Consider the following 54,724-nt stretch of genomic DNA (forward strand, 5'->3'; position numbering starts at 1 on the left):
GCGCGGCGTGCCGATCGGCTTCTCGAGTTCGTAGACCGTCATCATGCGCAGGGCTGCGTGGCTGATCTCGGCGCTTTCGAGGATGGGCACGGGCAGCAGGGCTGGGCCGAAAGTCTGCTCCATGATGGTGCGGACCATTTCGTGGGAAGGATCGCCGCCATCGAACTTGGAGCAGATCAGGCGGACGAAGCTGTAGTCCACCGCGATCCCGGCCTCGATCAGCTGGGCGATGACCTGGTCCATCATCGAGAGAAACTGCACGGTCGAGCAGAAATCGGGCGTGGTGGCAGCGAGCGGCACCAGCAGCGCGTTGGCCGCCTGCATGACGGCAAGCGATATCGTGCCAAGGGCCGGGGGCGGATCGAGGATCACCACGTCATAATCGCGGGCCATGTCCATGAGGCCCGCCTTCAGCTTGCGGAAGCGCGCGGCGAGGACCGACTGGCCGTCGGAACCGGAGGCGGCAAGTTCATACTCCACGTCGAACAGTTCGAGGTTCGAGGGGATCAGGTCGACATTGGGCCAGGGCGTGCGCTTGACCGCATAGAGCAGGTCAGTCTGGGTCGGGTCGATTGAAAGATAAGGATAAAGCGTTTCGTCGCGGGTGATGTTGAAGTGCGGGTTGAAGCCGAACAGCGTCGTCGTCGTCGCCTGGCTGTCGCAGTCCACCACCAGCACGCGATAGCCCTGCACCGCGAAATAATGGGCGAGGTGAGTGGTGACGGTGGACTTGCCGACGCCGCCCTTGAAGTTCTGCACCGCGATGATCGCCGGCACGTCGAGCGGGGCGCGGGCAGGGGAGGCGCCCAGCACTTCGCGCATGTGCATCAGCTCTTCCATCGAATAGCCGAGGCGGCGCCCGTTCTCGCCCGAGGGGGGCGGGGGGAGGCGGCCGTCATCCTCGGCCATGCGGATGCGATTCGTCGAGCAGCCGAGCAGTTGCGCCGCCTCGGCAATGCCGACACGGACGTTGAGTCCCTTGCGGCTGTCTGGCAGGAAAGCCTTGCGGCGCAGGCGCTCGATCATCTTCTCGCCCGCTGAGGCAAGATCGCCGATCTGGCTGACTATTGAATTCTGATCAGACATCGCCCGCCTGTTTGAAGCTGTTTGGGCGACTGGTTAACCGATTTCCTTCAAACGTGCAACGGCCAAGCGAAACATCTCAAGAACGGGTCGTGGTCGATCAACCCTCGGCCATGGCCTTGGCCACCGCGGCGTTGATTTCCTCGCGCGTGGGGTTGCGGCGCAAGGTCAGGCCGCCGTTCACCTGCAGGTTTTCCCCGGTCATGAAGCACTCGTCGCTGGCAAGGAAGACCACGGCGGCGGCAACATCTTCGGAAGTGCCCCAGCGGCCAAGCGGATAGGAATTGCGGAACGATTCGAAGAGGCCGGGGACCTGCTTGGCCTCGGCGTTCATCGGCGTATCGGTGAGGCCCGGCGAGATCGAGTTGGCGCGGATGCCTTCGTGGCCGAACTCATGCGCGATGCAGCGCACGATGTGATCGGTCCCGGCCTTGGTGCCCATGTAGATCGCGTGATCGTTGAGCATGATCGTGGCGGTGGCCGAGCTGATCGTCATCAGCGAACCGCCGCGCCCGCCAAGCGACTTCGCCATCTTGCGGATCATCGCCTGGAAGAACTGGTGCGGGCCGACCAGCTGCAGCGCGCTCATCGCATCGAGTTCGGCGCGGGTGACCTCGAGGAAGGGCTTGAGCAGGCCCCAGCCGGTGGCGTTGATCGCGATGTCGATGCCGCCGAGCTTTTCGGACGCAGTATCGGCCAGGGCGTTGACGCTGGCTTCGTCGGTGATGTCGCACGGCGCCCATGCGCAGCCGGTCTGCGCGGCGAAGCTTGCCAGCACGGCTTCCTTGCGGCCCGAAACGAGCACATGCGCGCCTTCGTCGATCAGGCGCCGGGCGATGACCTGCCCCATGTTGCCTTCGCTGCTGGCGCCCAGCACCACGGCGGTCTTGCCTTCGAGACGGCCCGTACCCTTGGTCATATCCTTGCTCCCAATCACGTTTCCTGCTGGCTACCACTCGATGGGCCAGCGCATTTCCTGTTCAAAAGGGGAGTGGCTTGCCATTGCCACCCCCTTCAAGAACGCTGCAACGGATTCTGCACGGGATAGAGGAGCGACAACATGGATCTCGGACTCAAGGGCAAGAAGGTGATCCTGACCGGCGGCAGCCGCGGCATCGGGCGGGCGACGGTGGAAATCCTTGCTGCCGAAGGTGCGGACATCGCGTTCTGCTCGCGCAATGCCGAACAGGTTGCCGAAACCGCGGCGAGCCTTGAAAAGCATGGGGGCAAGGTCTTCGGCTCGGCCTTCGACATGGATTCGGGCCCGGACGCCTATCGCGCCTGGCTGACACAGGCGGCAGAAAGCCTTGGCGGTTGCGACATCTTCATTCCGATGATCTCGACCTCGGGTTCGGGCCAGACCGGTGACTGGCAGAAAGGCCTGGACCACGACATCATGGGCTCGGTGATCGGCGTGGAAGTGCTGGAGCCTTACCTTGAAAAGTCGGATGACGGTTCGATCGTGATCCTTTCGTCGACGGCGGGGCTTGAAACCTTCATCGTGCCGCAGGGCTACAATGCGCTGAAGGGCGCGCTGATCGTCTATGCCGGGCAGCTCAGCCAGGCGCTGGGGCCGAAGGGCATTCGCGTCAACGCGGTTTCGCCCGGGCCGATCAAGTTCCCCGGCGGCAACTGGGACGTGATCGAAGGCGCTGCGCCCGATCTGTACAAGTCGGTAGAGGCCGGATTTGCGCTGGGCCGCTTTGGCGGGCCGGACGACGTGGCCAAGGCCGTGGTGTTCCTCGCCAGCCCGGCATCGTCCTATACCACCGGCACCAACCTGGTGATCGACGGCGGCTTTACCAAGCGCGTCCAGTTCTGAGGACCAGACCATGAGCATCGGGGCCAAGGGGATCCAGCATATCGGGGTCTCGGTCCCCGATCTCGACAAGGCACGCGCGTTCTACCTCGACCTGCTGGGTGCGGTCGAGGTGGGGCCGCCGCTGGAATGGCGGGACAATCCGTTCATCGACGAGGTGATCGGGCTGAAGGGCAGCGCGGCGCGGCAGTTCATGTGCCGGTTGGGCAATGCCCATATCGAGGTGTTCGAATATTCCGCGCCCGCGCCCGAGCGGCAGGACCCTGACCGCGGCGTGAACCACCACGGCTATACCCACTTCGCCGTGCAGGTGGAGGATATCCAGGCCTGCTACCAGCGCCTGCTCGACGCCGGCATCCGCGTTCATGCGCCACCCTCGATGGCGGGCATCACGGTGGACGATGACGGCCGCCGCCACGGCTATGCCGCAACCTATTGCCGCGATTTCTTCGGCAACGTGTTCGAGATCATGGAGATCTACGACGACCCGCAGATCCGTCCCGTGTGGCGCGAGGGCGACGGCGTCATCGCGCCGGACTGATCCCTTCGCGGTGGAGCGCGGGCAGCGTTCGCTGCGCGTATCGCAGCTGAAAGCCTGGCGCTTTGCACGCGCAGCGTCCTGCGTCGTGTCAAACGAATGAAGCGTTACAAAGGTGGCCTTGCGGCTGGGTCTGTCTCCGCGTCGTGGTCCGCCGAATGTCGTCCTTCAGGGTGGAGATGGCGCGGGTTGCCGGGGACGCAGAACTACCCGGGCAAGTGAGGTTGCCGATAGGCGGCCTTTTCGTTCGCTCAGTTGCGAGCCGCTTCCTGCTGGACGTTCAACAGCCGCTCCGCTGCGCCGGCAAGGTCGAGCACCGTGCAGGCGTGACCATCGCTCAACCGGATGGTCGGGCCGGGCAGGCCAGGCAAATGTGCAGTCCGGTCCTTCGCCCCAACTTCCTGCAGCGCCTTGCGATCGACCGAATGCAGTTCGTCGACGCGAAATCCGGCGCGGCGCAGGTCATCAGGATGGTCGGTTCGCGTGACGATGATATATCGCCCATCGCGGGTGGCGGCTTCGCCCAGCACGTAAGACAGGTCGAGTAGCGGGACGCAGTGCCCACGTGATGCGAATAGGCCCAGCATGCCGCAATCGCCCGATGGCATGGGCAGGGTGGCGGCTTGGGCGAGCAGGATCTCCTCGACCGAGCCAAGCGGGGTCGAGAAGCGCTGATCACCAACTGAGAAGACAAGAAACGGCTTTTCGGTCGGGCGCGTTGTCAACTCGTCGGCTTGCCCGATACGTACTGCAGTTGTTGCGGTCTCCTGCACATTGCGGATCACGCCAAGATTGCGGAGGCCTTCGTGCGCGGCAAGCTTCTGCGCGTTGATCAGGAGTGCGCTGCCGTCAGCCGTTTCGAGTATCCCCAGAGACAGGACCGCGCCGGCTACGGCGTCCTGCAGAAGTGGCGAGAAACATCGGGCAGCGAACCGGCCGATGTCGTCCACGGTGTCGATCAGGAGCGCCACAAGACCGAAGGGCTCTGTCCAGCCTGGCGGGACAGGGTTCGGCAATTGCGTGCGCACGACAATGCCGGCACCGCTTCGCCGGCCTTTTGGCAGCGATCCATGACCGAGCAAATGCAGGGTGTCGACCACCGGGATTTCCGCGCCCTTGTATTCGCGCTGCGCGATCCAGAGCTCTGTTTCCTTTGGCGTCGGCAAAAGATCGGCAGAAGGAAGGCTGGCATCGACGCAGCTGGCTGGCAGAGCAAGCCGCAGGCCTGCAACCGTAAACACGAGGATGGGCTCGTCGATCTGACGGGAATCGTCCTTGCTGGCGGCCCGATCGGTGGCCGTGACCATTCCGGGCAATCCGATGATCGCTGCGGGATCAAGTACAACGCCATTGTGGGCGGCAACGCGGAATGTACTGAAAAACAGCCGCACACCTTCATCCGTGGCAGCCTGGCTGAGCGGACTTATCTCGCGGGTGGTGAGCGGCATGACGCCGATGATGCCATCAGCCAGAACCGCAAAGATGTGCTGCTCCTGGCGCAGGATCACGACAATCGAGCGCTCGTCAAACTGCTGTCCACCACCGTCAACTGACGGGTTCAGTGCTTGGGCAAGGTCAATCACGGGAATGACTTCGCCGCGCAGCTCGAGAGCGCCAGCTATGTCAGGCCGCGATGCGGGGAACGGTTCCAGTCTGGACGGGCAGGGTACGACTTCCCGGATTGCCGCCACGGGCAGTGCTGCGCAAAGCCCGGCAATGCGGATCAGGCCAAACAAGGTATCGTGTACGCCCGGCTGCAGCACCGCAGTCATCGTCTTCAGGCAGCGATGTTGGTTGTGGCGGAAAGTCTTGAAATCTGCCCAACGACATTTTCGGTCAGCTGTGCCTGGTTGGCAGCAAGCCGCGTAATCGCCTCTATTGCGGCATTGGTCTGCTGAACGCTGGACACGATTTCCGAAAATGCATTGCGCGCCATGCGGGAGCGGTTGGTGCCTTCGCCGACTTGCGCATTGGACTGATCTATAAGTCGTGAAATGTCGCGCGCGGCGGCAGAGCTGCGTTCGGCAAGTTTGCGCACCTCGCCGGCAACGACAGAGAAGCCCACGCCATGCTCGCCCGCTCGGGCAGCCTCGATCTCGCTGATGATGCGAACGATTTCGGAGATGGAAGTGGCGGATTTCTGAATCAGTTCGATGGATTCGATGGCAGAGCCGAGCGTTGTTTCGCCCTGTTCCGCGTTAACCCGTGTTTGCAGTGACAGCGAGAGCGCCTGATCCGTCGATCCGGTGATTTCCGTGATCGATTTGCAAAGCTGGGTTGATAGCAGGTTCATCTCGTGCGCGCGTTCGGTGATCGCCGTCTCTATCTGCACCTGTTCGGTGATGTCGAAGGCATACTTCACGATACGCACGGGATTGCCCGTCAGGTCGAAGATCGGATTGTATGTGGCCTGTATCCAGATATCGCGATCATACTTGCCCACGCGATGGAAGCGGCCAGAATGGAACTGGCCGGCGTTGAGCTTCATCCAGAAATCGCGGTAATCGGAACTGCGGATATAGTCTGGCGAGCAGAACATCGAGTGGTGTTGGCCGACGATTTCGCGCAACGAATATCCAATGGTGCGCAGAAAATTGTCGTTTGCGGTTATCACCTTGCCATCGAGATCGAACTCGATCGTCGCAAGGCTGCGGCCAATGGCATCTACCTTGGCGGAGAATTCGTTGCTGCGCAGCTTCTCCTCGGTAACGTCGGAGGCGAACTTCACGATCTTCACTGGTTTGCCACTGGTATCCATGATCGGATTGTAAGAGGCCTGGATCCAGACCTCGCGGCCATCCTTGCGAAGTCGCTTGAATTCACCGGTCTCGAATTCGCCGCGTCCCAGGTTTTCCCAGAAGTTGCGGTATTCCTCGCCCTGGATGGCCGATACATCGCAGAAAATCCAGTGGTGCCGACCGCGGATCTCTTCGATGTGGTAGCCCATCAGATCGAGGAAATTCGCATTGGCATCGAGCACATTGCCTTGCAGGTCGAACTCGATGACAGCCTGGGCACGCTCGATGGCGCGCACCTTGCCTTCCGACTCCGCGTCCCGGCGGCGTTGTTCGGTAATGTCGTGCGCGAACTGGACTATGCGTCGCGGTTTGCCCGTCAGGTCCAGGATTGCTGCGTACGATGCCTGGATCCACACGTCCGCGCCTGACAAGCTGCGTCTCTTGAACGTGCCCGAAATCGCCTCGCCCTTGACAAGGCGGTCCCAGAACTTTGCATATTCGTCTGTCTTGACGAAGGCCGGGTCGCACAGATCCCTGTGGGTGAAGTTGCATTCCTGCCCCGGCTCGAACCCCTTCATCGCACGGAAGAGATCGTTAGCGGCCGTGATCCTGCCGGAGAGGTCAAATTCAACCATTGCCTGGGCATTTTCCATGGCAGCCAGTTTGCCTGCGGCAGCAAGCGCTTCCAGGCGTTGCTGCGTAACGTCCATGGCGATCTTGACCACTCGCAGTGTTGCGCCGCCATCGTCCTTGACCGGATTGTAACTGGCCTGAAGCCATACCTGCCTGCCGTCCTTGCAGCGGCGGCAGAATTCGCCCTGCTGCTCGTCACCCTTGGCCAAGCTTTCCCAGAGAGTGCGGTAGGATGCCGAGTTGGCGTATTGCCTTTCGCAAAGCAGACTGTGGTGCTGTCCAATCAATTCCTCGGCCGTGTAGCCCATGAGGTCGAGGAAGCGTGTATTGGCGCGCAGGATAGTGCCGGCAGTGTCGAACTCGATCATGGCAAAGGCCTGGTCGATAGCCAAGAGAGTCTGTCGATCACTGGCGTCGCCAGAAATCGCATTGGCTACGTCAACCTTTTCCATTTTCATGCTGCGGAACCTTCTGCCAATCCCCCATGTGTCTTCCAATCGCGACGAGCAGTTGGGATGACGTCGCAACTTGACACAGTAATCCAGGAATCAACCCGGTTTTCATTTGACGGCGATCGATATCAGGACAACTGCTTACTTTGGGGGAATGACCCGTTACTCGCGCCTTGACTGCGCACCTCCCCGGCAAGTCGCTTCTGAAAGAGCGGCGCGCGACAGTGCGCGATGCACACGTTTGTCTTCGAGATATCCATCCAGCCAGTTCACCCCCGAAATCCCGACCCTGGCCAGATTCCTTGAATCCCCCGAACGGCATGTTCGGATCGATAAACACATGGCGTACCTGCGCATCTGCGCGGTGTCGTCGCGCGATCGGATCGTCGTGTCGAGGAAGGCCTGGTGCGCGCGGCGCAGGCGCTCCTGGTCCAGCGCGACGCCGAGACCGGGCGCATCGCCTACGATGATGCAGCCCTCTTGAAAGGCGATCTTGCCTCCCACCAGAACTTCGTCATCGTCCTCCACCCACGGGTAATGCGTATCGCAGGCATAGGTAAGGTTCGGCGTTGTTGCCGCGAGATGCGCCATTGCCATCAGGCTGATGCCCAGGTGCGAGTTCGAATGCATGGAAAGGCCAAGCCCGAACGTTGCGCAGATCGTGGCGAGATGCTGGCTTGCCCTCAGGCCACCCAGTAGTGGTGGTCAGAGAGCACGATCTGCACGGCATTTTTCGCTACGCTTTGCCGCACGTGATCGAAGCAGGTGACGACCATGTTCGTCGCCAAAGGCAGGCCGGTCTGCCGATGCAACTCGGCCATGCATCGAGCCCGTCGACGGGATCCTCGTAGTACTCGATAAGATGTCCCAGCCTTGCCGCAACCGAGATGGCCGTTTCCATGGACCACGCCCCGTTCCGGTCGATGCGCAAGGGATATCCCGGGAAGGCTTCTGCCAATGACTCGATGCTGGCGACTTCGAGCGCCATCAGCGATGCCGCATCGCCGTACCCTTCTCCCAGGCCGGTCTGGCCGTTCGATGCCGTGATCTCGATGATCGATCGCAAGGCGTAGGGTTCATGCACGCCGGCCCCGTTGCGCAGCGGGGGGTCGCGAAAGGCGATCAGCGTGACCTTGATGTCGACGATGCGCACCCGTCGTCCGGGATCGCCCATTGCGCCATGTGCCATCAGCTCATTCTCCGCTTTCACCCATGCGAGCGAGCTGCACGCGCGAGCACTTCTCCATCACGCGCGCGAATCTTTGGGCACGATCGATGCCCTAGACGAACGGATTGGGATCGGTTGCGAGATCGTTGCGGAGCAGCTGAATCTTTTCGATGGCGCTGATGTGCGCCGGATGATTGCTTATCAGCGCATCCACCCCGGCCGTCTTGCCAAGGCCAGACCACCGGATCAGCGAGGCAATCTGAGTTTTGATGGTTTCGCTGCTGCTGCCGCCGCCGGTGCCGCCCATGAGGCCGACAACGTGCTTCTTGCCCTTGTCGGTCACCGGGAAGATCATCGACAGCGTGCCGGGCGTATGTCCGGGAGTGACATAGAGCTTCACCGTGGTCTGGCCGAGCGTGATCTTGTCTCCGTCCCTGGCTACGATATCGCGCCGCGGCGGAAGCAGGTCGGCAAAAGGACCGCCGCCGCGATCCGGTCTTTCGATCATGTCCCAATCCGCCTGCGACAGCACAACCTTTGCGCCGTAAGTGTCCTGGAAGAACTTTGCGCCGCCCCAGTGGTCCCCATGGCCGTGCGTCACGATCAGATAGCGGATACGCTTCGGGTCGAGGCCAAGCCGGACCATGTTGGGCAACATGATCTCGCGGGCTTCCGCCTCGCTGTTGAGGGCATCGATCAGAATTATGCCATCGCTCGTGTCCAAGGCCCAGGCCGAAACCGCATTCTGGCCGATGGAATAGAGCTGATCGAAGACCCGGGCCTCGGGCACCAGTCCGTCGTGCTGGATGGCGGAAACTGTCTTTCGGTCGAGCGGGCTGGTCATGCAGCGCCAGTAGAACTCCGGCAGCAAGTCGGGTTCTGCCAGCTTTCGTGCGGCTGAAAGATGACGCGCAACCGCAGCGCTGTCCTGCGCCGGAAATGCGGCTTGCTAGGGGTAGCTGGCAGGGCCGGTCGCCTGCAGCGGGGCTGCAAGCAGGGCGCAGATCAGGCTGGCACCGATCGCGGGAACGCGAAGCTTCGTCATAGTCTGCACCTCTCCGGCCTGTTCTCATGCAACGTCGGACCAAGTGGGGACGTCAATGCGCGGCCATCAAGGGATTGAAGTGACGACGCGTTATGTCCAGTCCGGAAAGGGCATTGATCCATGCTATCGGAGCATTCGTGCACCTTGATAAGCTTTGCTGACATGTTCAGCTTGGCCGGTGATGTAGAACTAAAGGGTAGCATGCGGCGCGGCACTCAACCGCCCCATCGAAAAGCTGCTTCGTGCAGCAGATATTCGCGGTTTCAAGCGACTCGGTGACGCCAAAAATGTCCGCTTTGTTGCGGATTACAGCGATCTGGGTGTGCTGGTGAACGGGAAGTTGGAGCGGGTAGCGGGAATCGAACCCGCATAGCCAGCTTGGAAGGCTGGAGCTTTACCACTAAGCTATACCCGCTCGGGCCAGCAGGCCTCATTGGCCTCGTGGTGCAGGCAGCGCGCTTGCCACGGACTTGGCGATCTAGTCAACCTTGGATGAAGCATGAATTCGCGTCGGCAGTTGACATGATGTGATTACGATATATCTTAGATGCATTGAAAACAGTCTTTAGAAGCGAGTGATCCATGACCTCCAGCCGCGCCACAGTCCCGACCGCAAACGCCAGCCGCTACTTGCAGCAGCTCTGCAAGCATTGGGGCCACAAGTTCGAGGTGTCCTTCGATCCCCATGAGGGTAGGGTTGCCCTTCCGTTCGGACCAGTCGATCTCAAGGCCCACGACTCAGCCCTTGAAGTCACGTGCACCATCGACGGCGAAGGCGATCTTTCGCGAATGCAGCAGGTTGTCGCCGATCATCTCAATCGTTTTGCGCACCGCGAAGGCGAGCTGGCATTCGACTGGCAGCCGCTGAACTGAAAGCTTCACGGCGCGAACACCCCCGTCTTCCTTTTCACGAAAGCGGGGGCATCGACGTTGGTGCTGTCAGATCACTCCTGCTTCTCCATGAACACCCGCGCGCGATCGGCTGCCCAGTTCTGCAGGGCTTCGGTGCGCAGGCGGGCGCCTTCCGGGTCGGCTTCGAGGGGGAGGACCGATTCGACGATCCGATCGAAGTGGGCTCGCAGGCCGTCCCTGGCTTCGGGGTAGGGGATCACGTAGAGCTGGTTGGCTTCAATCGCGCGCTTGACGTGCTCGGCGAGTTCGACCGGGTCCATGCCGTGCTGGTGGATCGAGTGGAGCGAGGCGATGGAGTCCTCGTTTTCGACGTAGCCGCTCTGGCCGAACTGCGCGGGGCGCAGGCGGCAGGCTTCGGCGATGTTGGACTTGATGTTGGCCGGGCATAGAACTGAAACGCCGATGCCGTGCTTTTCAAGGCCGAGGCGGTAGCTTTCCATCAGGTTCACCACCGCAGCCTTGGCCGCCGAATAGGGTGCCGCCAGCGCGCTGCCCATCAGGCCGCCGAGGGACGAGGTGGTGACGATGTGGCCGGGCTTGCCGCTTTTGATCATGCGGGGCACGAACGTGACCATGCCGTTGATTACGCCTCCAAGATTGACGCCGATGATCCAGTCGAAATCGTCGTAGCTGGTGTTCTCTACCGGGCCGAAGCTGTTGACCCCGGCGGTGTTGAACAGCAGCGTGGGTGCGGCGCCGAACACGGCTTCGACTTCGTCAGCGGCACGGGCGTAGGCAGCGCGGTCCATGATGTCGAGCACGAGGCCGTGGGCGGTGATGCCCTCTGCGCGCAATGCGGCGAGCGCCTGATCGATGGCCTCGGCCCGGATATCCGCGATCACGACCTTTGCGCCGGCACGGCCGAAGACCTGCGCCTGCCCCAGCCCTGCGCCAGAAGCGCCGCCGGTGATGAACGCGATCTGATCGTTGAAGTCTTGCACCTTTGCGGCTCCTCTGCCCGATATTGTTAGTGTTACTTACAAAAGTCGCGTGACCAGGGCAAGCGCTGGCGATAATCCGGCCATGTTGCGCATGATTGACCTCACATCCGATAAGGTGCACCAAATGCGTAACATAAACTGACAAGTTCAGCGCGAAGCGAAAAACGGGAGATAGTATGGGCGAGATTTTTCCGGCCGGTGCAACGATCGTATTCGGCGGCAGTGGCGGCATCGGCCGGGGCGTGGCGCTGGAGTTCGCGCGCGAGGGCAGCGACGTGGCGGTGGTCTATCGCTCGAAGGAGGATGTGGCCCGCGCGGTGGCCGACGAGATCGCTGCGCTGGGGCGCAAGGCCACGATTCACCGCGCCGACGTGCGCGACCGCGCGCAGGTGCAGGCGGCGCTGGCGGGCGCGGTCGAACAGCATGGCCGGGTGCATAGCGTGGTGTGGGGGGCAGGGCCGGTGGTGCCGCAAGTGGCGATTGCCGACTGGACGGAGGAAATGTTCCGCACGTCGATGGAGATCGAGGCGTTCGGCTTCAACAATGCCGTCCACGCCGCGCTGCCGCACATGCGCGCAAGCGGCGGGGGAAGCTTCGTCCATCTCGGCTCTGCCGGGCACGATTGGTGGCCGAAGCTCGATGGCCTGTCGGTAGCGCCCAAGGCCTGCAACGAGGCGCTGATCAAGGGCATCGCCAAGGAGGAGGGCCAAAACGAGATCCGCGCCAATTCGATTCTCGTGGGCGTGATCGATGCCGGGCAGTTCAAGATCGGGCAGGAGGCGGGCACATTCACGCCGGAATGGGAAGCCGCGGTCAAGGCGATGCTGCCGCTGAAGCGCTGGGGCACGCCGCAGGACATCGGGCAGGCTGCGGTCTACTTCGCATCGTCGCGCGGGAATTACGTCACCGGGCAGACCATTTCGGTCGGCGGGGGCTTCGGTGTCTGAGCTGGCACCGCACCCGATCAGCCTTGACGAACTGATGGCGCGCGAGGCGCTGCGCCATCTTGTCACCGCCTATGGCCACTGCATCGACCGGCGCGACTGGGATCTGCTGCGCACCCTCTACCATGACGACGCGGTGGACGATCACACGCCCTATTACTGCGGGCCGGTGGATGGCTACATCGCGTGGCTGCCGGGCATGATGGCGAACTGGCGGGCGACGATGCACACGGCGCTCTCGGCGCTGTTCGTGGTGGACGGCACGCGCGCCCAGGGCGAGATCACGGCGCGGGCGTGGCACCTGACGCTGGATGGCGAGCGGCAGTTCGTAGCCTGGGGGCGCTATGCCGATCATTACGAGCAGCGCGACGGGGTGTGGCGCTTTGCCCGGCGCTCGTTCATCCTCGATCATGCCGAGGACCTGCCCGCCGCGCAGGGCGACGATTTCGGCAGTGGCGGCGTCGGCACCGGGCGGGCCGGGGCGGACGATCCGGTCCATGCGCGGCTTTCGCTGTTTGCGCGGACGGATGCGTAATCAGCAGTTGGTTTCGATACGCATAATACGTTCGGGTGATGACGCCGGCGCGGGGGTGAGCGATCTGGCCGGTACTGAACAGGCACTCACGAGATTGGGAAGAGAATGACGGAGACGGGTGGGAAGGCGCGGTTGCGCTATGCGGTGATTGGTGCGGGAATGTCGGGCGTGATGGCGGCGATCAAGCTGCTGCAGCGCGGCGATGCCGACTTCGCAGTGTTCGAGAAAGGCGCGGAACTGGGCGGGACATGGCGCGATAACCGTTACCCGGGCCTGACCTGCGACACACCGTCGCACGCCTACAGCTACAGCTTTGCCCTGAACCCCGACTGGAGCGCCTACTACGCCACCGGGCCGGAGATCCACGCCTACTTCAAGGGCGTGGCCGAACGCTTCGGGGTGGTGCCCTACATCCGCTTCAACAGCGAAGTCACCTCGTGCACTTTCGACGATGCGACGAGGACATGGACCCTCGGCATCGTCGATGGCTCGACCTACGAGGCAGACGTGGTGATCGTTGCCACGGGCGTGCTGCACCATCCGAAGATGCCGGACCTGCCGGGGCTCGATACGTTCAAGGGCAAGGCGTTCCATTCGGCACGCTGGGATGACAGCGCCGTGCTCGACGGCGCGCGCGTTGGCGTGATCGGTTGCGGGTCGACCGGGATCCAGATCGTCAACGCGCTGAGCAGCCGTGCGGCGAAGCTGGTGCACTTCCAGCGTTCGCCGCAGTGGATCATGCCGGTGGTCCAGTTCGAATACACCGCCGAACAGCGCGCCGCCTTTGCCGCCGATCCATCGCTGATCGAGGCGATCCGCAATGACCCGCAATACTGGGAGGCGGTCTATCGCTTCACCGAGGGCGTGACCGACTTCACCAGCCCGCAGATGCACGAGATCGAGGAGCTGTGCCGCCAGAACCTGGAGCAGAGCGTGCGCGATCCGGAATTGCGCGAAAAGCTGCGGCCCGATTATCACGCGGCGTGCAAGCGCCTGATCTATTCGTGGGAGTACTACGAGTGCGTGCAGCGCCCCGGCGTTTCCGTCGAAGTGGGTGCGATCGAGCGGATCGTGCCGGAGGGCGTGCTGATGAAGGACGGCACCTTGCACGAACTTGACGTGCTGGTGCTGGCAACCGGCTTCCGCGCCGACAGCTTCATCCGCCCGGCGGTGGTGACCGGGCGCGGCGGGCGCTCGCTCGACGAATTCTGGGCGACGCGGCCGGCTGCGCACTATGCGATCGCGATGCCCGATTTCCCGAACTTCTTCATGCTCAACGGCCCCGGCGCGCCGGTCGGCAACTTCCCGCTGATCGATATTGCCGAGCGGCAGTGGGAATACATCGAGCAACTGCTCGAACCGGTGCGGCGGGGCGAAGCGCGTACGGTGGAACCGCTGGAACCGGCCTATCAGGCCTATGAGGCGCGGCGCATCGCGGCAGCGAAAAAGACGATCTTCGGATCGGGCTGCACCAGCTGGTATCTCGACAAGACCGGCATTCCCGCGACCTGGCCGTGGGGCTATCACGACTTCGCCAATGCCATGGCCAAGCCGGTGGCCGAAGAGTTCGCGTTCGCGGCCTGACCCAATGGAGACGACGAAGCCGGAGGTGCCTGCCGAGGTCGAGCAGGCGATTGCCACGCTGATCCGCTGGGCGGGGGACGACCCCGCCCGAGAAGGCCTGCTCGATACGCCCCGGCGCGTGGCGCGGGCGTGGCGGGAGTATTGCCAGGGCTATGCCGAGGACCCGGCCGCGCACCTTTCGCGCCAGTTCGAGGAAGTGGGCGGGTACAACGAGCTGGTGCTGCTCAAGGACATCCCGTTCCAGAGCCACTGCGAGCACCACATGGCTCCGATCATCGGCAAGGCTGCGATTGCCTATCTGCCGCGCGACAAGGTGGTGGGCATCTCGAAGCTCGCCCGCGTGCTCCATGCCTATGCGCGGCGGCTGCAGATCCAGGAGCGGCTGACCGCACAAGTGGCGCAGTGCATCTGGGACAACCTGCGTCCGCACGGCGTGGCTGTCGTAATCGAGGCGCAGCACGGCTGCATGACCGGGCGCGGCGTGCGCACGCCGGGCGTGGGCATGGTGACGAGCCGGATGATGGGCACGTTCCTCGAGGACAACCGCAGCCGCAAGGAAGTGCTGAGCCTGATGGGCTATTGAGAGCGGCTTGCTGGTCATCCATATTCGGACTACATTCGGACCGAATATGGATGGAGCCGCGTCATGGGCCTTGAAAGCCGCATCAAGCCGATCAGCTACCTGAAAGCCAACGCCGCCGAAGTGCTGCGCGAACTGAATGAAGGCGCCGAGCCGCTGGTCATAACCCAGAATGGCGAGGCCAAGGCCGTGCTGCAGGATGCGGCAAGCTATTACCAGATGCAGGAGACAATGGCGCTGCTCAAGCTGCTGGCGCTGGCGAAGGAGAATATCGCGGCGGGGAAGGTCAAGACCGTCGAGGGACTGGCCGACCGTATCCGCGCACGTGCCGCTGAAGAAACCCGCTTTGTCGAATGACGGGGACCTATCGCGTCGAAATTGAAGACGAGGCGGAAAACGATCTGTTCGAAATCTATCGGCGCCGCCTTGCGCAGCGCGGACCCGATGGGCCAGACGGCGCCGAGGCGCTGCTGGATTCGATGATGCAACTCATCGACAGCCTTGCCCACTATCCTGAGCGCGGTCCGGTGCCGGTGGAATTACTGGAACTGCGCGGAAGTCCGTGGCGGCAGGTTTCACATCCGCCATATCGCATCATCTACGAGTTGGGGGACGGAGTGGTGACGATCGCGCTGGTCGCAGATGCGCGACGAGACTTCTCGACCCTGTTCCAACGCCGCCTGCTCGCCTTGAAGCGCTGAGCCACCGCTAACCCGCCAGCGCGGCCTTGTCGCGTTCGAACGAGCGCATTGCGCGCAGGGCGGCCCAGACGCCGATGTAACCGGTGGGGATGGCGACCGACAGGCCAATGCGCAGGCCATGAGGACCGGCTCCGGCGATCCAGTCCGAAAGTTGTCCGGCCAGAACCGGGCCGAGCACGTTGGCGAACATGCTGGAGATCAGCAGGACCAGTGCGGTGCCGGTGGCGCGGTGGCTGTTGGGCAGGATGTATTGCAGTCCGGCAAGCACGCCGACCGACCAACCGCCGCCGAGCAGGCCCGAAGGCACCGCGAGCAGCCGGGCCACGGTTAGGCTGTCGCTCCAGGTGACGAGCAGGATGGTGGTCGTTGCGCCGCCGAGCGCCAGCGCGGTGAGGCGGAGCTGAACGGTGGCATCGCCCTTGCCGAGCTTGTCGGAGAGAAAGCCGAAGCCGAGCACGCCCAACAGGCCGGGCAGCCCGAACGACAGAGCGAAGGTGGCGCCCGCGGCTTGCGTCGAGAGACCATAGGCGCGCTCGAACAGGGCGGGGCCCCACATGCCGAAGGTCACGCCCGAAAGCGAACCCAGCGCCATCACCGTGGCCAGCAGCATGACCGACGGCGTCCCGACCAGCAGGCGCATCGTCTGCTTGAGCGGGAGCACGGGCGTGGCGACGTCAATGACCTCGCGCGCGGGTTCGCGCACGATCAGCCATGTCGCCAAGGCGATGACGATGCCGATCATGCCCAGTGCGTGGAAGGCGGTCTGCCAGGTCGAGGCGGCGGCGATGGCGGGGCCGCCGGCAAGGCCTGCCATCTGGCCGACATAGATCGCGGTCCCGAGCAGGGCGAAGGCGCGGCCCCGTTCGTTGGCGGGGAAATAGGCGGCGATCAGGGCGGCGGCAGGGGCCTGGTAAGCGGCCTCGCCAATGCCGACGCCGACGCGGGCCAGCGCCAGCATTTCGGCGCTGGTGGCGAGCCCTGACAGCAGGGTGAAGAAGCTCCAGAAGCCGCAGCCGAGCGCAATGATCATCACGCGCGAGCGGCGATCGGCGGCGCGCGCGATCGGCAGGGTGAACAGGCTGTAGAGCAGTGCGAAGGCCGGGCCCATCAGCGCGCCCATCACCGTATCGCTGATGCCGAAGTGCGCCTTGATCGGCTGGGCGAGGCCGGGGATCAGAAAGCGGTCGGCATAGTTGAGCACCGCGACCATGACCAGCAGCGTCAGCGCCAGCCAGCGGTTGGTCAGCGGCTTGCCACTGGTGGACAGGGTGGCGGCGGCGCCTGCCGGAATGGTCGCGGCCACGCGGCTCAATCCCGCATCTGCGCGCCGCCGTTGACGTGCCAGACCTGACCGTTGACCCAGGCGCCATCGTCGGAGGCCAGGAACGTCACGGCGGCGGCGATGTCTTCGGGCTGGCCGAGGCGGACGTGCGGCACGGCGGCGAGGCCACGCTCGACATACTCGTCGGTGAGGTGCTGCCTGACCGCTTCGGTGAGGACGAGGCCGGGGCAGATCACGTTGGCGCGCACGCCCTTCTTGCCGAACTTGGCGGCAACGTGGCGGGCCAGCGCATGGATGGCGTTCTTGGTCATCGGATAGGCAACCTGCCACGGTGCGCCGCCCGATGCCGCGCCGGAGGAGGTGTAGATCATTGCGCCGCCGCCGCGTTCGAGCATCTTCGGCAGCGCCGCCTGCGTGGCGAGGAAGTGGCTCTTGGTGTTGATCGCGAAGCTGAGGTCGAGCACGTCCTCGGGGCAATCGAGGATGTCGTTGTCGCCCCCGGTGCCGCCCGCAAGGTTGGAATGGTAGAAGTCGAGGCCGCCATAGGTCTCTACCGCGCAGGCCACGATCGCGGCTTGTGAATCGGCCTTGGTGCCGTCAAGTTCGATGCCGGTGGCGGTGCCGCCGGTTGAGCGGATGCTTTCCGCCACTTCGCGGGCCCAGTCGCCCATGAGGTCACCGATGACGACGTGGGCGCCTTCTTCGGCGAGGCGCCGTGCGGTTGCAGCGCCAATGCCGCGCCCACCGCCGGCAACGATGCCGACTTTGCCCTTGAGGCCCTTCATTCCAGAATCTCCCGTATTGCCGATTTGCGGATCATAATGCCGCCAGAATTATGCAAACATGCATATCACCGGAATTATGATCGCGCAACGTGCGATATTTTTTGCTCTTATCTCCGCATAAAGCCAGTCTTGTGATTCGCGGCGTGCGCCGATGCGAGTGCTCTGGAGCGCATCGGCATGCTGCATTTTTGCGGGAATCGCCGGGTCCATATCCCGGACAAGTGGCGCATTTCTGCGAGTCATGGCATGTTTGCGTATTTCGACTTGTCAATTCCTACGCACTTGCTATCTTCCGCGCCAACAACGGTTTGGAGGGGAGTAACAATGAAGGCCACCACTTGCGCAACGCTCGCCGTGCGGCTGATGCTTGGCGCCAGCCTGGCGTCGATGATGCTGGGATCTGCCGCCCATGCTGCGGATGAACCCGTGCAGGCCAGCGATGACCAGGGCCAGCTGGAGCAGATCGTCGTGACCGCGCAGAAGGTCGAGCAGAACCTGCAGGACGTGCCGCTGGCAATCAGCGCGATCAGCGCCGACAAGGTCGAGAAGCTGGGCATCCGCGATGCCAAGGACCTGTCCGGCCTCGCCCCCAACGTGACCATCGTGCAGGGCACGACCAACGCCAATGCCGCTGTCATCTCGATCCGCGGCATTCCCACGCCCGCGACCGAGACCTTTGGCCTCGACACCGCGAACGGCCTTTACGTCGACGGCGTGTTCATCGCCCGCTCGGGCGGCAGCGCGCTTGACGTGATCGACGTTGCCCGCGTCGAAGTGCTGCGCGGGCCGCAGGGCACGCTGTTCGGCCGCAACACCACCGGTGGCGGCATTGCCTTCATCTCGCGTGCGCCGTCGAAGGAATTCAAGCTTTCGGCCGAAGCCGGCTATGGCAACTACAACGCGTTCAACGCCAAGATCACGCTCGATCCGGGCGAGATCGCGGGCATCTCGACCAGCTTCACCTACAGCCACCGCCAGCGCAACGGCGTGGTCGACAACCTCAACGAGCCAAGCGATGCGCGTGATCCCGGTGCGCGCAAGGGCGATTCCTTCCGCATCGCCGCCAAGGCCGACATCGGCGGCACGGGCTCGATCCAGTACATCTTCGACTGGAGCAAGATCGACGCCTCGCCGATCAACTTCCAGCTGACCAATGTCGCCAGCGGCGCGGTGCGTCCGCCCGAAGTGGTCGGCGGCGTGCCGGTGGTGGTGACGCAGCAGGCGCCCGTCGCGCCGTTCCTGAACACGGTCAACTTCCTCGATCCGCGCTGCGCTGCTCTTGCCGCGCCGACGCGCGACTGGCGCCGCACGGTGTGCAACGACATCAACAGCCGTTCAACCGACAAGGCCTGGGGCCACAACGTGCAGGTCCAGAACGACTTCGGCGCGTTCCACCTGAAGTCCACCACCGGCTACCGCTTCTGGAACAACGACAGCGTGACCGACCTTGATGGCATCGGCGCGTTCACTGCGCCGCGCTTCACGCAGGCGTCGCTGTTCAACGGCATGCCAGCAAGTCTGCTGCAGTTCATCCCGTCGATCCCGGCAGCATTCCGTCCGTTCATCGCCGCATCGCCGGTACCGACCGTGCAGCAGAACCTGTTCGACACCAACAACAAGCGCCGCCACAAGCAGTTCAGCCAAGAGGTTGAAATCGGCAACGAGAGCGACAGCCTCGACTGGGTGCTCGGCGGCTTCTATTTCTGGGAAAAGGGTTCGGAGTACAACCCGCAGAACAGCGGCTTCGTGCTCGATACCAATTCGATCTTCCTCGGCAACTTCGGCCCGCTCGGCCCCTCGTTCGTCGCGGCCAATCCGGCGCGCTACCGTCTGGTGCAGACGCTGTCGGTGCTCGATTACACCGCGACGGCCGAGAGCACTGCGGTCTATGGGCAGGCGACGTTCTACCCCGGCGGCAAGGACAGCGGCCTGCGCCTGACGGCAGGCGGCCGCTATACCTGGGACACCAAGTCGATGGTGCGCCGCCAGAACGGTGTGGCCCCGCTTGCCACGCCCGAGCAGGGCCGCGCCAGCTACAGCAAGTTCACCTGGAACCTGATGCTGGGCTATGACCTGTCCGACCAGGTCAACCTCTATGCCCGCATCGCCACCGGCTATCGTTCGGGCGGGTTCAATGCGCAGGACCCTGCGGTGGCCGGCGTGCTGCCTTCGTTCAAGCCGGAGAACGTCACGTCCTACGAAGTGGGCCTGAAGTCGGAACTGTTCGACCGCAAGGTTCGCTTCAACCTTGCCGGATACTACAACGAGTACAAGGATCTGGCGATCGCCGTGCCGATCACCAACCTTGCTCCGGGCACTTTCGCCACCAAGGTAACGAACGCCGGCAAGGTCACTTACACCGGCGTCGAGGCCGAATTGACGGCGGTGCTGACCGACAACTTCACCTTCGAGGCGAACGCCGGTTACGTCGACATCAAGTACAAGGAGTTCCTCGCCGGGCTTCCGGTCGCCGCCAACCAGCCACTGGTCAACATCGCGGCCTATGCCACGCCGGGCTACACCTCGCCGTTCACCGCAAATGTCGCGATGAATGCGCAGTTCCCGCTGGGCGACAACGGCATGCGCCTGACCGGCCGGGTCAGCTATGCCTACGAAGACGGCAAGTACAGCTTCTCGAACGTGCTGTCCTCGCCGTTCAACGAAGTGCTGAAGGGCGACAATCGCAATATCGTCGACGCGCAGGTGGCGATCGATCGCATCCCCCTTGCCGGGAGCGAGGCGGCGGTGCGCTTCTGGGTCAAGAACCTGACCGACGAGAACAACCTCGTCCGCGCAATCGACTTCGGCCAGCTGGGCTATGGCGGCGGCTATTACGCCGATCCGCGCACCTATGGCGTGACGGTGGGCGTGAAGTTCTGATCTTTGGGGAGGATGGGCGCCGGTACTCCGGCAACCGTCTTCGGGTGGCCCCGCTTCTGCAAGTGCAGGGGCGGGGCTTTTCTGTTATTACGCGTTCATATGACGAAAACGCACCTTCACAACGGAATGCGTATCCCTATAGCTAGTGACAAAGCGAATCATGCAAGGTTCGTGTGGGAGAGCCGTGATGACGATCAGCCTTGAAGACCTCGCCGCGCGGCTGACCGCGCTTGAGGACAAGGAAGCGATCCGCGCGCTGAAGGCGCGCTACCTGCGCGCCTGCGACCTCAAACAGGTCGAAGATGTGCGCGATTGCTTCGCCACCGGCAAGATCCGCATCGCCTATGAAAACTTTCCCGAGTTCGATGACCGCGATGCATTTGTCGCGATCTATCAGCAGATGGCCTGCAATGGCGGCGTCTATGACATTCACCACGCCACCAACTGGCAGATCGATCTTGAAAGCGGCACGCGGGCGACGGGCAAGTGGTCGCTCAATTTCCGCACGATCCTGACCGGGCCACGCCAGGTCGTCCGCCTCGCGGTGGAATACGATGACGTTTACGAAAAGCGCGACGGCCGCTGGTGGATCGTCGAGACTGTCAGCCGCGTGACTTCGATGCTGACCGAACAGGTGGCTGAGGACGGCAGCGTGACGGTAATCGCGCTGGCCGAGCCGCCGGCAGCCTGAACCTTCGAAAGGGAAATCCAGACATGGCAATCAATTACGGCCTTGAAGGCAAGGTGGCACTGGTCACGGGCGCAGGCGGCGGCATTGGCCGTGCGGCGGCAGAGGCATTCGCGCGTTCCGGCGCGAGCGTCATGGTCAGCGACGTGAACGAGGCAGGCGGTGCTGAAACGGTAGCTTTGATCGAGGCTGCAGGCGGCAAGGCCGCGTTCGTGCGCTGCGACGTGAGCAACGCGGACGAGGTCAAGGCGATGGTCGCGGCCACGGTCGCAACGTTCGGCGGGCTCGACTGTGCATTCAACAATGCCGGGATCAACCGCATCACCGACGACCAGTACGACGACGCGATCTGGGAGCGCGACATCGCGATCAACCTTTCCGGCGTGATGCGCTGCATGCGTGAGGAGGCGGCTTACATGCTGCAGAACGGCGGCGGCGCAATCGTCAACACTGCCTCGATCAACGGGCTGGTCGGCAATGGCGGACAGCCTGCCTATACCGCCGCCAAGCACGGCGTGGTCGGCCTTGCTCGCCATGGCGCGCTGCGCTGGGCCAAGGCCGGCATCCGCGTCAATGCGGTCTGCCCTGGCGTGATCGAAACGCCGATGACCGCGCCGCTGGTGCAGAACGCGGAAATGAAGGCGCTGATCGACGGGATGACGCCGATGGGCCGGATGGGACAGGCCAGCGAAATCGCCGAGGCGGTGGTGTGGCTGTGCTCACCCGCGGCAAGTTTCGTCACCGGACATGCCATGGTCGTCGATGGGGGCGCTACGGCGTTCTGACGCCTTGCATTTAATCGCGCGCTTAATTACCCCTGTGTCAGTAACCGCGAGCAACGCGGAATCGGGACAGGTGGATGATGGCCGAAAGCGCTTTCGACTTTATCGTGATCGGTGCGGGCAGCGCGGGCTCGGTGCTCGCCGCGCGCCTTTCCGAAGATCCGCAGACGCGTGTGCTGCTGCTTGAGGCGGGCGGGCCCAACACGTCGGTGCTGGTGCGGATGCCGGCGGGCGTGGGCACGCTGATCAAGCAGAAGAGCAAGCACAACTGGGGTTTCTGGTCGGAACCGGAACCGCACATGGACAATCGCCGGATGTGGCATCCGCGTGGGCGCGGCCTCGGCGGCTCGTCGGCGATCAACGGCATGGTCTATGTCCGTGGCCACGCGCGCGATTATGACCAGTGGCGGCAGATGGGGCTGGAAGGCTGGTCCTGGGCCGATGTGCTGCCCTATTTCCGCAAGGCCGAGGACAATTGCGACGGGGCCGATGCCTTCCACGGGGCGGGCGGGCCGCTGAAGGTCAACTGGGGTGAGAATTCGCACCACCCGCTCTATCGCGGGATCATCGAGGCCGGGCGGCAGGCCGGGCACAAGGTCACGCCCGATTTCAACGGGGCGGATCAGGAGGGCTTCGGCCGCTACCAGCTGACCATCCACGACGGACAGCGCTGGAGTGCGGCGCGCGGCTACCTCGCGCCGATTGCGGGCAAGCGCGGCAACCTGAACGTGGTGACCGGCGCGCGGGTCCACCGCGTCGTGGTGGAGAACGGGCGCGCCGTGGGCGTGGAGTATTCGCTGGGGCAGGGAAAACCGGTCAGCCGCGCCAGCGCCAAGCGCGAGGTTCTGCTTTGCGCAGGCGCGTTCCAGTCCCCGCAGATCCTCCAGCTCTCCGGCATCGGCGATCCCGAGGCGCTGAAGGCCAAGGGCGTTGTGCCGGTCCATGTGCTGAAGGGCGTGGGCGCGAACCTGCAGGATCATCTTGATGTCACGCTCAACTGGGCCTGCACCCAGCCGATCTCGCTCTATAACGAAATCAAGGGGTTGCGGCAGCTCAAGGTCGGGCTGCAATACCTGCTGACCGGCAAGGGCACCGGGCGGCAGAACGGGCTTGAGGCCGGCGCTTTCCTCAAGTCGCGCCCCGATCTCGATCGGCCCGATCTGCAGATCCACTTCGTCATCGCGATCATGCAGGAACATGCCAAGGTCCAGGCCAAGCGCGATGGCTTCACCATCCACGTCTGCCAGTTGCGCCCGGAAAGCCGGGGGCAGGTCTCGCTCAGCAGTGCCGATCCTTATGCCGACCCTGCGATCCTGGCGAACTTCCTCGCCGCCGAAGAGGACCGCCGCGTGGTGCGCGAGGGCATCCGCATCGCCCGCGAGGTTGCGGGGCAGGAGGCATTGGCACCCTATCGCGGTGAGGAGATCTGGCCGGGGGCGCATGTGCAATCCGATGCCGACATCGACGCCTGGGTGCGCGCCAGGGGCGAGACGATCTACCACCCGGTCGGCACTGCGAAGATGGGCACGCGCGATGACCCGATGGCGGTGGTGGACAAGGACTGCAAGGTCATGGGCCTCGAAGGCCTGCGGGTGATCGATGCCTCGGTCATGCCGACGCTGATCGGTGGCAACACCAATGCGCCGACGATCATGATCGCCGAGAAGATCGCCGACGTGATCCGGGGGCGGCCGCCGCTCGCTCCGGCCGATACGCGGGTGGCGGAACTGGTGTGATAATGTGATGAAGGCCATTGCGCGAGGAGGACCGGCTGGGCCACCTTGCCGCGCATGATCAAGCGTCTGTTCGCCAAGCATCCCGTCCTCACTACCGCAGGCGCCGTGGCGCTGGGCAGCCTTGGCGTGGGCACCGCACTGTGGGCCTGTGCCGATACCTCGTGCTATCCCGGCTGGCAGCTGGGTGCGCTGGACTATGACTGCGCAGGCCGCGCGCTGATCAGCCCCGGCAACGATACGCGCATCAACATGGTCATGCTGATGCAGAGCGTGCAGCCGGGGGTGGCACTTCCGGCTGAGGCCAAGATTGATCCCAACGATCCGCAGTTCGGCAAGGTTTTCGTGTCGTGGGAAGGCTTGCGCGCTTCGCTGTGGCCTGAGCCGGAGGCGCCCGAGCCGGATTATGACGAGAAGAGGTGCTCTGAGGCTGAGGCGGGCAGTGCCGATTTCCTTGCGGCGCTGGCGGCAGACAAGGGCGTGCCGGCGGGGGAACGCGCCACGCTTACAGCGCTGCGGGCGACGGCAGGGTGCCATGACGGCGAGTGGAACGACGCGGCCATTTCCAGCCAGCAGGGCCGCGCCTTCCTCTCCTACCTGAAAGCCGCCGATGCCTTCCACAAGGCGGACTATGCGGCAGCAGAAGCGGGGTTTGCCACGCTGGCCAAGGTCGGCAATCCGTGGATTGCCGAGACTGCGCGCTACATGCCGATCCGCACGGGGCTTCGCCGCGCGGCGGCGACGTCGCTGGACGAGTGGGGCGATTTTGCCGGACCGGAAAAGGTCGATCGCGCGGCGCTGACATCGGCGGCACGTGCGATCGATGCCTATCTCGCCGCCTATCCCAAGGGCCGCTATGCCGACTCTGCGCATGGCCTGAAGCGGCGCGTGGCGTGGCTGGGCGGCGATACCGAGGCGCTGGTCGGCACCTACGAGGCGCTGCTCAGGGCGACGCCCGCATCAAGTGTCGAGGCGGCCTATCTCGTTGAGGAAATCGACCGCAAGCTGCTTGATCGCGAGGATGCGGCAGCCGTCGTGGCAAAGCAGGGCAAGGCGCCGCTGCTGCTGGCGCTGGCCGACATGAAGAAGATGCGGCCGGTCTACGACGGGCCAGCGGTGGGGCTGTCTGCCGCAGAGCTTGCGGCGCATAAAGCGCAGCTCTTGGCCTACCCCGATCTCTACGGCCTGCTCGAAGCCACGCGGATCACTTATGCTGGCGAGAATGCGAAGCCGATCCTCTCGATCCTGCCGGATGCGGCGCGGGCGAAGGGGATGACGCCGCTGGCCTTCAGCCGCCAGATGGTGCGCGGGCAGGCGCTCTCGGCCTTGCGCGATCCCAATGAGGCGGGGTTCTGGCGCGAGCTGATCGGCGCGGCGAGCCCGTTCCACCAGCGCCCCTTGGCCGAACTCGGCCTTGCCCTGCGCTGGCAGCGCGACGGGCGCGTGGATCAGGTCTTCGCGCCGGGATCGCCGGTGCAGGAGCAATCGATCCGCGAGGTGCTGTTGCAGACCGTTGCCAGCCCGACGATCCTGCGCGCCAGCGCGGCCGACACCTCGCGTTCGGGCCATGAGCGCGACGTTGCCCGCTTCGCCCTGCTGCACAAGGACCTGACGCGCGGCGCGTTCGCCGATTTCACGCGCGATGTGGCGCTGGTGCCTGCCGATGCCAACACCGATGGCGGGCTGTGGGGCTTTGCCAGCCAGCAGAGCGTGCCGGTGGGCCTGTTTACCAAGGGCCAGTGGTCGGACGGCTTTGCCTGTCCGGCGATTGCGCAGACCGCCGCCACGCTCGCCCGCAATCCGGCTGACCAACGCGCGCGCCTGTGCCTCGGCGATTTCTGGCGCCTGAACGGCTTTGATGGCTTCGCCCTGCACGCGCCGGACGATGGCGCCAACGTTCTCGGAAGCGCGCCAGACCTTTTCCCCGGCAAGGCCAGCTATCGCGATGCGATCTATGCCGCGATCATCGCCGACAAGGCGGCCCCGGCAGACCTGCGCGCCTATGCGCTCTACCGCGCGGTGCGCTGCTATGCGCCTTCGGGCTACAATGGCTGCGCGGGGCCTGCGCGGACCACGGCGGAACTCGAGGCGGCGCAGGTGCCGCTGGCGGTCCGCAAGGGCTGGTACGACGAGCTGAAGAAGCGCTACCCGCAAAGCCAGTGGGCCAGAACGCTGCGCTTCTACTGGTGAACTGGCGCGCGATTGCCTTTGCCGCTGCGCTGCTCCTCGCCGGATGCGAGCGCCAGCCAGACGCGCCGCGCGTGCGCGCCGAGACGGCTGAGGCAGTGTTCGTCTGGCCCGGCGTCCACCCTGCGCCTGAGATAAAGGCGCGCACCGTGTACCTGCTCGATGGCGAAGTGCGGCGCGATGGCGCAGCGCGGCTGCATCGGCTGCGCATGGGCATCCCGCGCTTGCCCGGGCGGACGCTGTGGCTGGTCGTGCGAGCCGAGCGGCTCGACTGGACCGACGCCACCCGAGCCGCGATCCTCGCCGACCTTGCGCAGTGGCGTGCGGCGGGTAACGAGGTGGCGGGCCTGCAGGTCGATTTCGATGCCGCCACCAAGGGCCTGTCAGGCTACGCCGCGTTCCTCAAAGACCTGCACGCCCGCCTGCCCAGGGACGTCCGTCTCTCGATCACCGGCCTGATGGACTGGAGCGCCAATGGCGATCCCCGCGCGCTTGCCCAACTTGCCGGCACGGTCGACGAAGTGGTGATCCAGACCTACCAGGCCCGCTCCACGATCCCCGGCTACGAAGCCTACTTCGCGAAACTGGCAAATTTCCCAATTCCCTTCCGGGTGGCGCTGGTCGAAGGCGGCGAATGGCAAGCCCCACCGGGACTTGAGACCCACCCGATGTTCCGGGGCTACGCGGTGTTCCTGCTGGGGCGCGAGCGGCGTTGGGGGGAGGTCCGGTTTCGGACGCGGCGTAGTTCGGGCTGAATGGCTTGAATGGGGTGTATTCCGGATGGTCGTCTTTCAGTCGCGAGGCGCTACGAACGGAAGTAGTTAGAACAGCTTTGCCATGCGCTCAAGATCGTAGTCGAGGAGCCAGTCAGCAAAACCTGCGTAAAGCCCTTTAAGCTTGGCGGCATCAAATGCACTCACGTCCATTCCTCGATCATCGTAGATGTGCATCATCACGGATGCGTTTGGGTCGATCAGGAAAGTAACGACAGGAGCTCTCGGGTAGATAGGCATTTCTGACGCGACGGCATGCCAAAGAAGGGTGTCGCGGGCCATCTTGTCTAGACCCATATCGTAGCTGCGGATGTCCCAGACATCTGCCTCTTCTCCAGGATCGGTGTAAAGTACTGCCTGCCATTCGCTTATCAGAGGCGCATGAAATCCGGCGGAATGAAGAGCCATGAACCCGTCGGCTACTTCATCCGCAAGACCAGCTTGATTTGGCAGGCGGCCGTTCCACGCCACGATGCCTATGCAGCTTTCACGAAACATCGCGTCAGCGACGGTTGATGCCCGTCGGTGCGCCTGAAGAAAACGTGGAACTGACTCGGTTGTGTTATCAAACTCCTCGCCACCAAGTTCGAAACGTAGTCGAACGTCCTCGAAGCCAAAGCGGGCTGTCCAAAGACTCGACCACAAATTCTCAATGGATGGCCTGCTCATAGCGCTCGATAGCCGCTTCGAGCGCGACCAAGCAATGACGAAAAAGCTTGGCCGAACGGCAGCAATGGAGTCGTGTCGTGACTAAGCGCTTTTGGGCCCAATGGTCGGAAAGCCGCCCTTCGACTCAAGCCGGGACAAGCGGCAGCTGTCGGTACGCCTGCCTTGTTGCTCGAACGGCGGCAATGGGGTGGTTAGTGGACTTCGCCTTCGATCAGCGTTACGGCGTCACCAACCGCTGAAGTGAGCCGTCCGTCGCGAAAGCTGAATTTCAACCTAATGCCCTCGAGGGGCTGATTGGTTCGGAATAGCAATTCGACTTCCCAAGAGCAGCCGGAGGGAACGAAGGCTATCGGCCCGGTCCATAGGGATTGCGCTTCAAATCGGATCGGCTTCACGTCTTTTACCATTTTGACAGCACCGGGCGGACCAAAGCTTCTTACGGTAATATGATCACCTCGTCGGATTTCAAAACGAGCATCGTCGGCGATTACCGCTCGAAGGTGGTCGGTCTCGTTCCGATCCGCAGCTCTCACCAGATCAAGTGCACGCTGGACATAGAAGCGGTCGGCTTCGCTTTGGCTCGGGCGACCACTTTCAAACCCGGGGCAAGCTGCAGTCGCACTTGCCATCGGAGTTGAAGCGACAAGCAGGATCAATGCAGATAAGATTTGCGGCATCTGAAGGAATTGCCATCACCGCTGAAGGTCCGCAATGGCGTCGTTTCCGGAACGGCGGCTTTTCAAGTAGGAGTTCGCCATAGCCGCCGATCCTCCCTATTCATCGCTGGTGCAAATGAGGGCGCGGAAAGGACTGGTTGCCACCCCTCCGTCAGTCCTTCGGATTGGCACCTTCTTTGGCCTTCGCGAGGACGGGGAGGATCAGAGATCTTCGAAGGCGGCTCAGGGCCGCCCGCAGATGCAAGTTGCGTGCGGCGTCGATTGCGGCCAGACCTTCGCTCCATGCAACCTCATGTCATCGCTGCCGTCCTGTGGGCCCTGATCCTTGGCGGGGCGGGCGGGGTCCTGACCGAGATCGGGCCGTGGTATCGCAATCTGAAGAAGCCTTCCTGGCAGCCGCCCGACTGGCTGTTCGGCCCGGCGTGGACGGTGATCCTGGGGCTTGCCGCCTGGGCGGCGGTGCTGAGCTGGGATGGTGCCAGTGACGAGGCCGGGCGGATGACGGTCATCGCGCTGTTCGCCGTGAACTTCGTGTGCCACTTCCTGTGGTCGCCGCTTTTCTTTGCGCGCAAGCGGCCCGACTGGGCGCTGATCGAGGTGGTGCCGCTGTGGCTTTCGGTACTGGCGCTGTGCGTCATGCTGCGGCCGTTCTCGGTGCTGGCGAGCTGGCTGATCGTGCCCTATCTTGCGTGGGTGAGCTTTGCCGCCTGCCTCAACCTTGTCATCGTCCGGCTGAACCGGCCTTTCGGGGACGTGAGAGAAATCTCGTAGACGTGTGAATTGTCGCACATTCTTCTGCGACGAAGCGAGCTAATCAGCCCTTGCGACCCGAAGGGCTCTGCCAGTCAGAGTTCCTGAACTTCAAGGGGACGGCGCGAGCGATCGCACCGTCCCCCTTTTTTGCGTTCCGTTGCAACACCGAGGTCCCCGCCTTCGCGGGGACGCCGGATTTTTGTCACGCGGCGAGCGCCAGGTCCTTGGTATCCTTCGTGGTGGGCACGAAGGGCAGGTAGGAGACGCGGTAGCGCACGGCGAAGGTGATCTGGTGATCGCCTGCGGCAAGGCCGCCGTTGAGCACGATGATCCGGGCCTTTTCGCCGAAGTTCCAGCGATCGTCGTAAACGGTTTCCATCTCGTCGAGCGTGTAGGTGTTGCCATGGGCGGAGAAGCGCACGGTTTCACGCGGCTGCACTGCGCCGTCGACGGTGACCTGGATGTCCTCGATCATCGAGAGGCCGAGGCCGCGGTAATAGGGCAGGCGCCCGAGGAAGGAAAAGCCCGTGGTTTCGCCGTCTCTGGCCTCGCTGCGGAGGCTGCCCTCGACGATCATCTTGTTGTCCATCATGGGAAGAGTCTCCTTATTCTGCAGCTTCGGCCATGGCTTCCGCATCGGCGCAAGCCGTGGGCGAGGTCTGGATTGCGGGGTCCTGCGCTTCGCCGAGAAGGCGGGCGAGCATGACCTGCTGGCGGCGGACCTGTTCGACCGAATCCGGCTCCTGCGCGTCCTCGATCCAGCGGTTGCCTTCGTATTCCGAGCAGATGTAGCCGTCGTAGCCGCCCTGGTTCAGCACTTCGACGATCTTGTCGTAGGGGATCGAGGGTTCCACGTAGTCTTCGTTCATCTGGTAGAACTTGCCGTGGATGTTGTGGATGCGCGGCATGTAGTCGAGCATGCGCTTGGGCTCATAGGCGGCGTTGTGGCGCATGGTTTCGGCCATGGCGATGGCAGGCCCGGTGCCGCCCATCTCCTGCACGTTCAGGATGACGTATTCCGAAAGAACGCGGTCTTCATAGGCCTTCACGATGTAATCCGCGATGTTCTTCGACACGCCAAGCCGCATGAACCGCTCAGTGAACACCGGCGGGAAGGCGTGGAGGAACATGCCCATGTCGGGCAGGAAGCCGAGCGCGTCCGAACCGGACTTCTCGAAGGCTTCGGCGTGGCGGATGATCCAGGGGTGATCGAAGTGCAGCGGGGCGTGGACCTCGATGAGGATCTTGATGCCCTTTTCCTCGGCATAAGGCGCGGCGGCAACCAGCACTTCGGGCGCGATCGAGACGAGGGCGCGGATGTACTTCGCGCCAAGACGGGCGCCGAAGTCGATGTCCTTCTTCACGCTGGCGACCTGCTCTTCCAGAGGCATCAGGCGGCCCTTGTAGCGCTTGTAGTCCAACATGAAGTCATGACAGACGGCGGTGCAATCATACTGCGCGATAATGCGGTGCCAGTTTTCGATCTCGGCATCGGCCACGCCATATTCGGGCCAGCCCCAGAACGACTGTTCGCCGATGACCTCGATGCCCTTGGCGCCGAGTTCGGCGCTGGTGCGGATGCAGTCCTCGAGGGTCATCTTACCCTGGAAGGTCTCGTTCTGGTAGGAATAGAGGCTCACGCCCCTCTTGATCTTGGACACACGTCACCTCTTGGCGGGGTTGTTGCGGATAGCCGGCACAGGCTCGATCGAAATGCCGAGTTAGCGTTGCGGACAGGGCGGGAAGGGGCGTGCAAGATAGCGCAGGCCTTTCGCTCTCTCCTGGGGTCTGCCGCCCCTTATTGGAATGGATATTCTAACAATATGCGGCGTCCGTCAAGTCCTGCTTGACCATCGTTTTAGAATCACCATACTTATTCTGAATTCGCGATGCCGCGCATGATGCGGTGCTGCCCGAAAAGACTGCAAAGGGAGATGGAGATGTACGCAAAGACGTTGCGCCGGGCCATGATCGGCCTTCTGGCAAGTGCCGTGCTGGCAGGTCCGGTAATGGCAGGTCCGGCCGCTGCAAAGGACGATCTGGCCGCGATCAAGGCCGAGATGCAGGTGCTGAAAGCGCAGGTCGAAGGTGCGCGCGACCGGGCGGCGGTGGAAAACCTGTTCTCGCGCTACATGTACCTGCACAATGCCTTCCGCGATACCGACATCATCCCGCTGTGGGCGAAGAAGGGCACGCCGGGCGTACGCTCGCAGTACAGCAACCTTGGCGTCTACACCGATTGGGACAAGATCATGTCCTACCACCAGGGCCGTCCCGCGCCGGTCAGCAAGCTGGTGTTCCACTATGTGACGACGCCGGTGATCGAAGTGGCTGGCGATGGCCAGACCGCCAAGGGCCTGTGGATCGTCAACGGGCTGGAATCGGGCCTGGTCGATGTCGACAAGGCCAAGAACATGCCTGCCTGGATGTTCGAGAAGGATCTCGTGCAGGGCAAGAAGGTGTGGATGCACAACGTCTACCTCAAGTACGGGGTCGACTTCATCAAGCAGGACGGCCAGTGGAAGATCTGGCACTTCCACTGCTTCGAGGTGGCCCGCGCGCCCTATGGCATGGGCTGGATTCCCTTTGCTGCTGTCGCGCAGGACGATGCCTTCAACGTTGACCTGATGTATGTGGGCGAGGACGGCAAGCCGGTGTTCATGCCCAAGGTCGATGGGCCCGCCACGGTGCTTTCCAACACCTACCGCACCGATACCTCGCAGAAGCTCGAGGCGCGTCCGCCGGAACCGTATCGCACCTTCAGCGAAACCTTCGAGTACTGACCTGCATGATGCGGATCGCGGGCCCTGTCGGGGCGCTCGCCCTTGCTTTCGCGGCGAACGTCTCCTTTGCGCAGACCGTGGTGGCGACCAGCGGCGGCGCGGTCCGCGGGACGGTGAAGGGGGGCGCCGAGGCTTTCCTCGGCATCCCCTATGCCGCGCCGCCGGTGGGGCCGCTGCGCTGGCGCGAGCCGCAGGGGGCGGCTCCGTGGCAAGGCGTGCGCGAGGCATCTGCGTTCGGGCCGGTCTGCCAGCAGGGCGTACCGGCGCCGTGGGGCCCCTATACAGCTGAGTTCCTTGCCGCGCGGCCGATGAGCGAGGACTGCCTGACGCTCAATATCTGGCGTCCGCAGCATGCGGTAAAGAAGTTGCCGGTGCTGGTGTTCATCCACGGCGGCGGTTTTGGCGGCGGGGCGGGCAGCCTGCCGATCTATGACGGGGCGAAGCTTGCCGCGCGGGGCGCGGTCGTCGTCACGATCAACTATCGCGTCGGCGTACTGGGCTTCATGGCGCATCCGGCGCTCACGGCGGAATCGCCGCTGGGGTCTTCGGGCAATTACGGACTGCTGGATCAGATCGCCGCGCTGAAATGGGTGCGCGCCAATGCTGCGGCATTCGGCGGCGACGCGGCCAACGTGACCGTTTCGGGCGAGAGCGCGGGCGCGGCTTCGGTGGCGGACCTGATGGTATCACCGATGGCCAAGGGCCTGTTCGACAAGGCGATCGCCTTCAGCGGCGCCAGCATGGCAGTGGATGTGCCGCCGCTGGCGAAGAACGAGCAGATCGGGGCAGAGCTTGCGGCCAAGCTGGGCAAGGCGAGCATCGCGGAAATGCGCGAGGTTCCTGCCGAGGCGCTGATCGAGGCGACGCGCTATGTGCCGGGCGCCAGCAGCGGTCCGCCGCCGCTGCGGTTCGTGCCCAATGTCGATGGCAAGGTGGTGCCGTTCGATCCGGTCCGGGCGAGCGGCCCGGTGGTTAGCCCGGTGCCCTTGATCACCGGGTACAACAGTGCCGAGATGATCGATCCTTCGGTGCGGACGCCGGCGCAGTTCGAGGCGGCGGTGCGGGCACGCTATGGCGCGTTCGCGGACCGTCTGCTGGCGCTCTATCCGCATGCGACCGAGGCGGAAGCGATTGCCTCCAACACGCTGATCGCGCGCGATCGCTACATGGCAGGGCTGCTGCTGTGGGCGAAGGAGCGCACGCGCAGTGCGCGGCAACCGGTTTTCGCCTATGTCTATGACCACGCCTATCCGGCGGTGCGGGGCGGGCAATCGTGGGGGGCCTTCCACTCCTCGCAATTGCCCTATGTGTTCGGCAACATCGGGATCGGCGATCGGACGTGGACGGCGGCTGACAGGCGCATTGTGCGGCAGTGGCAGGACCGCCTGCTGGCCTTCATGCGCAGCGGCGCGCCGGGCGCAGGATGGGCCCAGGTCGGCCCGGCGACGAGCGGCGTGATGGGGCTGGGGGACCGTGAAGCGATGCGGCCGGCCGTATCCTCGCCCGAACGGCTCGAGGCGTTCAAGGCCTATGCTGCAAGTGGTGGCAAGCTGGGATTGATTTAAGTAACAATACGTTAGTGTGGCGACGATAGTTTAGGTTCCTGGTCGTAAGTAGAGCCTGAGATTTTGGTCTCGGGTTTCTTTTCAACCACGGAGAACGCCTTGCCGACGGGACGATCCACGCCGGATCGCTATGCGCAGATGCTTGCGCGGTCCGCTACTGCCGCCATCTGCGCCGGGCCTGACAACCTGATCCTTTCGTGGAATTCCGCGGCCGAGCAGTTGTTCGGCTTCAGCGCGGAGCAGGCGATCGGCAAGCCGCTGACGATCATCATGCCGGAGCGCTACCACGCCGCGCACGAGGCGGGGCTGGCCCGCGCCGTCAAGAGCGGCAAGGCGCGGTTGGCGGGGAAAGCCATCGAGATGCTGGTGCGCCATGCCGACGGGCACGAGATCCCGGTCGATCTTTCGCTGTCAATGTGGGACGAGAACGGCCAGCCGATGTTCGGCGCGCTGATCCGCGACATCACCGATCGGCAGGCGGCCAAACGCCGGCTCGAGCATCTCGCCCATTGCGACACGCTGACATCCTTGCCCAACCGCAATGCCTTGAACGCCCGGCTGGAGGAAGCGATCGCGCGCGGCTCCTGCGCGCTGATGCTGCTTGACCTCGACGGGTTCAAGGACATCAACGACACGCTGGGCCATAGCGTAGGCGACCTGCTGCTGGCTGATGTGGCGCGGCGGATCGAAGGCTGCGTGGGCGATGCCGACATGGTGGCGCGGTTCGGCGGCGACGAGTTTGCCATCGTCCTGTCCGATTGCAGCAATCCGCTGCGGATCGATTCGCTGTGCCGTGCAATCTTCGAAAGTCTCGCCACCCCGTTCCAGATCAACGGCAAGAACGTGTTTGTCGGCACCAGCATCGGCATCGCGCTGGCGCCGAAGGATGCATCGACGGTGGACCAGCTGTTGTCGCGCGCGGACCTTGCGCTCTACAGCGCCAAGGCCGAGCACGGGGCGCAGCGCAAGTATTACCTGCCGACGATGCACAACCGCTCGGAGCAGCGCCAGAGGCTGGGCGCGGAACTGCGCGAGGCCTTGCCGCAAGGGCAGTTCGTGCTGCACTTCCAGCCGCAGGTCTCGCTCGAAGACAAGGCGCTGCTGGGCGTGGAGGCGCTGCTGCGGTGGAAGCACCCGCAGTTCGGATTGCTGCACCCCGATGCCTTCCTTTCGGTTCTGGATGACAGCGTTGTAGCCGAGGACGTGGGCGACTGGGTGATCGACGAGGCCTGCCGCGTGGCCAGTTCCTGGCGCAGCGCCGGGCTTGGCGAAGTGCGCATGGCGGTGAACCTGTTTGCGGCGCAGTTGCGCTCGCCCCGGCTCTATGGCGTGATCGGCGAAGCCTGCCGCAAGCATCGCATCGCGCCCACGCAGCTGGAAATCGAGATCACCGAGAACATCGTGATCAAGCACAACGACGAAGTTGCCACGATGCTCAAGCGCCTGAAGACGCTGGGCGTGGACATTGCCTTCGACGATTTCGGAACCGGGTATGCCTCGCTCAGCCTGCTGCAGCGCTATCCGCTGGATCGGCTCAAGATCGACCGCTGCTTCGTTGAAGCGATCCATCGTTCGGATGCGGATGCCGCGATTGTCGATGCGGTGCTGCAGATGGCGCGCACGCTTGGCCTGGAAGTGATCGCCGAAGGGGTGGAAACGCGCGAGCAGGAACGGGTGCTGCGCGAACTTGGCTGCAAGGAAGCGCAAGGGTTCCTCTATGGACGGGCCGTTGCGGCGGACGAGATCGTGCGCCTTTTCGCGCCCGTTCCGCAAGCGCGGGTGGCTGTTGCAAGGTAGGGCAGCGCGGCAGGCTGGGAGAGGGGTAGGTTGCCATTTTTTGCCATGCAATCTATCTTGGCGGCATGTCTTCGATGAACATTTCGCTGCCAGACGCCTTGAAGTCTTTCGTTGACGCCCAGGTTGCAAACCGGGGGTTCGGCACGAACAGCGAATACGTCCGCGAGTTGATCCGCAAGGACCAGGACGTGCAGCGACTGCGGGGGATGATTCTGGATGGCGCAGCCTCGCCAATTGCGGGCGAGGTGGATGAGGCCTACTTCGACGGATTGCGAAAGCTGGCGCAGGACCGCGTCAGTAGCTGAGCAGAAGCGGGCCAATGCGCCGCCTGGTTTTCCATGAGCTGGCAGACAAGGATGCCCGGCGCGCTACGGAAGACTATGCCCTGACAGCCGGGCAGGATGTTGCCCTGCGCTTTGTCGACAGATTGCAGGATACATATGCGTCGATCGCTCGTGCGCCGAACGGAGGTTCACCGCGGTGGGCTTACGAGTTGTCGGTGCCGGGTCTTCGTTCGAGAAGCGTAAAGGGATTTCCCTGGGCGGCTTTCTATCTTGTGGCGGAGGATCGCATCGAAATCCTCCGCCTGCTTCATCTGCAGAGCGACATCCCTGCATGGCTCGCCGCCGATCCAGAAGCGTGAATTGCCAAGCCGCGGTCAGGGCCTGGTCGGATAGTCCTTCGCTTCTTCCAGTACGGGCAAGGTGACCTTGCCGGTGGCGGCCCATTCGGTGCCGCGCAGGATCAGGGTCTGCAGCGGCTGGAAGTGGAGCGAGACTTCATCGTGGCCAAGCGTGATCGAGAAGACGCGGCCCTTGCCGTAGTCGGCGGTCCAGACCTGAGGGTGATCGGCGTCGATGCCTTTCATGGCTTTGAGCTTTTCGGGCGTATAGGCGGCGGCGGGATACTTGGGGCCGGTCAGCTTCGGGTCATAGGCGGCGGCGGAATCGTGGGCGGTGGCGAGGACGTGGATCTTCGCATCCGGGTCCATGCCCATGTTGGTGTACATGTCGTCGTTGTAGGTCCAGATGAATTCGCGCATGCCCGCAGTGATCGGGTGGGTGCGGTCAACCAGATGGACGGGGAAGGCTCCCGGAGGCGCACGGCGGCTGGTGCCGGGTTCCATCGCGCCGCCGATCAGCTTCTTGTATTCGGGTATGTCCCGCCCCCAGGTGAAGCTGGAGTGATAGGCGACGAGCCCGCCGCCTTCGCGCACGTATTGGTAGAGCGCCTTGAAGGCGCTGTCCGACCACACCTTCTGCACCGGATCGGCATAGTTCCAGCGGCTGGAATAGTTGAGCAGGACGACGTCGTACTGCTTCAGCGTTTCCAGCGTGCCGTTGTCGAAATCCTCGGTCACGCGAACGTCGAAGCGCTTGGTATCCTGCATCATGGTGCGCAGCATGTTGTTCACGCCGGTCCAGTCATGCTCGTAGGAATTGCGGCCCGAAATGATGAGGACCTTGAGGCGGTTCTCGGCCGGGTTCACCGGGATGGCGACGCGCTGCACGGTTTCGGGCGGGCGGTAATCGATGGTGACGATGACCTGCGCGGCGGCAGGCACGGCGATGCAGGCCGCAAGCAGGGCGGCTGTGATCTTCTTCATGAGGTTCTCCCTTATTCCGCCGCTGCGGGCTGGCGCGCGGCGATGTCGTTGCGGATGGTTTCGTGCAGGCCGTCCATCGGCCACATCAGGACGACCACGGTCTGCAGGCCGAGCAGGACGACGGCGCTGCCGTAGTAGGTCCAGCGGATCGCTTCGCGCGCGGCATCAGTCACGGCATCGGGCACATAGCCTGCCGCGCCGAGCATGAAGGCGAAGCCTGCGGTGCCCACTGCCATGCCGACCTTGGTGGAGAGGCTGATCCCTGCCGAAAGCAGGCCCTCGCGCCGGGTGCCGAACTTCCATTCATGGTAATCCACCGTCTCGGCGATCATCGCGAAGGCGGCGGTAATGGTGATGGACGTGGCAAGGCAGGCGGCGATGTAGAGGCTGAGGAAGGCGGCAGTGTTGTCCTGCGCCAGCGGGAGCACAGCGAAGATCACGGCGGCGAGCGCGAGGACGAAGGCGCTGCCCTTCCTGATGCCGGTGCGGGCAAGGATCGGCGGGGCGACGAACGAGGACAGCAGCAGCATCCCCGAGACGGCAGGCAGCATGACCGAGATCAGCCAGGGCTGGCGCATCACGTCGATCGCGAAATAGGCGGTCGCGCTCATCATCAGGCCGAAGCGGATGAAATAGAGCAGGCACGAGGCGAAGACGACGAGCCAGGCCTTGTTTTGCAGCATTTCCTTGACGGCAGGGCCGATGGCGAAATCGGGCGAGGAGCCGTCCTCGAAGCGCTCCTTGCAATTGGCGAAGAGCGCGAGCGTTGCGGCAAAGCCGATCGCGGCAAAGAGCATCGCGACGTACTGGAAGCCCTTGTTCTGGTCTTCCCCGCCGAAAACGCCGACCAGCGGCATGACGGCAGCGGTGCCGAGCACGACCGAGATCGAGGTGCCGACGCCGCGCATGCCGGACAGCTTGAGTCGCTGCTTCGGGTCCAGGGTCATCATCGGCATCAGCGCGGTATAGGGGATCGCCTGGACCGACATCAGGATGCCCAAGGCCTTGAACGTGACGAAGGCATAGACCAGCTGCGCGCTGTCGCTCCAGTCGGGCACGTGGAACAGCGCGACGGTGAGCAGCGCATAGGGCAGGGCGGTGAACAGGAAATAGCCGCGCGTGCGGCCCCAGCGGCTGCGGGTCTTGTCGACCATGATGCCGACCACCGGATCGATGATGGCATCGAGCAGGCGCGCGATCAGGAAGATGGTACCCACCCCTGCCGCCGGCATGCCGACGACATTGGTGTAGTAGAACAGCAGGAACCCGCTGGCCATGTTGTAGGCAAGGCTGGTGCCCATGTCGCCCATGCCGTAGCTGAGGCGTTCGGCGAAGCTCAACTTTTCGTTTGCCACATCCCTCTCCCGGACCGCAGCGTTACAGTTTGCTCAGAGCGCCAGCGTCTTGCGGGTCAGCTCGAGCGACTGGTCCATCGGCAGGGTGGGGAAATACTCCATGCCGATGCTGCCCTTGTAGCCAAGGCTTTCGAGCGTTCCCATCACATGGCCCCAGTCAACCGTGCCGGTGCCGGGTTCGTTGCGGTCGTCCATGTCGGCCACCTGGACGTGGGCGACGAGGTGGATGCGGCCTTTCAGAACGTCGGCAATATCCTCGCCCATCACGGCGCTGTGCCAGACATCGTAGAGCAGGCGCAGGTTGGGGCTGCCGACCGCTTCGACAAGGTCCAGCCCGAGCGTGGTGCTGACAAGGTACATTGCCGAGAACAGGCGGGTGTTGAGTGGTTCGAGCAGGAGGGTGACGCCTGCTGCTTCCGCAAGCGCGGCGGCTTCCTTCAATGCGGCGACGGCGTTGGCGAAGTGGTCTTCCTCGCTCATGCCTTCGACCTTGAAGCCCGATGCGACGATCAGCGGTGGTTTGCCGAGGGGGGCAGTGGCTTCGATGGTCTCGCGCACGGCCTGCACCATCTCGGCGCGTTCGGCCGGATCGACGATGGAGCGGCGCGGATCGACGCAGATGCCGGTGAGCGTGACGCCGGTTTCGGCAAGGGCCGCGCCGATGGCTTCGACGGGCTTGTCCCGCCAGAGGTGGAATTCGACCAGGTCGAACCCGCCAGCCTTGGCGGCGCGGATACGTGTCGCAAGGTCACCGGCTTCGGCGAACTGCCATTCGATGCAGGATGAAAGCGGATAAGCAGCAGGCACGTCGATCTCCCAATCGGCGGCCCCACACCATGCGGTGCGTTTGCCTGGCGGCAGAAAGGGCCGCTACTTTATTGGAATACATGTTCGCATTCTCGCGGGCCTAGGTCAAGGGGGCTCCGCCGAATGCGGCAGCAACACTAAGACATAATGCAGACCGGGGTTTGACAAATAGAATCTATATTCCAGAATAAGCCTTCGCATTCCGGCCGAATCGGCGGCGAACAAGTTTTGGGAGGAAAAACCAGATGAAATCGAATGGATTCAAGTTCCTGCTGCTGTGCGGCGCAGGCTGCATCGTGCCGTTTTCGGCGGCTCTGGCGCAAAGCGAAGCCGACGAGGCTGCCGACCCCAATGTCATCATCGTGACCGCGCAGAACCGGTCGCAGAACGTGCAGGACGTGCCGATCGCGATAAACGTGGTCAGCGGCGAGGCGCTCAAGGCTTCGGGCGTGACCGATCTCGTCTCGCTCCAGCGCGTGGCGCCGGTCGTCCAGATCGTGAACGATACCGTGCTGACCCGCGTCACCGTTCGCGGCATCGGTTCGAACAGCAACGACGAGGCGCAGGACCAGGCCATCGCCATCAACATCGATGGCGAATACATCAATCGCCCGACCGTGCTGAATGCCGCGCTTTTCGACCTCGATCGCGTTGAAGTGCTGCGCGGGCCGCAGGGCACGCTCTATGGCCGCAACGCCACCGGCGGCGCGGTGAATTTCATCACGCGCAAGCCCGGCAGCGAATTTGCCGCCAACGGCAGCCTGAGCTATGGCAACTTCAACCACGTGATCGCCGAGGGCGGCGTCACCGTGCCGCTGGGCGACATCGGCGGCATCCGCGCGTCGGGCATCTACTCCGACCGCGATGGCTACAACTACCATCCGAACATCGACAAGCGCAGTGGCGATGACAACACCTGGGGTGGCCGTCTGAGCCTGCGGCTCGAGCCGGTCTCGGGCCTGAAGATCAACGCGGCGGTCGAGCGGGTGGAGCAGGACATCGTCGTTCCTGCCCAGGCCTTCATGAACTTCAACGCGGCCGGCAACTCGCCGGGAGCGGGCTGCGCCGCCAACCCCGGTTGGGTCGAGATTGCCCCGGCTGTTCCGGGTACGCAGTGCATTCCGGCGCTGACCAACAATCTCGCCAACGTGGACCGTTCGACCTACAATGCACCGGCGAGCGGCCTTGGCAGCAACGACCTGAAGTCAACCGCCGTGCGCGGCAGCATCGCCTATGATTTCGGCGCCGCCACCGTGACCTACACCGGCGGCTTCCGCGAGACCGATGCGCTTTCCGCGCTGGGCCTTTCGCCCGCCTATCGCTTCAACACCTTTGTCGGCAACACCAAGACCCACAGCCACGAGCTGCGCCTCAATGGCGAGAGCGACCTGCTGGTCTGGCAGACGGGCGCGTTCTACTTCAACGAGAAGCTCGACGTGGAGCGCGGGCTCTTTCGCTTGCCGCCGCCGCCGTTCCTGCTCGGCGCCAATGGCGGATACGTGAACTACTTCTTCCGCAACGTGGAGTCGCGCAGCTGGGCGGTGTTCGGCCAGACCGACGTGAAGCTTTCGGACCAGTTCACGATCGTGGCCGGCCTGCGCTATACCGATGACAAGCGCTCCGCCCGTTATCGCGACCATGGTGGAGCGATTGCCAATCCGTCCAACCCGCTGTTCAACACCGGCAACGTCCGGCCGACCAACCCCGGCACGCCCCTGCGCAATCTGACGCTGGGTTCGGAAGCGGACAAGCTGACCTGGCTGGCCGGCGTGAACTTCAAGCCCGATGCCGATACGCTGATCTATGGCAAGGTTTCGACCGGCTTCAAGGCGGGCGGCTTCGATTCAGTCGGCCAGTATGCGCCGGAAACCAACACGGCGTACGAAGCAGGCCTGAAAAAGAACTTCGGCGCATCGTCGCAGCACACCTTCAACCTTGCCGGCTTCTACTATGACTACAAGGATCTGCAGGTCGGCGTGCTGCTCGATACGACGAAGGGCAGCCAGATCTTCAACGCCGGCAAGGCGAGGATCTGGGGCGTCGAAGCCGAAGCGGTGATCAAGCTTTCGGACAACGACACGTTCTCGGCCACGGCGAACTACGTCAACGCCGAGTACCAGCAGCTCCTGACTGCAATCCCGGTGTTCTGCGTGAGCGGCTCGGGTTGCCGTCCGAGTGGCGGCAACGGCGAGCTGACGGTCGGCAACCTCGAGACGACGCCGGGCGTTGTCACGCAGCCCAACCTTGCCGGCAACACCCCGCCGATGACGCCCGAGTGGACGATCACTCTGGCCTACGACAAGGTGATCCCGCTGGGCGACATGGGCAGCCTGACGGCCAGCGTGTTCTCCACCTTCAAGAGCGCGTACTTCGGCGACGTGTTCAACTACCGCGATTCGAAGCAGACGGCCTTTACCCAGACCGACCTGTCGCTGACCTATGCGCCGGAAAACAAGCGCTTCAGCCTGCAGGGCTTTGTCCGCAACATCGAGAACACCCGTCCGTTGACCTATGCCGGGTTCACCGTGGCCGGGCCGGACGACATCTATAACTGGCAGTTCGCCGCGCCGCGCACCTATGGCGTGCGGTTGAGCGTCGACTTCTGATCGGCGTGATCGCCTGACGGACAGAAGAGGCGGGCCGCAAGGTCCGCCTCTTTTCATTGGGCGTCACGATATTGCCAAGCGACGGTTGCGCGTCCAGAGCGGCTCGGGTTGGACGACGATCGGGGATGCGCGATGGGTGACGAGGCGGGCACAACCTTGCGGCTGGAACGCGATGGCGCGGTGGCGCGCCTGCTGATCGACCGGGCGGACAAGCGCAACGCCTTCAACATCGCGATGTGGCAGCGCCTGCCCGAATTGCTGGCCGAGGCCGACGCCGATCCGGACGTCAGGGTGCTGGTGGTGAAATCCGCCAATGGCGGTGCGTTTTGCGCGGGCGCCGACATTGCCGAACTGCTCGCCAACAAGGACGATGCGGCATGGCGCGCGGCAAACCAGACCGCGATCAACCGCGCGCAATACGAACTGACCCGCTTTCGCCTGCCGACCGTGGCGATGGTCGAAGGCGATTGCGTGGGTGGCGGCTGCGGCATCGCGCTGGCCTGCGACATCCGCGTGGCGGGGCCTGAGGCGCGGTTCGGCATCACGCCGGCCAGGCTGGGCCTGGTCTATCCGCTGCATGACGTGAAGCTGCTGGTCGATCTGGTCGGGCCGGGGCAGGCAAGGCGCATGCTGTTTACCGGTATGCTGCTGGGGGCTGACGAGGCGCGCGCGATCGGGCTGGTCGAGGAACTGGCCGCGAACGAAGACGCGCTGGTCGCGCAACTGCTGGCGGCCTCGCCGTTCTCCACGCAGGCGATCAAGGGCTTCGTGCGCAACGTGCTTGATGGTCAGGTGGCCGATGATGCCGAGAGCTTGCGGGTATTTGCCGCAGCGTTCGAGGGTGCGGATTTCCGCGAAGGCACCACCGCCTTTGTCGAGAAGCGCAAGCCGACGTTCTGACGACCTCCCCGGAACCAAGTTCGGCCCACGCGGTTCTGGAAGGGTTCCAAAGAGGTAATCCATGATAGGCAAGATCATTTCCGCAGTGGTCGGCAAGAAGATTGCCGACCGTACTCCCGGCATGAGCGAAGGCACCGGCGCGCTGATCGGCGTTGCCGCGGCCACGGTCATGCGGCGCATGGGGCCACTGGGCATGCTGGCAGCCGCCGGCGGCACCTGGGCCGTATCGCGCGCGATGAAGAAGAAGCAGGCCCGCCAGGCCGCTTCGGGCACGACACGCACGTATTGATCCCGTTCCCCTCGGACCGTCGCGCGCTCCTCCCCCTCCCGGCGCGCGGCGGTCCACCCTCGGGAACCGACTTTCCTCATATTTCCCGCGTGAACGGGCGGGCGCAGTGTTCCTGCGCCCCGCACCCGTGCGCGCAACCCAAGGACACGCGCCATGGCCAAGACCGGCAAGACCACCAATGAATCGTCCTCGATGTCGCCCGCGCTCGACAATGCGCTTGCCGATCATCAGCCGGGGGCCGGGCAGGGCGCCTATGCCACGCAGACCGGCGATGCCGGTGAAACGCATCAGGACGCTGCCGCCGGAGCCGATGGCGCGGCCTATCTTACCGACAACTTCGGCCACCGCCTGTCGGACAACCAGAACAGCCTGAAGGCGGGCACACGCGGGCCGACGCTTCTGGAAGACTTCATCCTGCGCGAGAAGATCTTCCACTTCGATCATGAGCGCATTCCCGAGCGCATCGTCCACGCCCGTGGCTCTGCCGCGCATGGCGTGTTCGAGGTGACCAAGGCGATCCCGGAACTGACAAAGGCGGGCCTGTTCCAGAAGGAGGGCACGACCTGCCCGGTGTTCGTGCGTTTTTCGACCGTGGCCGGTGGTGCCGGATCGATCGACACCCCGCGTGACGTGCGCGGCTTTGCGGTCAAGTTCTATACCGACGAAGGCAACTGGGATCTGGTTGGCAACAACATCCCGGTGTTCTTCATCCAGGATGCGATGAAGTTCCCCGACCTGGTCCATTCGGTGAAGATGGAGGCCGATCGCGGCTATCCTCAGGCAGCGAGCGCCCACGATACGTTCTGGGACTTCGTGGGCCTGATGCCCGAGACCATGCACATGATCATGTGGGCGATGAGCGACCGCACCATCCCGCGGACGCTGCGCATGATGCAGGGCTTCGGCGTCCACACCTTCCGCTTCGTCAATTCGGCGGGCGAGGGCAAGTTCGTGAAGTTCCACTGGAAGCCGGTGCTGGGCATGGAATCGCTGATATGGGACGAGGCGGTGAAGATTGCCGGGGCCGATCCCGATTTCCACCGCCGCGACCTGTTCGAAAGCATCGCCATGGGCAGCTTCCCGGCATGGGACCTGGGCGTGCAGGTTTTCGACGAGGAGTTCGCCGCAGCGCAGCCCTATGACGTGCTCGACGCGACCAAGCTGATCCCCGAAGAGGACGTGCCGGTGGAGATCATCGGGCGCATGACGCTCAACCGCAATGTCGACAATTTCTTTGCCGAGACCGAACAGTCGGCGTTCCTTCCGAGCAATGTCATCCCCGGCATCGACTTCTCGAACGATCCGCTGCTGCAGGGGCGGCTGTTTTCGTACCTGGATACGCAGAAATCGCGCCTCGGCACGACCAACTTCCACCAGATCCCGGTCAACGCGCCCAAGTGCCCGTTCCACAACATGCAGCGCGATGGCCTGATGCAGACGCTGGTGCCGACGGGACGCGCCAATTACGAACCCAACTCGCTGAACGAGGCGGGCGAGGACAGCGGCCCGCGCGCTTGCCCGGAGACCGGCTTCACCTCGTTCCGCGAGAACGGCGAGCGCAACGATCCGACCGAGAAGGTGCGCGTGCGCGCCGAACTCTTCGCCGATCACTACAGCCAGGCGGCGCTGTTCTATCACTCGCAGACCGAGAACGAGAAGGCGCACATGGCCTCGGCGCTGGTGTTCGAGCTTTCGAAGTGTGCGATGGAGCATGTGCGGTTGCGCGTGCTTTCGCGCCTGCGCAACGTGGACGAGGATCTGGCCGCACGGGTGGCTGATGGTCTGGCCATGGACCTGCCCGAGAAGGCGCCTGCCGCGCGCGAGCCGGTGGAGATGAAGCCATCGGACGCGCTGTCGATCCAGAAGCAGGCGAAGATGACCTTCGAGGGCCGCAAGGTCGGCATCCTCTTTGCGGAAGGGTCGGACAAGGCGACGATCGACAAGCTGAAGGCGGGCGTGGAAGCGGCGGGCGGATCGGTGTTCCTTGTCGCGCCCAAGGTTGGCGGCTTGTCCGTCAAGGGCGGAACGCTGAAGGCCGATGGCAAGCTCGATGGCTCGCCGTCGGTGCTGTTCGACGCGGTGGCTTCGGTGCTGATGCCGGCGGAGGCCGAAAAGCTCAGCAAGCAGGGCGCGGCGGTGCAGTGGTTCATGGATGCCTATGGCCACTGCAAGACCATTGCCCACTGCAACGGCACCAAGGTCATCCTCGAGAAGGCGGGCGTGGAGCCGGACGAAGGCGTGGTGCCGAACGAAAAGCTGCTGGAAGTGGGGCCGGTGCGCCACTTCGGGCGTGAGCCTAAAATCCGCGATCTCGCCTGAGGAGACGACAGATGGCGACAGTGACCAAGATGAAGCCTGCCGAGGCCAAGGCGAAGGCTATCGCCAAGGCCAAGGCGATTGCTCCTGACGTCCCGGCGCAGATCGGGCAGACCCCGGCGACGGACCTGCGCGGCCTGCCCGACGTGTTCGGGCGGCTGATCGAGGACCATGACCGGCACCGTGCGCTGCTCGCCATGCTCGAGGCGACCGGCGGCAAGGGCAAGGATGCCAAGGCGCTGTTCGAGGAGCTGGTCTACGAACTGAAGGGCCACGCCGCTGCCGAGGAGCAGGCGCTGTGGTCAACCGTGCTGCGCAATCCTGATACCACCGAGTTCGCCCGCCATGCCGTGGCCGAGCACAAGGACATCGACAAGATGCTCGACGATCTTGCCGCGCGCGACATGGGCACACCCAAGTGGCTGGAGCGCTTTGCCGCGCTCAAGCACGAATACCTGCACCATATCCGCGAGGAGGAGCAGGAGCAGTTCGTGGAAAGCGAGAAGATCCTGACCGCGGCTGATCGCAAGCACATGCTGGCCGTGTTCGAGCGGCGCAAGGAGGCGGAAAAGGCGGCGGCGGAAGTGAAGCCGAGGCTGAGGATCAACGATATCGCCTAAGGCATCAGTACCGTCGATCCGGTGGTTTTCCTCGCCTCGAGATCGCGGTGCGCCTGGGCGACTTCGGCGAGCGGGTAGGTCTGGCCAATGGTCACGGCAACCGCGCCGCTGGCGATCATGTCCCACACCCGCGCCGATCCCGACGCGCGTTCGGCCGGGTCGGCGTAGTAGTGGTAGAGTGTCGGGCGGGTCACGAACAGCGAACCCTTTTGTGACAATGTGCCGAGCGCGACACCGCTGACCGGACCGGAGGCGTTGCCATAGCTGACGATCAGCCCGCGCCGGGCGGTGGAATCGAGGCTGGCTTCCCAGGTGTCCTTGCCCACGCCATCGAAAGACACGCGCACGCCGGCGCCGCCCGTCACTTCACGCACGCGCGGGCCGACGTCCTCACGCGAATAGTCGATCACGTGGTCCGCACCGGCAGCGCGTGCAATCTCGGCCTTTTCAGGCGTGGAGACGGTGCCGATCACCGTGGCGCCGATGTGCTTGAGCCACTGCACCAGCATCAGCCCGACGCCGCCCGCTGCGGCATGGACCAGCACTGGCCAGCCAGTCTGAACCTGTGCGCAGCGCTCGACCAGGAATTCGACGGTGAAGCCCTTGAGAATGGCGGCCGCAGCGGTCGCATCGCTGATGGCATGGGGCAGCTTGAACAGTGCGCCTTCGAGATAGATGCGCGCCGTGGCATAGGCGCCAAGTTCCGGCCCGAAGGTGGCGACGCGATCACCGGCCGAAAACGCGGTAACGCCATCGCCCACCGCGACCACGCGCCCTGCCGCTTCCACGCCCAGGCCGCCGGGAATCGGGATCGGATAGAGCCCGCCACGGTGGTAGGTGTCGATCATGTTGAGGCCGACAGCGGTATGTTCGACCAGCACTTCGCCCGCAGCCGGTGCAGGAAGGTCGACATCTGCCCACGCAATGACTTCCGGGCCGCCGGTGGCGGTGAGGCGGACGGCTTTGGCGTGCATGGGGGGCTCTCCTTGGATGGCGAACGGTTTGGCCGACCCTAGACCGCCGATGCCGCGCTTTGCAAACCGCTGACCGATGGGCGGATAGTGGCGACGCAGGCCTGCTGCGCAGGCGCGCGCATTGCCACTGTCCCCGCTTTCGAACCTTCCGGAGAAGCGTGGATGCTGCGGATCGTCCTTGCCGGCCTTGCCCTGCTGCTTTCGCTGCCAGCCTTGGCGCAAGAGGGCGAACTTGCGCCGATGCCGGTGTGGCCCGCTGGCGTGCCTTCGATGAAGGGATGGCCCGGCCTCGCCAAGGTGCCGGTGCGCGAAGACCTGCGCGAGAATGGCGAGCAGGTGTGGAACGTCACCGTGCCGACGCTGCAGCCGTTCCTGCCCGATCCGGCCAGGGCCAATGGCATGGCGGTGGTTATCGCGCCGGGTGGCGGTTTTCGCCTGCTGGCAATCCACCACGAAGGCACGCGCGTGGCCCGCTGGCTGGCGGCGCGCGGGGTGGCGGCGTTCGTGCTGAAATACCGCCTGATCCAATCCCCTCCGGGCGAGACCAACGAGGCGATGCGGCAGCGCGTGCAGGCAACGCTCGCGCCGGGCGTGGGCGGCATTCCCGGCGTCGACAGCGGGCCGATGCTCAAGTCCTACCGCGACATCTTTTTGGCGCAGAACGGGGCAAGGATGGCGGCAAGCCGCTTCGCGTGAACCCCGTCACGTTCGACACGCGCCGTACGCTGTCGCTTTCATCGGATGCGAAAGGCGCAGTTGCCGGTGATCCGGGCTCAGGCCCGATGGGCCCGCTCAAGGCCAGCGCAGTCGCCGCCGAGTGCCGCGATGGGCTGCTGACCGTCTGGCCTGCGCCATCGCTGGGCCTCAAGCCGCTGCCGGGCGGTTCGATGCATTATCACGACGTCGGCCTGTTCTGGGCCGATATTTCCGCCAATGCCGCGCTGCGTGCCAAGGCTTGGCTCAAGGCGCATGGTTCGCGTTGATCGCGCGCTGCAAACAATGGAAAAGACTGCAATGTTGAAGTTTGTTGCCCCCCTCGCTGCCGCTCTGGTTCTGGCTGCCCCTGCACAGGCGCAGGATGCCGCAGCGGGCAAGCGTGCGTTCCTCAAGTGCGTGGCCTGTCATTCTATCGCCAAGGGGGCGCCGAACAAGATCGGGCCGAACCTGTTCGGCGTGGTCGGCCGCAAGGCGGGCACGGTGCCCGGCTTCCGCTATTCGGCGGCGATGAAGGCCAAGGGCGCGGCCATCGTGTGGAACCCGGCCACGCTCGACAAGTGGCTGGCGCGTCCTTCGGCGGTGATCCCCGGCACCTCGATGGCCTTTGGCGGCGTGCCCAACGCGGCCGAGCGCGCAGCGATCATCGCCTATCTCAAGAAGCCGATGCCCTGATGGCCGGACTCCCGATCGATCGGCGCGGTCTTCTGGTCGGGGCGGGGGCGCTGGTCGCCTCGGCCCGGCTGGGCGCGATGGCGGCAAGGCCAGCGGCAGAGCGGCAGTTCAAGCTGGCCAGCCCGGGCGGGCGCGAGATCCGGGTGAGCGAGTGGAAGCCGCGGGGCAAGGCAAAGGCGCTGGTGCTGTTCAGCCATGGCGCCGCCTCCTCGCCGCGGTTCTATGAGGCGCTCTTCGCGCCCTGGCTGGCGGCGGGCTTCCACATCCTCGCGCCGCTGCACGTCGATTCGATCGAGCATCCGCACACCAAGGACTATCCCAGCCTCGCCAGCTGGAAGGCGCGGCTTGAGGACATGCGCGCATTGTCTGCCCATGTCGGCAAGCGGCCCTGGATCGCGGCCGGGCATTCCTATGGCGGTCTGGTGGCGCTGACCATGGGCGGCGCGGCGGCAATTCCGCCCGAAGGCTGGAGCGGCCCGATGCGCGATCCCAATGCGCGCGCGGTGGTGGCGTTCAGTCCGCCCGCGCCCATCCCTGTGCTGTGTACGGCCGAAGGATATGGCAAGATTGCGGTCCCGGCGCTGGTCCAGACTGGCACCAAGGACATCGTGCCGGGCATCACCACCACCGATGGCGAAGGCTGGCGCGGCCATCTCGTGCCTTATGAGGCGGCAGCGATTGGCGGCAACCGCTATGGCCTCGTGCTCGAAGGCGTGGACCACTACTTCGGCGGCGCGATCTGCCGCTATGATCTGCCGGGGCCGAAGCAGCTGGATCGGCTGGCAGATGCGGCGCGGATATCGGCGTTGTTTGTCGACGCCCACGGACGGGGCGAGAAAGCTGCGGCAAAGCGGCTCGATGCAATGTTGACAGACCGCCTGCCGGTGATGCTCTTGCGCAAGTAGGAGCATTGGCGGGAGAAAGCATGAAATCTGGAATTGCCGGGGCCATTCTGGCCCTTGTGGGCGCAGCATCCGCATCTGCGGCTGACAAGCCCCCGATGCCCGATCCCTCGCTCGAATTCGTGTTCGAGGAAGAGGTCCTTCTCGCCCAGAGTGTCGCCCCCGGCACGACGCCGCTGGGTGGGCGCAACATCATTCCGATTACCGGCGGCACGTTCAGCGGCCCGGGGATCAGTGGCACGGTCATGCCCGGCGGGTGGGACTGGCAACTGATCCGCCCCGATGGCTGCGTGCAGCTGAAGGCCGACTATTTCCTCAAGACCGACGACGGCGTGGTGATCAACATCGTCAACACCGCCGTTGCCTGCCGCGATGCGCAAGGCAAGCCCGTGCCGGTTCGGACACACGCCGTGTTCGAGGCGCCGAATGGCAAGTACGACTGGCTCAACCGCCAGACCTTCATCGGCGCGCTGGTGCCGGGGGATGCCAAGGTCCCATCGGTGCGGATCCGGTTCTACCGGGTGAATTGAGGGCTTCGCGAACCAAAGTTCCTCGTCATCCCGGGTCTAGCCCGGGGTGACGTTGGTTTGGTGGACGATATGGGGTTCGAACCCCCTCAATCCTGAAGCGCGATTTCCGCGATCGTGGCGTTGAAGCCCTCGGCGGTCTGGGCCTGGGCGGCTTCGTCGGCGTCTTTCAGCTGGAGATAAAACAGGCGGCGCAGGAAATCCTGGCGGCGCTCCTCGCGCTCTTCCAGCGCGGCCTGATCGAGTTCGAGCGTCTCGATGCCGGCGGCAAGATCAATGCCCGATGCCTTGGCCACGCGCTCTGCGCTGTCCATGCGGTCACGCAGGACCGAGACTTCGTTGGCCAGCACCATGATCATCGACATGACGTGATCGAGGCCGGGGGTTTCGTAGAACTCAGGGCGCTTGCCGCGGGCGTGGCGGATGACTTGGGGGCGTTCGGTCATGGTTTCGGTTCCGGTCATGCTGCCATCTGCTTTTCGAGCGGCTTGCGGGCGATCAGCACTTCCCAGCCGCCGCCGGGAGCAAATTCGCCCGCGGTGAATTCACGCTCGGCCACGGCCTCGCTAGCTTCCTGGCTGTAGCCTTCGGCGGCGGCGGCAAATTCCATCACCGCCATGGGCGCGGTATCGAACTTCACGTCCGCCCGATCGAACCCGGCCTTTTCGGCCAGCGCGACTTGTAATTCACGTCGCTGCGGATGAACCAGGTAGCATTGTCGCGGCCCGGAATGTCGCCCGAGAATTCTGGCGTGATCGCAAAAGAGTACTTTGAAGTCAGCGGCAGGCTGTTGCCCTTGAAGCCATCGCCCGTAACGCCCGTGACACGAGTGATCGCCGGGTCATTGAACGAACGGATGTTGGTGTCGTTGTAGGCCCCCGAGAACGTGAGCGACACGCCTTCCATGGGAAGGATTGTCGTATCGAGTTCGATTCCCTTGACCTTGGTCCGGCCCGAGTTTGCGATGCCGGTGACGGTTGAGCTCAGCGGCGGGTTCAGCGAATTGTCCACGAAGAAGACGCTGCGCGTGTTGTACTGGTTCTTCCAGTCACCGTAGTAAGCCGAAAGAGCAAAGATCAACTTGTTGTCGAAGGCCCGGCCCTTGAGGCCGATTTCGTAGTTCGTCAGCTTTTCGGGAACGGTAATGCCGCGCAGGCCAAGCGACTGGGACGCGGCGATTTCGCCGGCCGTGCCCGAGAACAGGCGGGCGTTGAATGACGAGATACTGACGTTCGCGGCCTTCGACCATGACGCGTAAGCCATGATTTCGGGCGTGATCTTGTAGTTGACGATCACGCGCGGCATGAAGTTGTCGTAGTTCTTCGAGAAGAACTGCGTCAGCGGGGCATAAGTGCCAGCCGGAACACCGTTTTCAGCAGCAGCGGCCGCCGAGATCGTTGCGCCCAGACCACCGGTGAAACCGAACACCTTGTCGCGCTGGTAACGGCCTTCAAGGCTGATCTCCAGCGCGTCGGTAGGCTTGATGTTGACGCTGCCGAAGATACCCTTGGTTTCCACCCGCTGCGGGGCAGAAGCCGTGCCAGCACCGCGAGCCAGGCCCAGAACAGCTTCTCCATAGGCGTTGAACAGGTCACGCTTGACCTTGGTGTCCATGTAGTTGAGGCCGATCATGCCCGAGATCATGCTGCCATTGTCAAAGGAAGCGCGCAGTTCCTGAGAGAAGTCGTTGTTGTGGCGTTCGATCGCGAAGGGGAAGTTGTAATAGGGAAGCAGGCCGTTGGTCGGCGTGGCGGCCGTGTTGATCAGCGACGAGCTGTCATAGTTGTCGAGCTCGGACATCTGCGACCACTTTTCGTCGTTGACGCCGGTGAGCGACGAGAGCGTGATGCCCGTGTCGCCCAGTTCGTAATCGATGTTGGCGTGGGCATGGAGGTACTTGCGCTTGAGGCCATAGCCCTGAACGTCATCGCTGGGCGAGACGGGGCGGAAAAGGCCATCGGCCAGCACGGCCGCGGTCCTGGCATCGATGTAGGTGTTACGGGCAGGCGAGAACGCTGCCGGCAGCGCTGGGGCCTGACCGCAGATGAACGGGTTGACGCCGTTCAGCGTGCAGTTGGACAGGCCGGGGACGATGATCGTGCCGTTGGTGTTTCCGCTCAGCGCCGGGATGTTGACGACGCCGTTGTTCGAGCGGACTTCGTAGGCCGAAAGCATGCCCTGTGCGGCTGGGCCGTCATTGTCTTCGCTGTAAAGACCAAAGACCTTCATCGTCAGCTGGCTGGAGGGCGTGAACATCAGCATGCCGGTGACGGTGCGGGTGCTCTGATCGCCGAGACGCTCGTTGGGGTTTGCGCGATTGCGGTAGGAACCGCCACGCTCGAGCGCGCGCCCGGAAATGCGGAAGCTCAGGATGTCGCGCGCGATCGGGCCTTCGAGCGAGCCCTGCACATCATAACCATGGCGGCTGAAGACCGAGGCGTTCATGCTGCCGCCAAAATCGCTCTTCGGGGTCTGGTTGACCACGTTGACCGCGCCAGCAAAGGCATTGCGGCCGAAGTAGGCGTTCTGCGGGCCCTTGAGCACTTCGACACGGGGCGGATCCGTGATCGAGTTCAGCGCAGACGCAGACGAAACCGGCACGCCGTCGATAAAGGTCGCGGTCAGCGTCGAGTCCGTGGTCGAGGGCGTGAAGCCGCGCAGCGAGATCTGCTGGAACGAACGGTCGTTGCGGCCCGAGTTGTTGCCGGTGACGTTGATACCGGGCGTTGCGTCGATCAGGTCGGTCAGCGAGATGATGCCGCGCTGGCCGATTTCCTCCGACGGCATCGCAGCAATCGCGATCGGCGTGGTGAGAAGGGTTTCCTCGCGCTTGCGCGCAGTCACGACGATGTCGCCAGTCGGGGCAGCCTCTTCGGCCTGCGCTGCTTCCTGGGCAAACGCCGGGGCTGCCTGCACGAGAGAACAGGCGATGGCGATCGTAGAGATCGGAAACAGTTTAAGAACTCGGGTCGTCTTCATCTTATAAACCCCTCACTTTAGTCAGCCGAATGGCGGGATTACTACGTTCCCTGGGAAAATGGCTTCATGACGCACCAGCAATTCTGCAAGGCGTTCAGCTATCCCGGATCCTGCGATACGGCTTGTTTTGATTTACCTGTCCGAAAGCCGATATCCGGCAGGCCAATATTGATCGAGATCATGGACCGAGCGCGTGCTCTATGCCCTGACCCCATTGAACAATGGCAAAGTTGCGTTGCCGCGACGTCGCGAATCTGTCGCGTGTCCGTCTGTCGGATGGAAGTGCGGTGTCGCAGATGCGAGTGCGGGATGCTGTAGGAGCAGTACTGCACACCGGAGGCAAAGCAAGCGCCTGTCCGCTCTGTGGTTTTTTGCCACTCGTGATCCCCACCGTGGGAGATGCGTGTTATCGCTGCCTGCATGATCGCACGGGATAATGGTTTTCAGGAAGTCGTCGGCATCGTTGCCGACGCGGACGAAGCAGGCCGGCGCTTGGCCCCGGCGCTGGGCTATAAAGCCTTGCACGCTGGCGACCTTGCAACCCCGCTCGGTGCCGCGTGGGGTGCGGGTCCGGACGCTCGTGCTCGTGAGGTTCTGATCGCCCATCCCGACAAGGCGCGGGGCGCCATCCGCTTGTTGTCCTTTGACGGCGAGCCGCGCGCCCTGATGCGCGACGGCGCGCAGCCATGGGATACGGGCGGCATATTCGACATCAATATCCGCGCCTTGGATGATATCGAGACTCTGCATCATGCCTTGGGCCGGGCCGGACATCGCGCATTTGCGCCGATAACCAACTGGCAATTTGGCGCATTGGCTGTCCGCGAAGTCGTTGAGAATGACGCCGATGGTCTTTGCATTGCCCTGATGCAACGCGTGAGTCCGCCTCTACAGGGGTACGAGGGCGTTGGTGGCAATGCCTCGTGGGTGTTCAACTCCACGCAGGTGGTCACTGATTTCGCGCAGGCGCGCGCGCTTTTCGTTGACCATCTGGGCTGGGTGCCGGTGCAAGAAACCGAAGGCTTCGCTGGCAACGAAGGCGGGATCAATTGCATGGGCCTTCCGCTTTCCCTTGCAGAACAGATCCCGATGCAGATCGGGATCTACCAGGCGCAGGGCCGCATGGAAGGTTCGGTCGAGATCATCAGCTTTGGCTGCAGTGGCCACGACTTCTGGCAAAGCCGCCCGCCGATGCGGGGGTGGGCCGCCCTGCGCTTTCCGGTTTCCGATATCGACGGCTTTGCCAGAGCAATGATAGCCGGTGGGTGCGAGATCGTTGAAGCTGGCCGCGTCGACTGGGCGCCCTATGGCAGCGCCGAGCTCCTCGCGGCAGTTACGCCCTGGGGAGCCCGGCTCGAAGGTCTTCGGTTAGGCTGAAGGCCGCAGGGTTTCCAGAAACGCGATCGTCTCCGCTTCGCTGACCACGTCGGCATACTTTGCGTTCATGTCGAACAGGTTCGCTTCATGCGGCCCTGCGTGACGATCGCCGCAGGCCTCGGCAACGACGGCGGTCTTGAAGCCATGGCTCATCGCGTCGACACAGCTCGCGCGGACACAGCCCGATGTCGTCAGGCCGGTCAGGATCACGCAGTCAATGCCGGCGGCCGTGAGCGTCGATGCGAGCGAGGTGCCGAAGAATGCGCTCGGATACTGCTTGGAGACGACCAATTCCGTTTCCAGCGGTTCAAGGCCCGGTCCCCAGGCGGCCATCGGATTGCCTTGCGTGAAATTGCGCAGCGGCATGGCCTTTTCGAAGAAGCGACCGCCGTTGAACCCGCTGGGGTGGTAGACAACATTCGTCAGGATAACCGGCACCCCGGCCGCATGCGCGACAGAGCGGATGCGCAGTGCGGATGCCAGCGCTTCATCGACTTCGGCATAGAGGGCGTTGCCCTTTTCGAAATAGGCCTGGCAGAAATCGATCAGCAGCAATGCCGGCCTTGTGCCGAAACCAACCCGGTTGTCATAGGCCTTCTTGTAGTTGGCCAGCAGGTCTTCTTCGGTGCTCACGCGGCAAACTCCCTGGTGTAGAGCCAAGGCTGGCTCTGGCGCTGACGGACTTCGAAAGCCTCGATCTCGCCACTGTATTGATTAACGATCTGATCGGTTTCGTCCCAGCCATTCAAAAGGGCAAGACGGCGTTCGGGCGGAATCGAGAACGAGATGGGTGCAAGGCCTTCTGCGCCAAGTTCCTGTCGCTCAAGGTCAACCGAGAACATGGCGCCTGATTCTGCCAGATCCATCAGCGCGGCAACCTGTCCTTCGGGCAGGACGATCGGCACAATGCCGTTGCGCATGCAGTTGGACTGGAAAATCTCGCCGAAGCTGGAGGAGATAACGGTCCGGACGCCAAGGCCGAGGAGCGCCCAGACGGCCTGTTCGCGGCTTGAGCCCGAGCCGAAGTTGGCACCGGCAATGATCACCGGG

Annotated in this window: 55 protein-coding genes and 1 tRNA gene (2 of these 56 cut by a window edge); 32 read left to right on the forward strand and 24 right to left on the reverse strand. The window is 63.8% G+C overall.

Going from position 1 to position 54,724, the window contains the following annotated elements:
- On the reverse strand, positions 1–1,086 hold the 5' portion of the coding sequence (locus AC1Q5P_RS04375) for an AAA family ATPase (protein ID WP_039335745.1). It extends 117 nt beyond the left edge of the window; 1,086 of the gene's 1,203 nt are visible here — the first part of the coding sequence; the start codon lies at positions 1,084–1,086; its stop codon lies beyond the left edge, outside the window.
- Positions 1,087–1,183: 97 nt separating this feature from the next.
- Complete coding sequence (locus tag AC1Q5P_RS04380; protein ID WP_492518238.1) at positions 1,184–2,002, reverse strand: SDR family oxidoreductase; 819 nt, start codon at positions 2,000–2,002, stop codon at positions 1,184–1,186.
- A gap of 141 nt (positions 2,003–2,143) precedes the next feature.
- Here AC1Q5P_RS04380 and AC1Q5P_RS04385 point away from each other — a divergent pair, with 141 nt between their 5' ends.
- Together AC1Q5P_RS04385 and AC1Q5P_RS04390 are read left to right on the forward strand one after the other, a co-directional pair.
- Positions 2,144–2,905 carry an SDR family NAD(P)-dependent oxidoreductase gene (locus AC1Q5P_RS04385; RefSeq protein WP_193828617.1) on the forward strand — a complete coding sequence of 254 codons (762 nt, stop codon included), beginning with the start codon at positions 2,144–2,146 and terminating at the stop codon, positions 2,903–2,905.
- A gap of 10 nt (positions 2,906–2,915) precedes the next feature.
- A complete protein-coding gene (locus tag AC1Q5P_RS04390; protein WP_492518239.1) occupies positions 2,916–3,443 on the forward strand; it encodes a VOC family protein in 528 nt (175 codons plus the stop codon).
- Between the two features lie 248 nt (positions 3,444–3,691).
- On the opposite strand, the gene AC1Q5P_RS04395 is transcribed toward AC1Q5P_RS04390, so the two are convergent.
- The 6 genes from AC1Q5P_RS04395 to AC1Q5P_RS04420 form a co-directional block, all read right to left on the reverse strand.
- Positions 3,692–5,212: a chemotaxis protein CheW gene (locus AC1Q5P_RS04395; protein WP_492518240.1), complete on the reverse strand. Its 1,521-nt coding sequence runs from the start codon at positions 5,210–5,212 to the stop codon at positions 3,692–3,694.
- Positions 5,213–5,217: 5 nt separating this feature from the next.
- The gene (locus AC1Q5P_RS04400) at positions 5,218–7,269 is read right to left on the reverse strand and encodes a methyl-accepting chemotaxis protein (RefSeq protein WP_492518241.1); all 2,052 of its coding nucleotides are present in this window, start codon (positions 7,267–7,269) and stop codon (positions 5,218–5,220) included.
- A 156-nt stretch (positions 7,270–7,425) separates the two neighbouring features.
- Positions 7,426–7,959, reverse strand: coding sequence for an enolase C-terminal domain-like protein (locus AC1Q5P_RS04405; protein ID WP_492518304.1), 534 nt, complete (start codon positions 7,957–7,959; stop codon positions 7,426–7,428).
- Between the two features lie 40 nt (positions 7,960–7,999).
- On the reverse strand, positions 8,000–8,452 hold the full coding sequence (locus AC1Q5P_RS04410) for an enolase C-terminal domain-like protein (protein ID WP_492518242.1): 453 nt from the start codon (positions 8,450–8,452) through the stop codon (positions 8,000–8,002).
- Between the two features lie 91 nt (positions 8,453–8,543).
- Positions 8,544–9,275 (reverse strand): MBL fold metallo-hydrolase, encoded by a 732-nt coding sequence (locus AC1Q5P_RS04415; protein ID WP_492518243.1) that lies wholly within the window; start codon positions 9,273–9,275, stop codon positions 8,544–8,546.
- A 542-nt stretch (positions 9,276–9,817) separates the two neighbouring features.
- Positions 9,818–9,891: transfer RNA gene (locus tag AC1Q5P_RS04420), tRNA-Gly, on the reverse strand.
- Positions 9,892–10,058: 167 nt separating this feature from the next.
- Here AC1Q5P_RS04420 and AC1Q5P_RS04425 point away from each other — a divergent pair.
- Complete coding sequence (locus tag AC1Q5P_RS04425) at positions 10,059–10,349, forward strand: DUF2218 domain-containing protein (RefSeq protein WP_039335738.1); 291 nt, start codon at positions 10,059–10,061, stop codon at positions 10,347–10,349.
- A 71-nt stretch (positions 10,350–10,420) separates the two neighbouring features.
- On the opposite strand, the gene AC1Q5P_RS04430 is transcribed toward AC1Q5P_RS04425, so the two are convergent.
- Positions 10,421–11,329, reverse strand: a complete 909-nt coding sequence (locus AC1Q5P_RS04430; protein ID WP_492518244.1) for an SDR family NAD(P)-dependent oxidoreductase — start codon at positions 11,327–11,329, stop codon at positions 10,421–10,423.
- Between the two features lie 176 nt (positions 11,330–11,505).
- On the opposite strand from AC1Q5P_RS04430, the gene AC1Q5P_RS04435 reads away from it, so the two are divergent.
- From AC1Q5P_RS04435 to AC1Q5P_RS04460, 6 genes are all read left to right on the forward strand, one after another.
- A complete protein-coding gene (locus AC1Q5P_RS04435; protein WP_492518245.1) occupies positions 11,506–12,276 on the forward strand; it encodes an SDR family NAD(P)-dependent oxidoreductase in 771 nt (256 codons plus the stop codon).
- Positions 12,269–12,808 carry a nuclear transport factor 2 family protein gene (locus tag AC1Q5P_RS04440; RefSeq protein ID WP_052242527.1) on the forward strand — a complete coding sequence of 180 codons (540 nt, stop codon included), beginning with the start codon at positions 12,269–12,271 and terminating at the stop codon, positions 12,806–12,808. Before AC1Q5P_RS04435 ends, AC1Q5P_RS04440 begins: the two co-directional genes overlap by 8 nt.
- A gap of 105 nt (positions 12,809–12,913) precedes the next feature.
- Positions 12,914–14,392 carry a flavin-containing monooxygenase gene (locus tag AC1Q5P_RS04445; RefSeq protein ID WP_492518246.1) on the forward strand — a complete coding sequence of 493 codons (1,479 nt, stop codon included), beginning with the start codon at positions 12,914–12,916 and terminating at the stop codon, positions 14,390–14,392.
- A 4-nt stretch (positions 14,393–14,396) separates the two neighbouring features.
- Complete coding sequence (gene folE / locus AC1Q5P_RS04450) at positions 14,397–14,975, forward strand: GTP cyclohydrolase I FolE (RefSeq protein WP_062344390.1); 579 nt, start codon at positions 14,397–14,399, stop codon at positions 14,973–14,975.
- Positions 14,976–15,038: 63 nt separating this feature from the next.
- Positions 15,039–15,329: a type II toxin-antitoxin system Phd/YefM family antitoxin gene (locus AC1Q5P_RS04455; RefSeq protein WP_039335732.1), complete on the forward strand. Its 291-nt coding sequence runs from the start codon at positions 15,039–15,041 to the stop codon at positions 15,327–15,329.
- Positions 15,326–15,673 (forward strand): type II toxin-antitoxin system RelE/ParE family toxin, encoded by a 348-nt coding sequence (locus AC1Q5P_RS04460; RefSeq protein ID WP_193828610.1) that lies wholly within the window; start codon positions 15,326–15,328, stop codon positions 15,671–15,673. The genes AC1Q5P_RS04455 and AC1Q5P_RS04460 overlap by 4 nt, the downstream gene beginning before the upstream one ends.
- Before the next feature lie 7 nt (positions 15,674–15,680).
- On the opposite strand, the gene AC1Q5P_RS04465 is transcribed toward AC1Q5P_RS04460, so the two are convergent.
- Both AC1Q5P_RS04465 and AC1Q5P_RS04470 read right to left on the reverse strand, forming a co-directional pair.
- Positions 15,681–16,976, reverse strand: a complete 1,296-nt coding sequence (locus tag AC1Q5P_RS04465) for an MFS transporter (protein ID WP_062344386.1) — start codon at positions 16,974–16,976, stop codon at positions 15,681–15,683.
- Positions 16,977–16,981: 5 nt separating this feature from the next.
- Positions 16,982–17,740 carry an SDR family NAD(P)-dependent oxidoreductase gene (locus AC1Q5P_RS04470; protein ID WP_039335728.1) on the reverse strand — a complete coding sequence of 253 codons (759 nt, stop codon included), beginning with the start codon at positions 17,738–17,740 and terminating at the stop codon, positions 16,982–16,984.
- Positions 17,741–18,064: 324 nt separating this feature from the next.
- On the opposite strand from AC1Q5P_RS04470, the gene AC1Q5P_RS04475 reads away from it, so the two are divergent.
- The 6 genes from AC1Q5P_RS04475 (at position 18,065) to AC1Q5P_RS04500 (ending at position 26,765) form a co-directional block, all read left to right on the forward strand.
- The gene (locus AC1Q5P_RS04475; RefSeq protein WP_492518247.1) at positions 18,065–20,620 is read left to right on the forward strand and encodes a TonB-dependent receptor; all 2,556 of its coding nucleotides are present in this window, start codon (positions 18,065–18,067) and stop codon (positions 20,618–20,620) included.
- A 187-nt stretch (positions 20,621–20,807) separates the two neighbouring features.
- The gene (locus tag AC1Q5P_RS04480) at positions 20,808–21,311 is read left to right on the forward strand and encodes a nuclear transport factor 2 family protein (RefSeq protein ID WP_062344380.1); all 504 of its coding nucleotides are present in this window, start codon (positions 20,808–20,810) and stop codon (positions 21,309–21,311) included.
- A 23-nt stretch (positions 21,312–21,334) separates the two neighbouring features.
- Positions 21,335–22,093 carry an SDR family NAD(P)-dependent oxidoreductase gene (locus AC1Q5P_RS04485; protein WP_492518248.1) on the forward strand — a complete coding sequence of 253 codons (759 nt, stop codon included), beginning with the start codon at positions 21,335–21,337 and terminating at the stop codon, positions 22,091–22,093.
- Between the two features lie 77 nt (positions 22,094–22,170).
- Positions 22,171–23,826 (forward strand): choline dehydrogenase, encoded by a 1,656-nt coding sequence (locus AC1Q5P_RS04490; RefSeq protein WP_492518249.1) that lies wholly within the window; start codon positions 22,171–22,173, stop codon positions 23,824–23,826.
- 54 nt (positions 23,827–23,880) lie between these two features.
- The gene (locus AC1Q5P_RS04495; protein WP_492518250.1) at positions 23,881–26,013 is read left to right on the forward strand and encodes a PA5441 family protein; all 2,133 of its coding nucleotides are present in this window, start codon (positions 23,881–23,883) and stop codon (positions 26,011–26,013) included.
- Entirely contained in the window at positions 25,983–26,765 is a 783-nt protein-coding gene (locus AC1Q5P_RS04500; protein ID WP_193828604.1) for a DUF3142 domain-containing protein, read from the forward strand. The genes AC1Q5P_RS04495 and AC1Q5P_RS04500 overlap by 31 nt, the downstream gene beginning before the upstream one ends.
- A gap of 66 nt (positions 26,766–26,831) precedes the next feature.
- Here the strand turns inward: AC1Q5P_RS04500 and AC1Q5P_RS04505 are convergent, their stop codons facing one another.
- Both AC1Q5P_RS04505 and AC1Q5P_RS04510 read right to left on the reverse strand, forming a co-directional pair.
- Positions 26,832–27,452: a DUF3885 domain-containing protein gene (locus AC1Q5P_RS04505; protein ID WP_492518251.1), complete on the reverse strand. Its 621-nt coding sequence runs from the start codon at positions 27,450–27,452 to the stop codon at positions 26,832–26,834.
- A 191-nt stretch (positions 27,453–27,643) separates the two neighbouring features.
- On the reverse strand, positions 27,644–28,129 hold the full coding sequence (locus tag AC1Q5P_RS04510; RefSeq protein WP_492518252.1) for a hypothetical protein: 486 nt from the start codon (positions 28,127–28,129) through the stop codon (positions 27,644–27,646).
- Positions 28,130–28,411: 282 nt separating this feature from the next.
- Here AC1Q5P_RS04510 and AC1Q5P_RS04515 point away from each other — a divergent pair, with 282 nt between their 5' ends.
- Positions 28,412–28,900, forward strand: a complete 489-nt coding sequence (locus tag AC1Q5P_RS04515; RefSeq protein WP_193828601.1) for a TspO/MBR family protein — start codon at positions 28,412–28,414, stop codon at positions 28,898–28,900.
- Positions 28,901–29,084: 184 nt separating this feature from the next.
- Here the strand turns inward: AC1Q5P_RS04515 and AC1Q5P_RS04520 are convergent, their stop codons facing one another.
- Positions 29,085–29,474 carry a C-glycoside deglycosidase beta subunit domain-containing protein gene (locus AC1Q5P_RS04520; protein WP_492478492.1) on the reverse strand — a complete coding sequence of 130 codons (390 nt, stop codon included), beginning with the start codon at positions 29,472–29,474 and terminating at the stop codon, positions 29,085–29,087.
- 13 nt (positions 29,475–29,487) lie between these two features.
- Complete coding sequence (locus AC1Q5P_RS04525) at positions 29,488–30,480, reverse strand: sugar phosphate isomerase/epimerase family protein (protein ID WP_492518305.1); 993 nt, start codon at positions 30,478–30,480, stop codon at positions 29,488–29,490.
- Between the two features lie 342 nt (positions 30,481–30,822).
- Here AC1Q5P_RS04525 and AC1Q5P_RS04530 point away from each other — a divergent pair, with 342 nt between their 5' ends.
- The 5 genes from AC1Q5P_RS04530 to AC1Q5P_RS04550 all read left to right on the forward strand — a co-directional run bounded on the left by AC1Q5P_RS04530 (position 30,823) and on the right by AC1Q5P_RS04550 (position 35,670).
- Positions 30,823–31,665, forward strand: a complete 843-nt coding sequence (locus AC1Q5P_RS04530; protein WP_492518253.1) for a nuclear transport factor 2 family protein — start codon at positions 30,823–30,825, stop codon at positions 31,663–31,665.
- Between the two features lie 5 nt (positions 31,666–31,670).
- Positions 31,671–33,230: a carboxylesterase/lipase family protein gene (locus AC1Q5P_RS04535; protein ID WP_492518254.1), complete on the forward strand. Its 1,560-nt coding sequence runs from the start codon at positions 31,671–31,673 to the stop codon at positions 33,228–33,230.
- A gap of 99 nt (positions 33,231–33,329) precedes the next feature.
- Entirely contained in the window at positions 33,330–35,027 is a 1,698-nt protein-coding gene (locus tag AC1Q5P_RS04540) for a putative bifunctional diguanylate cyclase/phosphodiesterase (RefSeq protein ID WP_492518255.1), read from the forward strand.
- 65 nt (positions 35,028–35,092) lie between these two features.
- Positions 35,093–35,332 carry a ribbon-helix-helix domain-containing protein gene (locus tag AC1Q5P_RS04545; protein WP_492518256.1) on the forward strand — a complete coding sequence of 80 codons (240 nt, stop codon included), beginning with the start codon at positions 35,093–35,095 and terminating at the stop codon, positions 35,330–35,332.
- Positions 35,333–35,346: 14 nt separating this feature from the next.
- Positions 35,347–35,670, forward strand: a complete 324-nt coding sequence (locus AC1Q5P_RS04550; protein ID WP_492518257.1) for a type II toxin-antitoxin system RelE/ParE family toxin — start codon at positions 35,347–35,349, stop codon at positions 35,668–35,670.
- 15 nt (positions 35,671–35,685) lie between these two features.
- Here AC1Q5P_RS04550 and AC1Q5P_RS04555 read toward each other — a convergent pair whose 3' ends face one another.
- The 3 genes from AC1Q5P_RS04555 to AC1Q5P_RS04565 are packed head-to-tail and all read right to left on the reverse strand — an operon-like array spanning position 35,686 to position 38,795.
- The gene (locus tag AC1Q5P_RS04555) at positions 35,686–36,633 is read right to left on the reverse strand and encodes a ThuA domain-containing protein (RefSeq protein ID WP_062343741.1); all 948 of its coding nucleotides are present in this window, start codon (positions 36,631–36,633) and stop codon (positions 35,686–35,688) included.
- A gap of 11 nt (positions 36,634–36,644) precedes the next feature.
- Positions 36,645–37,988 carry an MFS transporter gene (locus AC1Q5P_RS04560; RefSeq protein WP_039335708.1) on the reverse strand — a complete coding sequence of 448 codons (1,344 nt, stop codon included), beginning with the start codon at positions 37,986–37,988 and terminating at the stop codon, positions 36,645–36,647.
- Positions 37,989–38,021: 33 nt separating this feature from the next.
- Entirely contained in the window at positions 38,022–38,795 is a 774-nt protein-coding gene (locus AC1Q5P_RS04565; RefSeq protein ID WP_193828594.1) for a TIM barrel protein, read from the reverse strand.
- Between the two features lie 245 nt (positions 38,796–39,040).
- Between AC1Q5P_RS04565 and AC1Q5P_RS04570 the strand changes: the two genes are divergently transcribed.
- From AC1Q5P_RS04570 to AC1Q5P_RS04590, 5 genes are all read left to right on the forward strand, one after another.
- A complete protein-coding gene (locus AC1Q5P_RS04570) occupies positions 39,041–41,401 on the forward strand; it encodes a TonB-dependent receptor (RefSeq protein ID WP_193828593.1) in 2,361 nt (786 codons plus the stop codon).
- 132 nt (positions 41,402–41,533) lie between these two features.
- On the forward strand, positions 41,534–42,301 hold the full coding sequence (locus tag AC1Q5P_RS04575; RefSeq protein ID WP_492518306.1) for an enoyl-CoA hydratase/isomerase family protein: 768 nt from the start codon (positions 41,534–41,536) through the stop codon (positions 42,299–42,301).
- Between the two features lie 61 nt (positions 42,302–42,362).
- A complete protein-coding gene (locus AC1Q5P_RS04580) occupies positions 42,363–42,590 on the forward strand; it encodes a hypothetical protein (protein WP_062343746.1) in 228 nt (75 codons plus the stop codon).
- A gap of 192 nt (positions 42,591–42,782) precedes the next feature.
- Positions 42,783–44,909 (forward strand): catalase, encoded by a 2,127-nt coding sequence (locus AC1Q5P_RS04585; RefSeq protein WP_492518307.1) that lies wholly within the window; start codon positions 42,783–42,785, stop codon positions 44,907–44,909.
- An 11-nt stretch (positions 44,910–44,920) separates the two neighbouring features.
- Positions 44,921–45,526 carry a hemerythrin domain-containing protein gene (locus AC1Q5P_RS04590; protein WP_492518258.1) on the forward strand — a complete coding sequence of 202 codons (606 nt, stop codon included), beginning with the start codon at positions 44,921–44,923 and terminating at the stop codon, positions 45,524–45,526.
- Here the strand turns inward: AC1Q5P_RS04590 and AC1Q5P_RS04595 are convergent.
- On the reverse strand, positions 45,523–46,500 hold the full coding sequence (locus AC1Q5P_RS04595; protein ID WP_492518259.1) for a quinone oxidoreductase family protein: 978 nt from the start codon (positions 46,498–46,500) through the stop codon (positions 45,523–45,525). The two genes, AC1Q5P_RS04590 and AC1Q5P_RS04595, sit on opposite strands and share 4 nt — an antisense overlap.
- A gap of 87 nt (positions 46,501–46,587) precedes the next feature.
- Between AC1Q5P_RS04595 and AC1Q5P_RS04600 the strand changes: the two genes are divergently transcribed.
- From AC1Q5P_RS04600 to AC1Q5P_RS04620, 5 genes are read left to right on the forward strand one after another with little or no spacing between them, the layout of a single operon-like run.
- A complete protein-coding gene (locus tag AC1Q5P_RS04600; RefSeq protein WP_492518260.1) occupies positions 46,588–47,196 on the forward strand; it encodes an alpha/beta hydrolase in 609 nt (202 codons plus the stop codon).
- Complete coding sequence (locus AC1Q5P_RS04605) at positions 47,193–47,483, forward strand: hypothetical protein (RefSeq protein WP_492518261.1); 291 nt, start codon at positions 47,193–47,195, stop codon at positions 47,481–47,483. Before AC1Q5P_RS04600 ends, AC1Q5P_RS04605 begins: the two co-directional genes overlap by 4 nt.
- Before the next feature lie 31 nt (positions 47,484–47,514).
- On the forward strand, positions 47,515–47,889 hold the full coding sequence (locus AC1Q5P_RS04610) for a c-type cytochrome (protein WP_492518262.1): 375 nt from the start codon (positions 47,515–47,517) through the stop codon (positions 47,887–47,889).
- The gene (locus tag AC1Q5P_RS04615) at positions 47,889–48,794 is read left to right on the forward strand and encodes an alpha/beta hydrolase family protein (RefSeq protein ID WP_492518263.1); all 906 of its coding nucleotides are present in this window, start codon (positions 47,889–47,891) and stop codon (positions 48,792–48,794) included. The genes AC1Q5P_RS04610 and AC1Q5P_RS04615 overlap by 1 nt, the downstream gene beginning before the upstream one ends.
- Before the next feature lie 20 nt (positions 48,795–48,814).
- Positions 48,815–49,321: a DUF3237 domain-containing protein gene (locus AC1Q5P_RS04620; protein ID WP_492518264.1), complete on the forward strand. Its 507-nt coding sequence runs from the start codon at positions 48,815–48,817 to the stop codon at positions 49,319–49,321.
- An 86-nt stretch (positions 49,322–49,407) separates the two neighbouring features.
- Here the strand turns inward: AC1Q5P_RS04620 and AC1Q5P_RS04625 are convergent, their stop codons facing one another.
- The 3 genes from AC1Q5P_RS04625 to AC1Q5P_RS04635 are packed head-to-tail and all read right to left on the reverse strand — an operon-like array spanning position 49,408 to position 52,297.
- Positions 49,408–49,782: a hypothetical protein gene (locus tag AC1Q5P_RS04625; RefSeq protein WP_039335688.1), complete on the reverse strand. Its 375-nt coding sequence runs from the start codon at positions 49,780–49,782 to the stop codon at positions 49,408–49,410.
- On the reverse strand, positions 49,779–49,958 hold the full coding sequence (locus AC1Q5P_RS04630; RefSeq protein ID WP_039335686.1) for a hypothetical protein: 180 nt from the start codon (positions 49,956–49,958) through the stop codon (positions 49,779–49,781). The genes AC1Q5P_RS04625 and AC1Q5P_RS04630 overlap by 4 nt, the downstream gene beginning before the upstream one ends.
- The gene (locus tag AC1Q5P_RS04635; protein ID WP_492518265.1) at positions 49,955–52,297 is read right to left on the reverse strand and encodes a TonB-dependent receptor; all 2,343 of its coding nucleotides are present in this window, start codon (positions 52,295–52,297) and stop codon (positions 49,955–49,957) included. The genes AC1Q5P_RS04630 and AC1Q5P_RS04635 overlap by 4 nt, the downstream gene beginning before the upstream one ends.
- Before the next feature lie 399 nt (positions 52,298–52,696).
- Here AC1Q5P_RS04635 and AC1Q5P_RS04640 point away from each other — a divergent pair, with 399 nt between their 5' ends.
- Positions 52,697–53,674 (forward strand): hypothetical protein, encoded by a 978-nt coding sequence (locus AC1Q5P_RS04640; protein ID WP_492518266.1) that lies wholly within the window; start codon positions 52,697–52,699, stop codon positions 53,672–53,674.
- Here the strand turns inward: AC1Q5P_RS04640 and AC1Q5P_RS04645 are convergent.
- Together AC1Q5P_RS04645 and leuD are read right to left on the reverse strand one after the other, a co-directional pair.
- Entirely contained in the window at positions 53,666–54,307 is a 642-nt protein-coding gene (locus tag AC1Q5P_RS04645) for an isochorismatase family protein (protein WP_492518267.1), read from the reverse strand. The genes AC1Q5P_RS04640 and AC1Q5P_RS04645 overlap by 9 nt on opposite strands.
- Positions 54,304–54,724: the 3' portion of a 3-isopropylmalate dehydratase small subunit gene (leuD, locus tag AC1Q5P_RS04650; RefSeq protein ID WP_492518308.1), read on the reverse strand. Its footprint extends 209 nt past the window's final position; only the last 421 of its 630 coding nucleotides appear in the window; its start codon lies beyond the right edge, outside the window; it ends in the stop codon at positions 54,304–54,306. Before leuD ends, AC1Q5P_RS04645 begins: the two co-directional genes overlap by 4 nt.

This window comes from Novosphingobium sp. GW835-FHT14H07 (assembly GCF_058793515.1).

Excerpts from the sequence above, each read along its gene's own strand:
- AC1Q5P_RS04380 (WP_492518238.1), bottom strand. The coding sequence starts at position 2,002 with ATGACCAAGGGTACGGGCCGTCTCGAAGGCAAGACCGCCGTGGTGCTG.
- AC1Q5P_RS04385 (WP_193828617.1), top strand. The coding sequence starts at position 2,144 with ATGGATCTCGGACTCAAGGGCAAGAAGGTGATCCTGACCGGCGGCAGC.
- AC1Q5P_RS04390 (WP_492518239.1), top strand. The coding sequence starts at position 2,916 with ATGAGCATCGGGGCCAAGGGGATCCAGCATATCGGGGTCTCGGTCCCC.
- AC1Q5P_RS04395 (WP_492518240.1), bottom strand. The coding sequence starts at position 5,212 with ATGACTGCGGTGCTGCAGCCGGGCGTACACGATACCTTGTTTGGCCTG.
- AC1Q5P_RS04400 (WP_492518241.1), bottom strand. The coding sequence starts at position 7,269 with ATGAAAATGGAAAAGGTTGACGTAGCCAATGCGATTTCTGGCGACGCC.
- AC1Q5P_RS04410 (WP_492518242.1), bottom strand. The coding sequence starts at position 8,452 with ATGGCACATGGCGCAATGGGCGATCCCGGACGACGGGTGCGCATCGTC.
- AC1Q5P_RS04415 (WP_492518243.1), bottom strand. The coding sequence starts at position 9,275 with ATGACCAGCCCGCTCGACCGAAAGACAGTTTCCGCCATCCAGCACGAC.
- AC1Q5P_RS04425 (WP_039335738.1), top strand. The coding sequence starts at position 10,059 with ATGACCTCCAGCCGCGCCACAGTCCCGACCGCAAACGCCAGCCGCTAC.
- AC1Q5P_RS04435 (WP_492518245.1), top strand. The coding sequence starts at position 11,506 with ATGGGCGAGATTTTTCCGGCCGGTGCAACGATCGTATTCGGCGGCAGT.
- AC1Q5P_RS04445 (WP_492518246.1), top strand. The coding sequence starts at position 12,914 with ATGACGGAGACGGGTGGGAAGGCGCGGTTGCGCTATGCGGTGATTGGT.
- folE (WP_062344390.1), top strand. The coding sequence starts at position 14,397 with ATGGAGACGACGAAGCCGGAGGTGCCTGCCGAGGTCGAGCAGGCGATT.
- AC1Q5P_RS04455 (WP_039335732.1), top strand. The coding sequence starts at position 15,039 with ATGGGCCTTGAAAGCCGCATCAAGCCGATCAGCTACCTGAAAGCCAAC.
- AC1Q5P_RS04460 (WP_193828610.1), top strand. The coding sequence starts at position 15,326 with ATGACGGGGACCTATCGCGTCGAAATTGAAGACGAGGCGGAAAACGAT.
- AC1Q5P_RS04470 (WP_039335728.1), bottom strand. The coding sequence starts at position 17,740 with ATGAAGGGCCTCAAGGGCAAAGTCGGCATCGTTGCCGGCGGTGGGCGC.
- AC1Q5P_RS04475 (WP_492518247.1), top strand. The coding sequence starts at position 18,065 with ATGAAGGCCACCACTTGCGCAACGCTCGCCGTGCGGCTGATGCTTGGC.
- AC1Q5P_RS04480 (WP_062344380.1), top strand. The coding sequence starts at position 20,808 with ATGACGATCAGCCTTGAAGACCTCGCCGCGCGGCTGACCGCGCTTGAG.
- AC1Q5P_RS04485 (WP_492518248.1), top strand. The coding sequence starts at position 21,335 with ATGGCAATCAATTACGGCCTTGAAGGCAAGGTGGCACTGGTCACGGGC.
- AC1Q5P_RS04490 (WP_492518249.1), top strand. The coding sequence starts at position 22,171 with ATGGCCGAAAGCGCTTTCGACTTTATCGTGATCGGTGCGGGCAGCGCG.
- AC1Q5P_RS04495 (WP_492518250.1), top strand. The coding sequence starts at position 23,881 with ATGATCAAGCGTCTGTTCGCCAAGCATCCCGTCCTCACTACCGCAGGC.
- AC1Q5P_RS04505 (WP_492518251.1), bottom strand. The coding sequence starts at position 27,452 with ATGAGCAGGCCATCCATTGAGAATTTGTGGTCGAGTCTTTGGACAGCC.
- AC1Q5P_RS04510 (WP_492518252.1), bottom strand. The coding sequence starts at position 28,129 with ATGCCGCAAATCTTATCTGCATTGATCCTGCTTGTCGCTTCAACTCCG.
- AC1Q5P_RS04515 (WP_193828601.1), top strand. The coding sequence starts at position 28,412 with ATGCAACCTCATGTCATCGCTGCCGTCCTGTGGGCCCTGATCCTTGGC.
- AC1Q5P_RS04520 (WP_492478492.1), bottom strand. The coding sequence starts at position 29,474 with ATGATGGACAACAAGATGATCGTCGAGGGCAGCCTCCGCAGCGAGGCC.
- AC1Q5P_RS04525 (WP_492518305.1), bottom strand. The coding sequence starts at position 30,480 with ATGACCCTCGAGGACTGCATCCGCACCAGCGCCGAACTCGGCGCCAAG.
- AC1Q5P_RS04530 (WP_492518253.1), top strand. The coding sequence starts at position 30,823 with ATGTACGCAAAGACGTTGCGCCGGGCCATGATCGGCCTTCTGGCAAGT.
- AC1Q5P_RS04535 (WP_492518254.1), top strand. The coding sequence starts at position 31,671 with ATGATGCGGATCGCGGGCCCTGTCGGGGCGCTCGCCCTTGCTTTCGCG.
- AC1Q5P_RS04545 (WP_492518256.1), top strand. The coding sequence starts at position 35,093 with ATGTCTTCGATGAACATTTCGCTGCCAGACGCCTTGAAGTCTTTCGTT.
- AC1Q5P_RS04550 (WP_492518257.1), top strand. The coding sequence starts at position 35,347 with ATGCGCCGCCTGGTTTTCCATGAGCTGGCAGACAAGGATGCCCGGCGC.
- AC1Q5P_RS04555 (WP_062343741.1), bottom strand. The coding sequence starts at position 36,633 with ATGAAGAAGATCACAGCCGCCCTGCTTGCGGCCTGCATCGCCGTGCCT.
- AC1Q5P_RS04570 (WP_193828593.1), top strand. The coding sequence starts at position 39,041 with ATGAAATCGAATGGATTCAAGTTCCTGCTGCTGTGCGGCGCAGGCTGC.
- AC1Q5P_RS04575 (WP_492518306.1), top strand. The coding sequence starts at position 41,534 with ATGGGTGACGAGGCGGGCACAACCTTGCGGCTGGAACGCGATGGCGCG.
- AC1Q5P_RS04580 (WP_062343746.1), top strand. The coding sequence starts at position 42,363 with ATGATAGGCAAGATCATTTCCGCAGTGGTCGGCAAGAAGATTGCCGAC.
- AC1Q5P_RS04585 (WP_492518307.1), top strand. The coding sequence starts at position 42,783 with ATGTCGCCCGCGCTCGACAATGCGCTTGCCGATCATCAGCCGGGGGCC.
- AC1Q5P_RS04590 (WP_492518258.1), top strand. The coding sequence starts at position 44,921 with ATGGCGACAGTGACCAAGATGAAGCCTGCCGAGGCCAAGGCGAAGGCT.
- AC1Q5P_RS04595 (WP_492518259.1), bottom strand. The coding sequence starts at position 46,500 with ATGCACGCCAAAGCCGTCCGCCTCACCGCCACCGGCGGCCCGGAAGTC.
- AC1Q5P_RS04610 (WP_492518262.1), top strand. The coding sequence starts at position 47,515 with ATGTTGAAGTTTGTTGCCCCCCTCGCTGCCGCTCTGGTTCTGGCTGCC.
- AC1Q5P_RS04615 (WP_492518263.1), top strand. The coding sequence starts at position 47,889 with ATGGCCGGACTCCCGATCGATCGGCGCGGTCTTCTGGTCGGGGCGGGG.
- AC1Q5P_RS04620 (WP_492518264.1), top strand. The coding sequence starts at position 48,815 with ATGAAATCTGGAATTGCCGGGGCCATTCTGGCCCTTGTGGGCGCAGCA.
- AC1Q5P_RS04625 (WP_039335688.1), bottom strand. The coding sequence starts at position 49,782 with ATGACCGGAACCGAAACCATGACCGAACGCCCCCAAGTCATCCGCCAC.
- AC1Q5P_RS04635 (WP_492518265.1), bottom strand. The coding sequence starts at position 52,297 with ATGAAGACGACCCGAGTTCTTAAACTGTTTCCGATCTCTACGATCGCC.
- AC1Q5P_RS04640 (WP_492518266.1), top strand. The coding sequence starts at position 52,697 with ATGCGTGTTATCGCTGCCTGCATGATCGCACGGGATAATGGTTTTCAG.